Origin of the sequence: Henriciella marina DSM 19595, assembly GCF_000376805.1 — a bacterium.
Lineage (GTDB): Bacteria > Pseudomonadota > Alphaproteobacteria > Caulobacterales > Hyphomonadaceae > Henriciella > Henriciella marina.
The window spans coordinates 2,771,791-2,824,925 of record NZ_AQXT01000002.1 but is presented as its reverse complement, the minus strand read 5'-3'; the positions used below and the strand labels follow the sequence as shown (position 1 = coordinate 2,824,925).

Below are 53,135 nucleotides of genomic sequence, written 5' to 3'. Positions count from 1 at the left end.
AAATCGATAGGGCCGTCCGCTTCGTGCCAGGGCCTAAACAATCAGATCTCAGACCAATGAAGCTTTTGGGCCGGGACGAATATCTTTTCGATCCCAATACAGAAGACCTGTTCGTTCGTCTCATCGATATGAGGGATGAGGCCAAGCGACAGGGCGACCCGATCGAGAAGCAGCTTAAAATTCTCGCAAACTCGACTTGCTACGGCATCTTCGCAGAAATCCGGCACGATACGTCAAACGACAAGCTACCCCTGAACGTATTCGGGCTGGATGGAGAGCGGCATACAATCCAGTTAAAAGCCGTCGAATATCCGGGCTCCTATTTCAATCCCGTTTTGGCTGCGATGATCACCGGAGCGGCGCGGCTCATGCTCGCTTGCGCTGAAACCGTTGCGGCTGACAATGGGCTTGGCTGGGTGTTCTGCGATACCGACAGTATCGCGCTTGCGCGGTCTGATGGCGTTGATCGGGCAGACTTCCAGCAGTCGGCAAGGGCGGTTGTCGATTGGTTCGTTAATCTCAATCCGTACCAGAAGCCGGGCTCCATTCTTCAGATTGAAGATGTAAACTATGCGCCCGGTTCGAAAGACGAGATTGAACCGCTATTTGCCTGGGCCATTTCTGCCAAGCGGTATGCGCTGTTCAATATCGCGGACGGTGGGTCGCCCATTATCCGCAAGGCGTCTGCGCATGGGCTTGGCCAGTGGTTGCCGCCCTATGGTGAGGATAATCCGGCTCCAGGCGTTCCAGACCCGATCGAAAACTTGCGGGCGATGGGCATCCACCGCTGGCAGTATGATTTTTGGTTCTTCATTCTAAAGGCCGCGATCGACGGCACGCCGGACCAAGTGCCGCTGGACTATCACCCAGCGCTTACCAATCCGGCGTTGATGCGTTGGAATGCCAGCAGCCCGGAAATGCTGCGCTACATGAAGCACTTCAATGCGGGCAAGCCATACTCTGAGAAAGTGAAGCCGTTCGGGTTCATGGTCGCGCCAACGGCGCTTACGGAAGCCTGGCTCGATATGCCGATTGAAGAGGTTGATCCGTCAAAGCGCGGACGCCCTAAAAAGCGAGAATTGCCGAAGCCGATTGCTCCCTATGAGCGGGATGCCGACAAACTGGCTGAGCTTGTTTTTGATCGCGAGACGGGTGAGCCCGTTCCGATTGGTGCTTTGAAAACCTATGCCGATGCGCTCGCGCTTTATCACCTCAGTCCGGAAGACAAGTTCGACAATGGCGCTCCGCTGCATCAGGGGGTCACTTGTCGGCGTCACATCGCTATGACTGGCGTAAGGTTAATTGGCAAGGAAACCAAACAAGTAGATGCACCACCACGCGATGGACCAAGCCCTCTTTTGGTTAGTCAAATCAATGCAGCCCGAACGTATTGAGCGAACGTGCACTTAGGCTGCATGCAGGTAAGGACTTTTATAAACGGCAAGTTGCACATTTTATCACGCTTTTATATTTCAATAACTTAAGATAGCGTCGTGCTCGGCGTCGTTCTTTACGAGGCGTTCCGCGTGAAAAGGCTGACCATCAGGTTCGGACAATGAGTGAAGCAGAGCCCCCAAAACCAACAAACTCAGAAGGTGAGCCAAGCAAACCTGGGGACGCCGGAAGCGCATCGGAAAGTTCGGTAGATGCGCAGGCACTAGCGCAAGTACACTCAACGGTTGTTAGTATTTGGGACCGAGAAGCAGATCGGTATTGGGTTCGGAATAATCTGATGCTGATAGTAAATGGAGTGCTCGTCGGGGCAGCATTGTCTATAGAAATAAAGTTTGACATGAAACTGATTGCCTCAACACTAGGTGTGTATTTTTCTTGGATCTGGCTTATGATGAATAATAAGTCGGGATATTATCTCAGTAGGTGGCGACCCGTAATTGAGGACCTGGAAGCTCAGATGCTTTCAACAAAAACGTATACGGTATTACCACTGACCGAAGTGAAATCAGATTCCGTAGCGTTCGCGGGCATCAGAAACGGATTTGCGCGGCATCTGAAAGTTTTTTTGGCCTTAGAGCGCACTAGGTTGAGTGCAGGTAAGTTGATGCAGGCGCTTATCTGGGGGTTTGTTGCTACCTGGGTAGCGATATTTTCACTGAACATCGCACCAGCAGTCGGAAATTTCCTGTCAGGCGTGCCCCCTCAAGGTGAGGAAGACGAAATTACCCCTGGCAATGAGGCGACCAAGCTCGACAACATGTCGCCAGCGTCTCTCCACGTGATTGAGCCAGAGCAATCTGACAACAACATGGAAACCAAAATAGTATCTGAGCCGAAAGAGCCAAAGGGTACTGATGCACCATAATGTTCCGAACTTCATCAAGAAAAGCTTACCTGTGTCGTTCTCACTTTTCTCATCACCGATCTGGTGGAGATCGCAGCTATTGGCGCTCAAAGCCTTCAACGAATTGAAGACTTTCCGGACTGAAAGCCTATCCGGCAGGTCAGCATTCAATGAAATAGAAACGGCGACAAGATTGAAAGAGGCGCGAACGAGTGGGCTTTCTCTTGTCTCAAAATCCGCAGTCATACACCGCGGCGTTCATTTAATTGGCGACGTTGTCATCTTGGACGAATGCGAAATTGGTCCGAATTCAACAATTTTTGGCCCGACGGTGATTGGTCCTGGGTCCTATGTGGGACCGGGCGCAGAAATTCGAACAACCATAGCTGTATCTCGACTAAAAATGGCACATGCAAGCTATTTGGGACATTCGTTGGTTGGTGCTGATGTAACGTTGTCAGCGGGATTCATCACAGCCGTACGCAATTTGAAGCGCGAATTCGTGTATCTCAATGTAGATGGAAAACTGGTTTGCACAGGGCACAAGCTGTTCGGTGCAATTATTGCCGATGGGTTTAATTGTAGAATTAACTACGAGGCCATGCCGGGAAGGGTGCTACTTCCCTCGCCTCAGACATGAATATCTTGATAGTTTGCAAGAAGGCATTTGCGGATGTCCATGACCCCAATGATGACGTCATCTCAATGGCTGGCCACACGATATCGTTTGTCCGCCCACTCACAAGGATCCTCGGTAGCCTCGGACATACTTCGTACCTCCTTATGCCGAAGCATCTTGCGAGCGGCGAAGTTGCGGCGCAGGTTAATGCATCGACAAATCCAAGCCAGTTAAAGCTATTCTTTTATGGCCAATGTGCACTGTCTAAGTCGACTATTAGTTTGAACCATTTTGAACTTTCCGCGCGCATAAACGAGATTGTCCGGACTCAGCATATCGACTCAATTTTTTTCGTTTCCGCTTTTCCAGAACTTGCGGTTCTGGAACCGGAGATGGATGCTCTTCGCAGGCTTGGCGTAAAGTCAATCGTGTGCTTCTTGCGAGGCAAAGACGGATACTTTTGGCCATTTCGAGAGGCTGAGAAATCATACCCCTTTTCTTCTATTTTCGCCGCAAGATCGTTTCGTTCGATTTACCTCAAATCTTTGAGGAAGTGCGACGCTCTATATTGTGTATCCGAGTTTCAGCGCACAAAAATGGAAGCGGCTGGACTGCAGATTTCTGGAATTGTTCCGAGTTTTCCTGAATCGCATGGGGTAAACGATGTCGTGCGTGCAAAAGAAATACTTGCCGCGCTGTCCGAGCCCAGGTTTGGGACTCTGGACTCTGGAAAGCGTTGGGTCGGCGTAGTAGGGAGAATTCATAAGGATAAATCTCCGCTCAAAGCTCTTGATGCGTTTTGCCAAGCCAAGCTTCTAAATACACAACTATGCTTCTTCGGCGAAGGAGATATATTGCCTATTTCACGGGAGGTGGAAAGGCGACAAATTACCAGTAAAATAGCAATTGCAAATGTACCCATAGAACATCTGCCTGATATGTACTCTGCGATCGACGTTTGTTTACACACGGCCTGTGGCGAGAACGATTTTGAGGACCCCCGGCCTTCATCTGTACTTTCGGCGGCCTTTGCAGGAAAGCCGGTGGTTGCAATGGACATCGGAGGCGTTTCTGAGTGCGTGTCTACGCTAAATATTCAAAGACTTTTCGTTGACCGACACGAGAGCCTTGATCAATGCTCAACAGAGCTGGCCGATAAATTGGCAACCGCTTTCGAGCCCGATCTTCAAATTAAGGTAGGAAAAGCAAATCGTGAGTATATCAGATCGTTAGATTTAATCTCAGGCTTTGAAAAGGTGATTCAATATGTTCAATCTATTTAGGAGAAGTCCGAAAGCTACTGAACAAAAAAGAAAAATAGCGGCTATTGGGGACAGCATTGTTTATGGCCGCCACGACACGATTAATGGCGGATGGGTAGGATTACTAAGGCGAGAGCTTGAATCCCGGAACAAAATGTCAGCGGTATTCAATCTTGGTATTGGCGGCGACAATACAGAGAATTTGAAAAGCCGTCTTGTCGCGGAAGTTAGCGCCAGAAAAGTTCCAACATTAATAATCGGCGTTGGAACTAACGATAGTCGTCTGAAAGTCGCGGATGACCCAAGATCATCCGAATTAGCTCTTCTGGATTTCCAGTCTAACCTAAACAGGATATTAGGTGACGCTCAGGATATGTGCCAAGACGTTTATTTGTTAGGCATTCCTCCAGTCGATGAATCTCGCACCAACCCTCTCGGACCCTACTACTACTTAAACGACAATATTCAAAGGTTCCGATCGGCAGCCAGAGAAGTTTTAGCTTCGCATCATTGCGTTGAAATAGACGCTTGGGATATGCTCTATGGAAAGGCGGTTTATTCCGATGGAGTGCATCTCAATGAAGAAGGTCATCGCATTCTCTTTGAAACCGTACTAAAGCATTTGGATATAGCTTAACGGAATCTTCGATTGTCCAATATTTCCCAAGTTCCCTGTCCACGAATTCTGGAATAATAGTGTTGATGCCCGCAGACGGATATACGGTAAGCTCATTCAGAAAGAACTTTTTTTGCAAAGCTAAGAAGTCCACGCGCAAAAAGTCAAAGCCGTCGGATATTTTTGCAGCGGCGACCGCCAACATTCGAATATCAAAAGAGTAACGCTTTTGCAGCGTTGGCGAGTATGGGTCGAGAAACCAAATTCTGTTGGCTCCCTGCCAACGGTCGGAAGTGACGCAAACAGCTCTAACCAATCCTCGAAAACAAAAGAGCGACACATCATCTGGAATTCGACCGTGCTGGAAAATGAGGGGCTCAATGAAAATGCGTCGAGCTGCTCCAGAATAGGCCCACTCAAATTTTCTAACTGAGTAATCAGAGGCCAGCCAATTGCGTGTTAAATTGTACAGCAATTTCGGGGCGTAGCTATTCCTATTGGAAACAACATAATTCCAACCGCTACCATGATTAGCCTTCACAATGGTTGGTCGTAGCGAGCCATCAAAATGGTCTGGTGTGATTGGAACTCGATGTACGCTCAACGCTGGCAGGCACGGTATCCGAAATTTTTTGGCAAGGCGTTTTGTCTGCAACTTATCAGATGCTTCTGCAAGTATTGGACGCCTGTCAAAAAGCATTCTAACCCAAATTTTTTCGCAGAATGTATGCGGGTTTTCCACATCCGGAAAAATACCATTCAGGTGAAGGTATCGGCGTAAATTATATCTAAGGGAATTCCTAGGACGAAATCTTCTATTTCTATTGTCGTCCAACCCCGTTGGTAATTTCGGTGCCAAAGCCATGTAACATGTAAACCCAACACTCAATATGGACCGTAGCTGTCCTACAAGCCGTGATAAATTACATTACTGTTGAAGCGCTAAATTCCAAGCGTTTTCAATTGGAGATCGATGTCTCGCTCAACCGGCACCAAACCGCTCTCGGAGTCCCGCTCACCCAACATTCGATCGAGGGACTGGTTATGGGTCACGAATAATTTATTTTGAACATCACTATACCCCCTCCCGGATTCGGGAGAGGGGCGGGGGTGAGGGCAGCAACAGCTCAGGCCAGATCAGACGCAGCCTCAAGAACCCACCTCGCAACCTAGCGTCTCTGCCCCTGCCGGAGAAACAGCACATAGCCCATTTCTGATGCGGACTTCATCAACTCCAAATTTGCCCACGCTACCACATCGGCAAACGGCCGGTCTTTGAAGGGCCAGCGCGTTAGCGCCGGGCTTAACAGCTCGTCCTCACCTAGCGTCTTGATAGCTGCGCGCCAGCGCGCCTCAACCGCCTTTGCCTCGCTTCGCACGCCATCCGCCGTGCCCGGCCACGCGATATCGCTCCGTGTCAGTTGCCCCTCGCCAAAACTCTGGTCGAGCACCATGCGCCACCAGAATAGCATGTGCCATGTGATCCAGCCGAGGCTGGCCGGGCCGATCTCATAGGCCTCGCTTTGCGGCCAGTCGGCGCGCCAGGAACCGGACGACTCATCGCGCCAGACATGCAGGCCCATATCGCCGCCCGGCCGCCAGAGGCAGTCTTCCATCGTCAGTGCGTCGAGATGAAGTTCGGCGAAGCGCCAGGCCATATCATGCTGGCGAAGGAGTACGGATTTGATGTCGTGCTGCATGGCAGGCACTCTAGCGGGGCGCGACGAGATCGACAAAAACTGTAGAATTCCCGGAAACGCATATCAGCTTCAAAAAGCACCGCCCAGACACCGCCCGTGCACCGTGGCGACACCGTCGAATTACCCTCAGAGCCGCGAACTTTCCGACTGCAAATTCACAGATTGACCCGGCCCTCGATCCACGCGAATTTCCGCCCATGCATCCTTTCCATCTTGCCTTCCCCGTCCATGACCTTGCCGCCGCGCGGCGCTTCTACGGTGAGCTTCTGGGCTGCCCCGAAGGCCGGTCGAGCGCCGAGTGGATCGACTTTGACTTCTATGGGCATCAGATCGTCGCGCATCTCGCGCCCGATCTCTGCGGCGGGGGGCAGACCAACAAGGTTGATGGCAAGGGTGTACCTGTTCGCCATTTCGGGCTGGTTCTCGACATGGAGAGCTGGCAGGCGCTGTCGCAACGTCTTGAAGGCAACGTGGATTTCCTGATCGAGCCCTATATCCGTTTCAAGGGAGAGCCCGGTGAGCAGGCGACCATGTTCTTTACCGACCCCTCCGGCAACGCGATTGAGATCAAGGCCTTTGCCGACATGTCGCGCCTGTTCGCGAAATAGCTCACCTTAACCGAAGTTAAGGCGGCGGCGCGGAACTGCGCGCTCATCCTGTCCGTTTGAATGCCGTGCAGAACGCATCGAAAGGACATTGGAAGAATGAAAAACCTCATGCGAAACAGCGCCTTCGCGGCTATTGCAACCGCTTTCGCCGCCACAGCCGCCCCGGCTTTTGCCGACCCGCCACACTGCCCGCCAGGACACGCCAAGAAGGGCCTGTGTTCGCCTGCCGGTGACCGGGGTCATTACCGCGACCGCGACCGTGACCGCTGGGATGACCGCCGCGATGAGCAGCGTGCCTATAATGACGGCTATGAAGATGGCCAGCGCGACGCCATCCGGTACAATGGCCGGACCTATCGTGATTACCGCGTAATCCGCGACTATGACCGTTACGGCCTCAGCGCCCCGCGCGATGGCTATTATTATGCCGAAGTCGACGGCGATGTGGTGATGGTCCAGCTCGCCACGCAACTGGTGACGCAGCTACTGAATTAGATGCTCACGCCCGAAACACGAAAGCCCCGGCCCTTGAAAAGCCGGGGCTTTTTGCATTTTCGGGCGGTCTTTTAAGGCGCGCCTTCGGTCTGGACCTTATCTTCGAGCCCCTCACAGGGCGAAGGCTCGGGCATGATGTCCAGCCCGTCGGGCACGGCGCCTTTTTCGCTGAGATACCAGATGGCGCTGCTGCTCTGGCTGTCTCCATCGACCTCTGTTCGTGTGTCGAATGTCACCGCTGCGGTATCGTCCAGAGCGCCATTACTCAGCACGGTGGAGAAGGCCGCGTAATAGCCGGCAGCCTCCTGGTGAATGATGCCAAAATTGCTGCCGCTGACGGCCCCGTCATCCATCACGTTGACCTGCAGGCCCTCGGTGACGTTCTCATCGTCGCGGTAATAGCAATAGGTGCCGGGCATCAGCGGCGGGGCCTCTGCTAGCGGTGACACGATCTCCGGAAGCGGCTGCTGCTCGACCGGCATCTCTCCGCCTGCACCGACGCTATCGCCGCCTGAAGCGGGCATCTCAGGCGGGTCGCTGTCATTGCCGCCGCAGGCCGTTAGCGCAAGAAGACCGGCCACCAGAAGATATCTCATTCTCCACCTCACGAAATGCCTGACGGGTTCAAGCGGCAAGACTTCCACCGGCCGCGCTCAAAGACAAGTGATATCTCAATTCTTCCGGGGGCGGAATTTATGGCGCACAAAAACAAAGCCCCGCCGGGGTGGCAGGGCTTTGAACAGGATTGCTTTGATATCAGCGTTTTAGCTGTTCATTTCTGCGCGCAGCTTGGTCGCAAGCTCCTGATCCATTTGCGCCAGTTGCGCAATCTGGGTGAAGCGCTGAGGCGTCAGGCCTTCATCATTGATCGCGGCGATCATGCTTTCCTGGGCCTCAGCCTGCAGGGCCTGGGCCGCTTCCTGATCGGTTGCTGCTTCGAGCTGAGGCGTAACCTCTGCTGCGATCTCGCCTACCGCGTCATTGGCAGCAACGAATTGTGAGATTTCAGCGTCGGTCACCGGCTCGATCTGCGGCTGTGCCTGGCGGGGCTGAGCCTCTTGCGGGACGCTTTGCTGGGCCACAGCGGCGGTGCCGCCAAACATCATGGCTGCGGCGAGCGCTGCGCCAACGGTCGTGCGAAGTGTCGTGTGAGACATGGGGTGTCTCCTTTCATTGCGGTTCGACGACCAGCCAAACAGATAGAGGCGCCCCCTTCAACCCACAGCGCCGTTAGATGTGCGCATTGTAATATAATCGTTTTTCATGAAATCCGTGTCATGCGGCCGGCTTATCGCTGCACAGCCACGCGCCGCTGCATCTCCCCTGTTCAAAAGGGGGGCGGCGCATTATCTGATAGGGTAGCACAAGGGCTGCGGCGTTCGAGGAAGCCAGCTGTCCGCCGACCTTAAGTTTCGTCAAGGGAGCTGGCGCTGGGACTGGCCGTGGCCTATCCTATCTGGCACCCACCTAGTTAATAGGTCGACGGGACACAAGCGCCGAGACGGCGCCAGCGGTCCTTGTGCGCTTCTTTCCCGCCGCCGCCCAAGCTTGACAAACACGCCGCTCCAGACCGACAGGGCAGGCGATGCCCGCTACTGCCTTTCCCCTTCTTCTCTGCCTGCTTTCGGCTGTGACCGTGGCGCTCGCCAATTTCGCGGTCAAACGCGGCGGCGATGTGCTCAGCGCGCGCATGGTTCTTTCGGTTACATCGGCGCTCTGCGTCCTGCCTTTTGCCTTCTTCGTTCCGTTCCCGGAAGCCGCGCTCTGGCCCGCCATCGCGATGGCGATCGGGGCCCACTGGATCTATCAGTTCTTCATGATCCGCGCGCTGCATCGCGGCGACCTTTCGCTGGTCTTCCCGGTCATGCGTGGCCTCGCTCCGCTCATGACCGCCATCATCGCGGTTTTTGCCCTGAGCGAGATGCCGACGCTTGTGGGCTGGGCGGGGCTAACGCTCGCGACGCTGGCCCTGATCGTCTTCGCGCTTCCTGCCGGCAAGTCGCTGGATCAGGCCTCTCTCGACCGGGTCGCCCTCTTCTGGGCAGGCCTTACCGCGCTTGGCATCGGTCTCTATTCGGTGACCGACGCCTATGGGGTCCGTCTTGCGGAGAACCGGTTCACCTTCATCGTCTGGCTTTTCATGCTGGACTGGATCGCCACGACCGCCGTGACGATGTGGACGCGCCGCGGCCAGCTTTTTCAGAGGCTGAGACCCCAGCTGGTCGGCGGCATGGTTGGCGGGGTGTCGTCCGTCATCTCCTATGGCGCGGCCCTGCTCGCCTTTTCGATGACCGATGCCGCAACGGTTACGGCCATGCGCGAAACCTCTGTCGTCTTCGGGGCGATCCTGGGCGCGGTGTTTCTCAAGGAGGGGTTCGGGCCTCGCCGCATCGTCGCGGCCTGCATCCTGGCGGCTGGGCTTCTCCTGCTTGAGACCGGCCTTTAATCCTCCCTTCGGATATCTCTGCTAGGGGCGGGGGCAATGAAACTTGCCCGTCACCTTGCAGGCTATCTGCCCGCCAATCTGGCAAGCGCCCTTGCCTCATTTGGCGCGGTCTACGTCTTCACGCGCCTCCTCGGGCCAGAAGAATATGGCCGCTATGCGCTGATGGTCTCGGTCATGGCGCTGATCCACACGCTGACGCTGGCACCCGGTGAGGCAGCCGCCTACCGCTATACCGCCAAGGCGCGGGCGGAGGGCCCCGAAGAACTGGCGGTTCACTTCGCCACGGTCCGCGCCCTTCTGCTTCGTTCTCTCCTCTTGGCGGCCATAGCAATGGTCGCGCTTGCAGCGGCGGTTGCGCACATGCCGCGTTACCTCGCCATCCTGCCATGGATCGCTCTCCTCATGCCGGTGGGTACGCTGGTGCAGGCAACGCTCGAAGCACACCGCGCCAGCCAGCAGGTCCAACGCTATGTCCTTGTCTATTCATTCAAACTTCTGGGCGGATTCGTAATCGGCGCACTGATCGCCTGGGCCACTGATGCAGGGGCCGCCGCGCCCTTTATGGGGCTCACCGTTTCCGGCCTCATCGTCGGCGTGCCGCAGCTCATCTGGCTTCAGAAAGCTGCGGGGCGCGCAAGGCCTGAGAAGGTCAAGATCCGCAGCTATTATGCCTATGGCTTGCCCATTGCGGCCGCGCTTTCGCTGGACCTGCTGCTCTCTGTCGCGGACCGGTTCCTTATCTCCGTCTTTCTTGGCGAGGCTGCCGTCGGCGCTTATGCCGCCGGCTATGGCGTCGCCGACAAGACGATCCTGCTTCTCTGCGCCTGGGCCGCCATGGCCGGGGCGCCGCTGGTCCTCGCAGCCTTTGAAGAACAGGGCCCCGATGCCGCAAAAGACGAAGCTAAAAACCTTGTCTCGACCATGCTTCTGATCGGGCTCCCCGCTGCGACCGGCCTCGCGCTGGTGGCAGTGCCGCTATCTCAAGCACTGATTGGCGAGGAACTTCGGGAACAGGCCGCGCTGATCATTCCGTGGATCGCTTTTGCCGGCCTGATGAATGGCCTCCTGATGCATTACTATGCGGAGGCGTTTCAGCTGGCACAGAAGACGGGGGAACAGGCGCTATTGATGCTAATCCCAGCTGGGGTGAACATCGCCGCCAACCTCATCCTGATCCCGCAATTTGGAATTATCGGCGCCGTTGGCGCGACCATTCTCAGCTATTCGATCGGCATTCTGGTCATCGCCGCACGCGGCAGACGCTATATCGCCTTCCCGTTCCCTCTTGTCTCCACGCTCAAAATCGCGGCCGCATCGCTCGCCATGTGGCCGGCCATCGCGCTGATACCGGACTTTGGCAGCTGGCCAGAGCTGATCGCGAAAGCCATTGCCGGTGGTATTGTCTATCTGGCAGCCGCTCTGGTCATTGATGCTGGAGGTGCACGGTCATTCGTGCAAGACAGGCTCCGCGCATCCACAGAGACCCCTGCTTCGTAATGGCTGTATGACCGATAAAAAAGACGACCTTGGCACCGCCGCCAATAAAGCCAACCAGATCTGGGGCGAATTGCTGCCCGTGATGGCCTTTGTGGCAATCTATAATCTGATCCGGCTGCTCGATATCGATATCGAAACGACGATTGGTGGCATGGGGGTCGCCATCAACAGCGATACCGCGCTCTACTGGGCGACAGGTGTGCTGATCATTCTGACGGTCGGTTTCATTGCCCGCCGCCTCCTGACAGGTGGCCGTGTGCCGCTCTTTACGCTGATGAGCGCAGGCATCGTCGGCTCTTTCGGCATCATTGGCATCGTGCTGCAGGACAAGGGCTTCATTTATGCCAAGCCAACCATCCAGCAGCTGATCCTAGCCGCCTTCATCTTTGGCTCGCTCGCCTCTGGCACGAATATCTGGAAAGTGATGTTCAAGACGGTCTTTGACCTGCCTGACCATGCATGGACACAGCTGGCCATTCGCTGGGGCGGCTATTTCGTTTTCATGGCAGCCGCGAATGAGTTCATCTGGCGCTATTTCGTGCCGCCGCTCGAACAGCCGCTCTACATTGCAGGTCTGCTCTGGGCACCCGCTGGCGAGTATGACTTTCTCGGCATCACGTTCGGGGCACGCAGTTTCGAGGATGCCTGGGCGACCTGGTGGAAGCTCGGCACCTGGGTCATCACGCTCGCCTTTGGTGCAGCCAATGTGCCTTATACGATGAAGCATCTTCGCAACAGCGATGACGACAAGCCAGAAGCCGAGCGCGAAGCTAGCGCGTAACCTTGTCGGTCCCGTCCGGGTTTCCGAACGCCACAAAATCAGAGCTGTGCCGGGTTTCGGCATAATGCGTCAGCGCCCAGACGACTGTCGGGAAGGCAAGCTCCGACCACGGGATATCCTTCCAGTCGAAGAGCTGCACTTCGAGGCTTTCAGGGCCGACCGCAAACTCTGACTCCAGCGTCGCCCGGAACATGATCTGCACCTGCCCGATGCGCGGAATGGAATAGGTCGCCAGCATACGGTCAATCTTTATATCGGCGCAGGCCTCCTCGCGTGCTTCGCGCTGGGCCGCTTCCTCAACCGTCTCGCCAAGCTCCATATAGCCCGCAGGCAAGGTCCAGAAGCCCTTTCGCGGCTCAATGGCGCGCTTGCAGAGAAGGATCTGGTCACCCTTCGTCACGACTGAACCTGCCACAATTCTTGGATTGCGATAGTCGACAAAGCCGCAGGTCAGGCATTGCCTGCGCTCACGGTCATCGCCGTCCGGCACGCGAAGTTCGAATTTCTCGTCGATCGTCTGTGTCATTAACCTGTCAACGTGGTGCTTTATTGGAAAACTGCATTGATCCGCACACGGTTTGTTTCCAGATACTGGTTATAGAGCGGGTGCAGCGAAGACTAGCAAGGATAGTTCAAGATGGCCGACGAACAAGACAAGCAGGGCTTCGATCTGTCCACATCGCCCAGTCATCTGCTGCATCGCGCCCAGCAGGCGGCGGTGAACCTCTCGGCTGAAACGCTTTCCCGGCAAGGATTGACCCTTCGCCAGTTTGCTGTCCTCGCCGCCCTCGCCGCGCAGGGGGGACAGAGCCAGTCCAGCCTCGTTGACCGCACCGGGATCGACCGCTCCACCCTGGCTGAAATGGTCCGCCGGATGGAAGCGGCAGGCTATATCGAACGTGTGACCTCGCCAGAGGACGCGCGCGCCAAGGCGGTGTCGCTGCTGCCGAAAGGGCGCGAAGTCTATGACGCGGCCCTGCCCGGCGTCGAAGCCGCTGACAGGGACCTCCTCTCGCTGGTGAGATCCAACCGCCGGGCCGGTTTCATCGTCTCGCTGAGCGCGATTGGCGCCCCGAATGATGAAGCCGAGATCGACGAGACAGTCGCCGAGAGCGCGGTGGATGGCGATAGCAAGGACAAGAAAGACAAGCCTAAAAAGGGCAAGAAGGACAAGGCCGACAAACCGTCCAAGCCCAAGTCCGACAAGAAGAAGAAAAAGAAGAAGAAAAAGTAGGCGTCTAGCCTCCGAGCGCTTCGGCGACCTCTCGGCTGCGCTCCGGGTCCAGCGGACCGCGCACATGCAGGATGATCTGGCCCTCAGGGCTGATCACGAATGTTTCCGGCACGCCTGTCAGCCCGAAATCGAGACCGCCCTGGCCTGACCGGTCGACCCCGATCTCTTCGAATGGATTGCCAAGCTCGGCCAGAAAGCCGCGCGTTGCCTCCGGCGCGTCCTTGTAGGCAAGGCCATAGACCTGGCCTGGAAACTGCCGCGCGAGCTCTGTGATATCGCCATGCTCTGCCCGGCAGGGCGCGCACCAGCTGGCAAAAAGGTTGACCATGACCGGCATGTCACCGGGCGGCGGCGCAAAGCCGATCTCGCTGTCTGGCGCATCGAGTAGCGGAAATGTGCGCGCAGGCGCCTGCCGGTTGGCCTTGGCAACAAAGCTCTCATCGTCTGGCTGCAGCAGCTGATAGGCGCCGAGCACGCCCAGCCCGCCGAGCAGCGCCAACGGTAGAAGGGCCTGCCAGAGCTTCATGATGCCTGCTCCCGTTCAGCCTGCAACCGGTCCAAGCGGCGTTTGGCGATCCGCGCCCGCATCAGCGCAAAGACAGTCAGGCCCACCGGCACGATAAAGCCTATGACATAGATCGCCCAGATATAGGCCGCGTTCTGTTCGAAAACCGGAAGCATGATCTCAGGCCCCCGCCAGCTTGCGCGCGATCAGCACGTCGCCGCGCCGACGCCAGACCTCAGACCGCATCAACATCATGGTCAGGCCAGCGAAGAAGATCATGTGTGCAAGTCCGCCAATCAGGAGCGGCGTCAGATAGACAGGCGGCATGGCCGGGCCATCAAGCCGCAGCACGCTCGCATCCTGATGGATGGACGACCAGATATCGACCGAGAATTTGATGAGCGGCACATTCACCGCCCCGACCATGGCGAGTATCGCGCCTGCCCGCGCCGCTTTCTGGCGCGTCTCCATCGCCGCCCGCAGCGCCATATAGCCAAGAAACAGGAAGAACATGACCAGCACCGACATCATCCGCGCATCATCCCAGAGCCACCAGGTGCCCCATGTCGGCTTGCCCCAGATGCTTCCCGTCGCGAGGCACAGCGCCGTGTAGGCTGCGCCCAGCGGTGCGATGGATTTGGCTGCCATATCAGCGAGCTCGTGTCGCCAGACGAACCAGATCAGGCTGGTCGCGGCGAGGCCCATATAGCTGCCCATGGCGAGCCAGGCGGATGGGACGTGGATGAACATGGCGCGCATGATGTCGCCGCCCTGATAGTCATCCTGCGGCACGATCCAGAGGCCTTGCCAGACGCTCCAGACCATAAGCAAGGCGCCAACAGCCAGACAGGCCGGCGCGAGCCAGCGCGACAGCGCCATGAAACGGTGCGGATTTGCGAACGCCCTGATCATCTCGTCCCCTGTTAAAGGTGTCTCAATCCACCGCCAAGCGCAGCGCCGCAGATGCGGCGAAAGGCGCAACCGCCAGCGCAAACATCGTCGCCGCCGCGAGGAAGAGAAGGCTCGGCCCGCCGGGCCCTTCAATCGTGGCGAGCGCCCCGAAAATCGCGGTCGGCACAAAAAGCGGCAGGGCCAGCAATGAAATCAGCAATCCGCCGCGTGCGACACTGGCCGCCAACGCCCCGGCCACCCCGCCCCATAGGAAGAAGGCCAAACCGCCAAGACCATAGGCCAGCATTGCGGGAATGAGCGCGCCGGGATCGACCTGAAGCGCAATACCAATCGGCGGGGTCAAAAGAACAAGTGGCAAGCCAGAGACAATCCAGTGCGCAAGCATCTTGGCCGCGGCGACCAGAAAGAGCGGCGTTTCCTCCTGCGCCCAGAGCTCCAGCGCGCCATCCTCAAGGTCTGCCTGAAAGACGCGCTCCATGGAAACCAGAGACGCCAGCGCCAGCGCGACCCAGAGAATGCCCGTCCCGATGGCCGAAAGCTGGCTCGCCTCGCTGCCAACAGTAAACGGCACAAGCATGGCCGCGCCTGCAAAGAAGCCGATGGGCAACAGCACGCCTGCCCCGCCCGCCCAGGCTTCGCTGAAGGCCTGGCGAAAGGCCGCGCGGAGCGGAGAGGGCGTCTTCACAGCACCACCTCGCGGCTCGCGTCGAAAGGTGCCTCGCCGTGCAGCGCAGCGATGACACCGCCGCCAGAGGCGCGGTGCTTGCCTATGAGGTCCGTCATCAACTCCCGGCCCTGCCCATCCAGCGCGGTGAAAGGTTCGTCCAATAGCCAGATGGGCCGATCGGCCAGCAAAAGCCGTCCAATTGCAGTGCGTCGCTTCTGTCCTGCCGAAAGCAGCTGGCCCGCCACATCGAAGGGGCGTTCCAGGCCCATCTTCTGCGCGACATCCAGCGCCGCCCTGTCGCTGCCCCAGACCCGCCCCCAATGAGATAGGTGCGCGCGCGGGGTTTCATGCGGCTTGATGCCATTGCGATGGCCGATCCAGTGATGCCGCGCCGCCCTCTCCACCGTGCCCGCATCCGGACGCGACAGTCCGCCCAGCATGCGCAAAAGCGTGGACTTTCCGGTTCCGTTTGCCCCACGCAGGACGATGGCCTCACCGGCTTTCAGCTCCAGCGAGAGGTCGGAAAAGAGGATGCGCTCCCCCCTGATGGCACCCAATCCTTTGGCGCTGACAAGCAACTTGCGAGGCGTGGCTGCGTTTTCTGTCAAGAAGTCTCATCCCCGCGCAATTGCGTCGCCTGCACATCGACTATAAGAGACAGGCAAACACGCGCAGCGCACCGGCGCGCGCCCCGCAGACACATCCAAGAAGAGGTCATTCCCACGATGCCATCCCTCGACAGTTTCAATTCACGCCGCACGCTCGACGTCGACGGCAAGTCATACGTCTATTACTCGATATCGGCCGCAGCCGAAAACGGTCTCGGCGATGTCTCACGCCTGCCCGCCTCGCTCAAGGTGCTGCTGGAGAACATGCTGCGCAATGAAGACGGCAAGACCGTCACCAAAGCAGACATCCTTGCGTTCAAGCAATGGCTCGAGACCAAGGGCGACATGAGCCACGAGATCGCCTATCGCCCGGCCCGCGTCCTGATGCAGGACTTCACCGGCGTGCCGGCCGTTGTCGATCTTGCCGCCATGCGCGATGCAGCTGAGAAGCTCGGCGCCGAAGCCGAGAGCATCAATCCACTGGTGCCTGTCGACCTCGTCATCGACCACTCGGTCATGGTCGACTTTTTCGGCGGCGCTGAGAGCTTCGAGAAGAACGTAAAAGTCGAATATGAGCGCAACCTCGAGCGCTATGAATTCCTGCGCTGGGGCGCAAAGGCCTTCCGCAACTTCCGCGTTGTCCCGCCCGGTACCGGCATCTGCCACCAGGTAAACCTCGAATATCTCGGCCAGACCGTCTGGACCAAGGAAGAAGATGGCGAAACCATCGCCTATTTCGACACCTGCGTCGGCACCGACTCCCACACCACGATGATCAACGGCCTTTCGGTTCTTGGCTGGGGCGTTGGCGGCATCGAGGCAGAGGCGGCCATGCTGGGCCAGCCGGTGTCCATGCTCATCCCGGAAGTCGTCGGCTTCAAGCTGACCGGCAAGCTTGCCGAAGGCGCAACCGCGACCGACCTCGTTCTGACCGTGACCCAGATGCTGCGCAAGCACGGCGTCGTCGGCAAGTTCGTCGAGTTCTACGGCGAAGGCCTTGCAAACCTCACCCTCGAGGACGAAGCCACTATCTCCAACATGGCGCCGGAATACGGCGCGACCTGTGGCTTCTTCCCGGTTGATGAAGAAACAGTCCAGTATCTCTCCGACACGGGCCGCGACCCGGACCGCGTGAAACTGGTCGAAGCCTATGCCAAGGCGCAGGGCTACTGGCGCCCTGACCAGAAAGACCCTGTCTACACCTCGTCGCTTGAGCTTGATCTTGGCAGCGTCGTCCCATCGCTTGCTGGCCCGAAACGCCCGCAGGACCGCGTCCTGCTCACCGAAGCAGACACCGCGTTTCGCGATGCCCTGAATGAGATCCGTGGCGGCGCGAAGGATCCGGATACGACACCGGATTCGCGCGGCGAATCACGCTTCCTCGATGAAGGCGCAACCAACGTCTACACAGAGCCGGAAGCCTATGGCGTCTCCATGCATTCGGTCGAAGGCACCGACTACCACATCCATGATGGCTCGGTCGTCATTGCGGCCATCACCTCCTGTACGAACACTTCCAACCCGTCCGTCATGCTGGCCGCCGGCCTTCTGGCGCGCAACGCGCTTGAAAAAGGCCTGATGCGCAAGCCATGGGTGAAAACCTCGCTCGCGCCGGGCTCAAAGGTCGTCACTGACTATCTGGCCCGCGCTGGCCTGCAGGACGATCTCGATGCGATGGGCTTCAACCTCGTCGGGTATGGTTGCACGACCTGTATCGGCAACTCCGGTCCGCTGCCGCCCGCAATCTCCAAGGCGATCCACGACAACGACCTGGTCGCCGCCTCCGTCCTGTCGGGTAACCGCAACTTTGAAGGCCGGATCAGCCAGGACATCCGCGCCAACTATCTGGCATCGCCGCCACTGGTCGTTGCCTATGCGATCGCAGGGTCGCTTCATGTGAACCTGACGACCGATCCGCTGGGCAAGGACAAGGACGGCAATGACGTCTTCCTGAAAGACATCTGGCCATCGTCGAAGGAAATCGCCGAAGTGATGCGCGCATCCGTGACGCCGGAAATGTTCACTGAGCGTTATGGCGACGTCTTCAAGGGCGACGAGCACTGGCAGAACATCGCTGTCTCTGGCGAAAAAACCTATTCCTGGCCGCCAAAGTCGACCTACGTTCAGAACCCGCCTTACTTCGCAGGCATGACGGTCGATCTCGACAAGGCCGAGGACGTCAAGGATGCCCGCATCCTCGGACTCTTCGCCGACTCGATCACGACCGACCACATCTCGCCAGCTGGCGCGATCAAGCCGTCCAGCCCGGCTGGCCGCTACCTGCAGGAACACGGCGTCGAGATCATGGACTTCAACTCCTACGGCTCGCGCCGCGGTAACCACGAAGTCATGATGCGCGGCACCTTCGCCAACATTCGCATCAAGAACCAGATGGTGCCGGGCGTCGAAGGCGGCGTGACCATCCATCACCCATCGGGCGACCAGATGCCGATCTACGATGCGGCGATGAAGTACAAGGAAGATGACGTCCAACTCGTCGTTTTCGCGGGCAAGGAATACGGCACGGGCTCCTCACGTGACTGGGCAGCCAAGGGCACAATCCTGCTTGGTGTCCAAGCCGTTGTCGCCGAGAGCTTTGAGCGTATTCACCGCTCCAACCTGATCGGCATGGGCGTCCTGCCACTTCAGTTCAAGGACGGCCAGTCCTGGCAGAGCCTTGGCCTTGATGGGTCCGAACAGGTTGCCATCAGCGGCATTGGCGCGATCAATCCGCGTCAGGATCTCGACGTCACGATCACGAAATCCGATGGCTCGACAGAGACGATCTCCACGCTTGTGCGGATCGATACCGAGAATGAACTCGACTATTACCGCAATGGCGGCATTCTCCACTATGTCCTGCGCAATCTCGCGCGCGAAGCTGCTTAACGGCTGGGCCGCGACACCCGCAAACCTTTCAGATGCCGCTCCTTTTGGGGCGGCATCTGTCATTTCACGCCTTAGTGAATTCCAATCTTCGCCGCTTGGCCTTAAGGGCGCACATTATGAAAACGATGTTCTCTCTCCTGCTCTGCGCGCTAGCCATCCTGCCTGCAGCAAAGGCCGATACGCCGGTGCTGATCGAGCTCTTCGCCTCGCAGAACTGCGAGGTCTGCCCGCAGGCCTATGACACGCTCCGGACTGTGAACAAGGAAAGACGGGACGACGTTTTCATCCTGACCTGGGCGGTCGATTACTGGGACTATCTCGGTGACCCTGACCCCTTCGCGACCCCGGCAGCGGTTGAGCGCCAGTCGGCCTATGCCGACCGGTTCGGCCTTCGCGGGCCCTATACGCCGCAATCGGTCTATGACGGCGACAAGGAATGCCCGGCAACCCGCGCGGCGACCGTCAATGCGAACATTCGCGACAGACAGGCCGCGCAGAATGTCTTCGACATTGAGATTACCGCACAGGGACCCGGATCTTTCTCGCTAAGCGGGCACGCGAACCGGCCCGCCAGCGTGCAACTCATCGAATACCTGCCGGAAACCGCCGGGTCGACCGGCATGGTCAACCCGGTCGTCGAGACCACATCGCTCGGCCTCTGGACCGGCGGTCAGGTGACCTATTCCTATCAGTGCGAGACAGCCTGCGCCGTCATCGTGCAGGAACAGGGCTTCGGCAAGGTGCTTGCCGCCTCACCGCTTGGCGTGGCTGCGGGCTAGAAATAACCGGTAGCGTTCGCGGCCCGGCCTGACCTGCTCAGGATTTCGTTGAGAGCGTATCGAGCTGCTGCTGCATGACCTGCATCTGTGCCTTCAGCGCAGCCATGGCCTCATCACGTGCATCATTGCCATTGCCTTCATCGCTGCTCGTCTGCGGCGCACGGCGCTGCTGGGCGGCGGCATCTGCAGCCCGCTGCTGGGTCGCAGCTGGCGCAGCGAACATTTTCATCGTCTGCTCGAACAGCTCCATATTGCGCCGTGTCTGGGTCTCGAAAAACGCCATGGGATGCGTGCCGCCAATGGCCTTTTTCCAGCGGTCCTGACTTTCAGCAAAGCTGTTCATGCTCATGTCCAGCCAGGCCGGAAGCATTTTCTGAGCGCCGCCGCCATAAAAGCCGATGAGCTGGCGAAGGAAGGAGAGCGGCAGCGCGCCATCGCCCTTGTTTTCCTTCTCGAAAATGATCTGCGTCAGGACGGTCCGTGTCAGGTCTTCGCCCGTCTTGGCATCGCGGACCTCGAAATCGACCTCGCGGCGCACAAGTTCGGCCAGATGGTCGAGCGTCACATAGGAAGATGTTGATGTGTCATAAAGCCGCCGGTTGGCGTACTTCTTGATGATGACTGTGTCGCCAGTCGCGTTTGCCTTGGTCATTTCATGCCCTCCAATACGCCCTCGAGAGCGATTCTTATTCGTGATTTGCGCCAACAATGGCATGAAATCGCGAGACTTTCAAAATCATCTGTCCCCCTTATACAGGGCGCAGCTTACAATACGTTGAGCAGACGCAACAAAATTTTTTGCTGCGCACAATGCCTGGAGGGAAGATATGGCAAAAGTCGCACTGGTAACAGGTGGCACGAGAGGAATTGGACGCGCGATCAGCGAGCGGCTGAAAGCCGACGGGTACGCCGTCGCAGCAAACTTTGCTGGCAATGAGGAAGCCGCACGCCAGTGCGAGGCCGACCTCGGCGTCAAATGCTACAAATTCGACGTCGCCAGCTATGAAGACACCGGCGAGGGCCTGAAAAAGATCGAAAGCGATCTCGGGCCTGTCGATGTCGTCGTGAACAATGCCGGCATCACGCGTGACGCCCCGTTTCACAAGATGACGGTCGACCAGTGGAAGGAAGTGATCGACACCGACCTCACCTCCGCGTTCAACGTCACCCGGCAGGTCTGGGACGGCATGCGTGAGCGCAGCTGGGGCCGGATCATCAATATCTCCTCGATCAACGGCCAGAAGGGCCAGTTCGGTCAGGCAAACTATTCGGCTGCCAAGGCAGGCCTAATCGGCTTTACCAAGGCGCTGGCACAGGAAGGTGCCAAGAAGGGCATCACCGTCAACGTCGTCGCCCCCGGCTATATCGACACTGACATGGTGCGCGCGGTGCCGGAAAAGGTGCTCGAAAGCATTATCGGCACCATCCCTGTCGGCCGCCTCGGCAAGGCCGAGGAGATCGCGTCGATGTGCGCCTATCTTTCATCGGAAGAAGCCGCCTTCATCACCGGCGCGACAATGACCGTGAACGGCGCGCAATATATCGCGGGCTAGCCGCCGTCTGGCAGCCGCACGAAATGAAGCGGGTGGACGAGCTCAAGCCGTCCACCCGACACCCAGCCACGAAGCTCTGCCTTCACCCCAGCTTCAGTGTCGCAAAGGATCTCGGCGCTCGTTTCGATATCTATGATGAGCGCCCCGCCTTGCGTCTGACGCGAACATGCAGGCGGGTCGCCATATGTCTCCTCGGGTTGAGACGCCGGTCCAGCCAACTCGGCGAATATGATTAGAAATCCCCGCGTTTCGGGCGTCACAGCGCTTGCACGCAGCGGCAGATACTCAGCCTCTTTCCATAGTCCAATACTTGCCTCGCGAGCCGCAAGCTCGGCTTCCAGTAACGCCTCGCTTCCAGCCGACGTATCCGGATAGACCCTCAGCCGTGCCCCGCCCCGGCGCAGCATTTCCATGTTCAGCCAATAGGCCGGGCCCTTGGCGTCTGCCGTTGCCACATGAGCCAGCGCCCGGTCATAGCGGTCACGCGTCAGGCCTGGATAATAGAGCCGTACCTCTCGCCCCATGACGAGATCTTCCAGCATCCGGGACGAGGCTTCGGCATGCGGCTCCGGGTCATCGTCCCGCCAGTTCATCGCAGGCGCTTCGACCCCGACAAGGCGCACACTCTGACCGGTGTCCAGCACCAACGCGTCACCATCGATAATCCGCACGACCCGTCCGCGCTCTCCAGGCTCCATGTCGCCGAACGGCCCAGACCCGCCGCAGCCGCTGAGCAGCAGACAGGCAATCGCCGCCAGACCCCATTCCTTCCGCATCGCCACCCCTTCTAACCCGGCCTGAAACACGCTATCGCCAATCCGGCGCGACCCCGTAGCTCAGCAGGATAGAGCAACAGATTCCTAATCTGTAGGTCACAGGTTCAAATCCTGTCGGGGTCGCCAGCCTCACAAGGCCTTTCGAACGCTTGAACCGTCCAGTTGCCGGGCTGTGGGAGCAATAGGAAAGCAAGCGGCGAGCAGACGAGAGGGGCCGCCTTACCTCCAGATCTTGTCCGTTACCGGAAACCACCCTGTATCACGAGCATGACTTCGCCATTGCCGGTCTGTCTGACGTCGGCGACCTGGCCATCGCCGACCTGGATCACGCCAAGCGCACTATAGGACCCGGTCTGGCTGGTGGTCGATTGATGGTCACGGCCGATCTGGGCCACGCCCGTCAGATTGTTGGATCCGGATTGATAGGCGTCAGCGGCGTTGTAAGCTCCCGCCTGCCCCAGAAAGGTGGAATTGCGCCAGCCATGCTGGGCGAGGATGGCCTGGTTGGCCCGGCCGTACTGACGAACCTTTGCAACACTGCGCGCGCCTTTCTGGAAGGCCTGGATATATTGACCATACCCATCCTGGCGAATGGAAAGCGTCGCCTGAAGGCCTGTCTGACGGCCAGAGATTTCATTGCTGCTGCCCGACTGCTCGATGCGGACATGACCACGGGTCTGCGCTTCGGCCGTTGAAGCGGCACCTGCCATGCAGGTGAGGCCTGCTGCGGCGGCGAGGAGTATATGGAGTTTCATTCTTGTTTCCTTTCCGGGCCGCGTGCCCGCGAATGCGGCGGCACGTGCCCTCTCGAAAATGGGGGGGGGGGGGTCAGGGGCAAGAAGGCGCCGGCAAGCGGTTGACGCTTACCGGCCACCTCATGGGCCTGTTCAGTGATCGCCCTGGATCACCAGCATAACATTGCCTGCGCCGGACTGCCTGACGCTGGCTGTCTGGCCTTCGCCGACCTGGATTACGCCGAGACCGTTGTGCGATCCGGTCTGATAGGTGCTCGCTCTGTGACCATTCCCGATCTGGGCGACGCCCGTCAGATTGTCGGAACCTGACTGATAGGTATCGGCAGAGTTGTAGGCGCCCGTCTGTCCCACGACCGTGGCATTGCGCCGGCCCTGCTGAGCAAGCGCCGCATCATTGTAGCGCCCGTACTGACCGACCGTGGCACCATTGCGCGCCCCGTTCTGAAAGGTGCTGATGAACTGGCCATAGCCATCCTGCCGGACGGAGAGCGATTGCCGGTAACCCGTTTGGCGGCCAGCAATCTCATTGGAATAACCGGACTGGTCGATACGAACCTGATTGCGGGACTGGGCCTCGGCTGTTGAAACGGTTGCCGCCATGGCGGTCAGGCTAAGTCCGGCTGCGAGGAGTATGCGAAGTTTCATGTTCTTTACCTTTCAGGGTCAAATGCGCGCGACTACCGTGCGCCGCAGACCGGTCTAGGAGAGGCAGACTTAACCGGGATGGATCGGCGTGTTCACGTTGCGCTCAGCCAGAGCATCCCCGAATTCGCCGGCGAACAGTCCCGAACCGCACGTCGAATATCGAAAGGGGCCCGGGGCTATTGGGGGCAGCGCGTCTGGCCGCAGACCCGGTGGGTGCGGCGGATGAGTTGCGAGTGTGACAAGGCGTGCCTGCAGCATGGTTCGACGTTGCTCACCATGTCGGCTTTGAGAGGGCTTGGTTGGTGTAGGGTTCAAGGTGGTTTGAGGTCTGGCTGGCCTTGGGCGGACGGACCGGATGGCGCTCTGGATCCACCGTTGGACGTGCGTCTGGTCAAAACCACCAACAGCACCAGACCGCAGCCATCTCCACTCAGCGTCTGGACCACGAGCGCTGGCGCGAACCTTTCCCATGGGGCGCGTGGGGCAAACAAAGTCCAGTCATCCTGGACGGGTTCATCCCCGAAGGCCTGGAGGGTGATATAGATACGGCCCTTGCGGCAGACACCGAGGCCGATGAGGCCGGAGCTGTGTTCGGCGCGCAGAGCGTCAAGATAGCGGCCGATCCAGTACAGCTCCCACAAAAAGACGGCCCAGTGGCGGACATCCAGCTTCGCAAGCGTCTCAAAGATCCAGTCGCGGGTGATCATGACGCAGATACTAGATGGGCGCGGCAAGGGGGCGGATATTTTTGGTGAAGTGGGGTGCCGAGAGAGTGTTCTGGCGGTGTCTGGGCGGTGTTTACGCCTTCACGTCACCGCGGCGCGTTCGCGGTATTCTTCCTTGTCCCAGCTCTGGGTTTCCAGGATGTCGGCGAGGGCGTCCATGGCGTCCCAGATGTCTGTGAAGCGCAGGAAGAGCGGCGAGAGGCCGAAGCGGATCGTGTCAGGTGCGCGGAAATCTGCGAGGATATTGCGCGCCCCGAGCGCGCGGACGATTTCGTGCGCGTTCGGGTGGCTGAAGCTGACATGGCCGCCGCGAAGGTCTGCCTGAAGCGGGGAGCAGACGGTGAGGCCGAGCTCCTGGGCGCGGTGCGTGGCAAGATCGCCCAAGGCACGTGCCTTGGCGGCGACGAGAGAGATATCCAGCGCCTCGAACGCTTCGAGGGCCCCTGACAGCGCGGCGAGCGACAGGATCGGCGGGGTGCCATTGGCAAACCGCGTGATGTCGTCTGCGGGCGTATATTCGGCATCGAAGGTGAAGGGGTGGGCGTGGCCCATCCAGCCCGGCATGGGGGTCTGAAGTTTCTTGATCAGATCCTTCTGGACATAGAGGAAGGACGGCGCGCCGGGCCCGCCATTCAGGTATTTATAGGTGCAGCCCGTCGCGAGCCTGGCGCCGGCCTTGTTGAGCGCTATCTCTATGACGCCGGTGGCGTGGCTGAGATCCCAGATGATGAGACCGCCGCTTTCCTTTGCGCGCTTTTCTTCCTGCGCCATGTCGCGGCGTTCGCCATTGCGGTAGCTGACAAGGCTGCGGACCAGGATGCCGCCTGTCTCGCTCAGCGTGGCAAGGCCTTCGCCAGCGGGGACGCGGCGAAAGTCTGCGCCCTGCAGGTTGGCGAGCGCCTCTGTGATGTACTGGTCGGTCGGAAACTCATCCTCTTCGATGATCAGCGTGCTGGAGGCGGGAAGGCCCGCCGAAAGCGCCGCAGAGGCGAGCTTGAAGAGGTTTGCCGAAACGCTGTCGGCGACCATGACTTCCTGGCGGCGGGCACCCGTAAGGCGGGCCAGCTGCGTGCCGGTCTTCCTGGCGAGCGTGAACCAGCCTGCCGTGTTCCAGGAGCGCACGAGGCCGCGGCGCCAATCATATCTGGCCGCCTGGTGCAGCGCATCGAGCGCATTATGGGTGGCAGGCCCAAGCGAGTGGCCGACCAGATAGACAAGACCGCCCTCTATATCGAACGCCTCGCGCGCATGGGCGAGGATGTCGTGCCTGTCGAAATTGACCGCTTCATCGCGGCTGGAGGGCAATTTGTAGAACATGCCAGTAAGAACCCCTGTGGGCGCATTAGGTTCTCTTGCCATCGCGCGCCTTGGCAGGCAGATCAATGCAGATTCAGCTGTGAGAGCAAGCCAATGCCAGCAAGACCATCGATTTGCGCAGCGCTGATAATGCTCGCCGGATGCATCTCTCTGGGTAAGGGACCGGACGAGACAGACGTAAGCGCCCGCGCCCATGGTGCAGCGGAAACTGCAGAAGCAGACGCGCCCGCCCCTACGCTGATGAGCTGGGGCGACCTCACGGGACGTCCTTTGCCAGAGCCGAGCACCAGCGTTCGGACGGGCGCGGGGGAAAGCGATATTGTGGATGTCTGGCTGCCGGAGGGCGCTGGCCCGCATCCGGTCGTGCTGATGGTGCATGGCGGGTGCTGGCAGAAGGAAATCGCCGACCGCACGCTGATGAATTACGCCGCAAAGGCGCTGCGCGATGAGGGCATGGCGGTCTGGAATATCGAGTATCGCGGCGTCGACGAGACGGGCGGCGGCTATCCCGGCACATTTGAGGATGTCGCGCGGGCGGTCGATGCGCTGAGGACGCAAGGACCGGGGCTTGGGCTGGATACCTCGAACATTGCGGCGATCGGGCATTCCGCCGGTGGGCATCTGGCACTCTGGGCGGCGGCGCGCCACAGGCTCGCGGAGACGAGCCCGCTTTATGATGAAGTCCCGTTTCCGATTGCGGGCGTGGTGAATACGGGCGGGCTTGCCGATCTTGAAGCCTCCGCGTCCGTGACGCAGGCGGGCTGTCTCGCCGACATCATGGACACGCTGACTGGCGCGCCGTCAGAGGGCCGTGCGAACGTGTTGTCTGATACATCGCCTGCCGAGCTGTTGCCGATCGGTGTGCGTCAGGTCAGCGTGAACGGCGGCAATGACCAGATTGCGCCGCCGGTCCTCGGGCAGGGATATACCGCACGTGCGGCGGCTGCGGGCGACGATGCGAGCTATGTCGAGGTGGCGGAAACCGGCCATGTCGAGCTTGTTGCGCCGGGGACGGCGGCGTTCGACCGGCAGGTTGCAATCCTTAAAGGTATGCTGGGGATTGCGGATTAGGGGCTGAACCGCACTGGGTCCCGGTCTTTCGCTGGCGCGAAAATCGGGATGACGCTTGGTGGTGTCGGGATTAAATGCACCGGGCTCCGCCCTCGTCCTTCGACTTCGCTCAGGATGAGGACGGAGTTTGGTTTCAGTTGAGCCTACTTCATCACGGCAGGCAGGTCGTCAGTATCGGCCGGTTCATGCTGGATGATGACCATGGCGCCAAGCTCATCTGCGCGCGCTTCGAATTCCTTGATCGAGGCACGGGTGGCTTCGACATCGAAGTTGAAGGATGGCACGCGGGCGCCTTCACGGCTTTCCTCGCGGTGATAGAGGTCACCTGTCAGGAGGACCGGGCCCGTTTCAGGCAAATTGACCAGTAGCGAGGAATGGCCGGGCGTGTGGCCGGGCGTCTCTATGATGGTGACAGAGCCGTCGCCGAAGACATCATGGTCCGGCCCGATGGTTTCGCGGGTCAGGCCTTCAAAGGCCGGGAACTGGCTTTCAGCTTCGACGCCGTCACCGCCGGATGCCGGGAACATCTCGCCGTATTCGGCCTCATTCACCAGCCATGTGGTCGACGGGTCGATATCGCCTGCCTGTCCGACATGGTCGAAATGGCTGTGCGAGATGGCGACCATCTCAATGTCGGACATGCCGAGGCCCATTTCGATGAGCTGGTCTGAAATCGTCTTTTCCAGCGAGACGGTGAAGACACTCTGGGTCTGCTCGCCTGCGTCGGCAAGCTCTCCCGGCAGGCCGAGATCCCAGAGAAGGTCGCCGTCTGGATGGCGCACCAGCCAGCACGTGTCGGTGAAGGTGTCGGTCTGGCCGGCATAGTCGCCTTCGACCGAGAAGATATCGAGGTCCGAGACATAGATCGTGCCGCAATCGAGCTTGATGAGCTGGAGCGCGTCGGCTGGTTCAGCCGCCATTGCGGATGTATCGGTCTCTGCCGTGCCATCAGCATCCATGCTGTCGTCGATCGGCGGCGGCGGCGGGGCCATTTCTTCTGGCGGCTCTTCGCCGGGTGAACAGGCCGCCATGGCCAGAGTGAGCGCGCCAAGCGAGGCGAGTGTGAATCTATTCATGTTGTGGACCCCATTAATCAGCCTGAGCGTCCGATCTTACGCCTGCTATGAAGTGAATGAAAGCGTGCCGTCGCCAGAGACCCGCCGGTAAAAGCAAGATTTCCGGTTCGTGTGACATGCAGGCCCGGTCTGTTGCACTTTCAGAAGGAGCGTGTCCTGATCGCAGTCGATGAGGATTTCGGCGACGGACTGCGTATTGCCGGAGGTTTCGCCCTTGCGCCAGAGTGCGCCGCGCGACCGGGAGAAATAGATCGCTTCGCCGGTTTCGATTGTCTGGCGAAGCGCGTCTTCATTCATCCAGGCCATCATCAGGATCTCGCCGGTGTCTGCGTCCTGCGCGATGGCAGGGAGGAGACCATCAGCGTTGAATTTGGGGCGGAGGTCTACGGCCTCATCCTGATCTTTGCCGGAGAGCGGGGGGTTGAGCGCTGTCATCAGATTATTCCTTGTTCGCGCAGACGCGACTGCTGGCTGGTCTCGATCCCGAGAGAGGAGAGGATGTCGGCGGTATCTGCGCCAAGCTCCGGGCCTGCATGATTGACCTTGCCTGGGGTGGCGGAGAGTTTCGGGAAGACGCCCTGCATGGGGACCTCGCCGAGCAGCGGATGCGCGACCCGGATGATCGCCTCACGCGCCTTTATGTGGGCGTCTTCCAGCATGTCGCGGGCCGTGTTGACCGGGCCGCAGGGGACACCATTGGTTTCGCACTGCTCCAGGACATCCGCTACGGTACGTTCCCCGGACCAGGCGGCGATCTTCTCATCGAGCTCAATCTGATTGTCGCCGCGCGCATCATGGGTCGCGTAGCGCGGATCATCGGCCCAGTCGGCACCGATCATTTCTGCCAGCCGCCGGAAAAGCGTGTCCTGATTGGCCCCGATGATGACCATACCGTCTGCGCATGGATAGACACCCGACGGGGCGACGCGCGGCAGGATAGGACCGGTGCGTTCTCTTGTATGGCCGGCGAGCGCATATTCGGGAATGATGCTTTCGATAAAGGCCATGACGCTTTCATAGATGGCGGCGTCGACGACCTGTCCCTTGCCGGTTTTCTCCCGCGAGAAGAGCGCCATCATCGTGCCGAGGGCGGCAAACGTGCCGGTCATCGTGTCGCCGAGCGAGACCCCGGCGCGTGCTGGCAGGCGGTCCGGTTCGCCGATCATGTAACGAAGCCCGCCTTTTGCCTCACCGACACTGGCATAACCAGCCTTGGCGCTTTCGGGGCCCGTCTGGCCATAGCCGGAGATGCGGGCGATCACGAGACGGGGATTGAGGGCGTGCAGGACGTCCGGGCCCAGGCCCCAGCGCTCCAGCGTGCCGGGGCGGAAGTTTTCCACCAGCACATCGGCTGTTTCGGCGAGCTGTTTGAGGATGGTCTGGCCTTCAGACGTGCGAAGGTTCAGCGTCAGCGACTTCTTGTTGCGGGCGATGATGGGCCAGAAAAGGCTCTGGCCATCTTTCTTCGCCGCGCCCCAGCCGCGCGCCGGATCAGGCGCATCCGGGGCTTCGACCTTGATGATTTCGGCGCCAAAGTCGCCAAGCAGCTGCGCGCAGAACGGGCCGGCGATGAGCTGGCCAAGCTCAATGACGCGCAGGCCAGCAAGCGGGGCGGGAACTGAAGTGTCAGGCATGCGCTCTGTTTGGATCAATGATGGGGAGGGCGCAAGCCATGATGGACTGGATTGCAACGAGCTGGTCGGCGGTGGGAATGGTGCTTCTGGGCGGCCTTGGCATGTACGCCACGGTCATCCTGCTGACGCGTATCTTCGGGCTGCGCAGCTTTTCGAAAATGAGCGGCTTCGACTTTGCGATCACGATTGCGACCGGGTCGATCCTGGCGGCGATCTTCATCGCCAAGGACCCGCCACTGCTACAGGGCATGGCGGCCATGATCATCCTTTTCGCCATGCAGGCCACGGTCGCTGAATTGCGCAAGCGGTTCAGCTTTGTCGAAGCGATTGTCGACAACCGTCCGCGCCTGATTATGTGGGGCGGGGAAATCGACGAGACGCAGATGCTGAAAGCGAAGATCACCCGCGCTGACCTGATGGCAAAACTGCGCGAAGCCAATGTGACGCGCTTTGAGCAGATCCACGCGGTTATCGCTGAGACGACCGGCGATGTTTCTGTCCTGCATGGGCCACCTGATGAGACGCTTGAGACGGGCCTGCTGGACGGGGTGATCGGGGCCGAACGTTTCAGGAAAGTGATGGGTGATTGACTTGAAGCCGCCTCTCTGCCCGGTATCACCTCAACAAGATGATAAGGGAGACAAGAGATGAGCGCGCATGAAGAGATCAAGACGACGACGGAAAACGGCGTTCTCACGATCAGGCTGAACCGGCCAGACAGGCTGAATGCCTGGACGCCGAAAATGGCGGCCGAGGTCGAGCAGGCGGTCCGCGCGGCGGGGGACGATGATGCGGTCCGCGTCATCGTGATCACCGGCGAAGGACGCGGCTTTTGCGCTGGCGCGGACATGCAGGGACTGCAAGGTATACAGTCCGGCGGCGGCGAAGCGCCGGAGGCCGACGCGCCCGCCCCCAAGGACGGCATCGAGCAGCTTTATCCGGGCCGGTTCGGCTATCTCTATGCCTGCCCGAAGCCAATTATCGCCGCGATCAACGGCCCTTGCGCGGGCATCGGCCTGATCTTCGCGCTCTATGCCGATCTTCGCTTTGCCAATGAAGACGCCAAATTCACGACCGCCTTTGCCCAGCGCGGGCTGATTGCAGAACATGGGATTGCCTGGCTGTTGCCGCGCCTCATCGGTGAGGCCAACGCGCTGGATCTGCTTCTCACGGCGCGCAAGTTCGATGGTCGGGAAGCCGCGCAGATGGGGCTCGTCAATGCGGCCCTGCCCGGCGGTGATCTCAAGGCGCATGTCGACGGCGTTGCGCAGCATCTTGCGACCCAGGTCTCGCCCCGCTCGGTCGCCATCATGAAACGCCAGATCCGCGAATCCTATTTTCAGGACTTCGCAGCCAGTCTTGAAATTGCCGACGAGGAGATGAAGAACAGCTTCTCGGCCTTTGACTTCAAGGAAGGCGTTGCCAGCTTTGTCGAGAAGCGTGCCCCTGCCTTTCAGGGGCGATAGAAACAGGACCCTTAATGAGCAGACGTATCGACATCGTGGAGGTCGGCCCCCGCGACGGGCTGCAGAACGATCCCGGCAATCTAACCACGCAGCAGAAGCTGGAATTCATCACACGGCTGGAAGAGGCAGGCGTGCGCCGGATGGAGTCTGGCAGTTTTGTCTCGCCAAAGGCCGTGCCCAAGATGGCGGACTCGACAGAGGTCTTCGCTGGCGTCGATCGATCAAAGCCAACCCGGCACATCGCGCTGGCCCTCAATGAGAAAGGCGTGCGCCGTGCCATCGACGCGAAAGCTGACGAGATCAATTTCGTCCTTGTGGCCGGCGAAGGCTTCGGGAAACGCAATCAGGGCATGAGCCCAAGCGAGAGCGCCGACATGCTGATGCAGTGTGCGCCGCTCATCCATGAGGTCGGCATTCCACTGTCGGCGACCATTTCTGTGGCCTTCGGTGACCCGTATGACGGCGAAGTCGATCCGCTTGTTGTCGGCAACCTCGCGGCCCGTGCGCAACGCGCTGGCGTCGGCGAACTTGCACTTGGCGACACGATAGGGGTCGCGACACCCTGGCAGGTGAGGTCGCTGATCGAGCGGGTCAGTATGGAAGCCCCGGACGTCTTCCTCCGCATGCACTTCCATGACACGCGCGGCGCAGCTCTCGCCAATGTCGCGGCCGCTGTCGATGCAGGGGTCGACGTTATCGATGCAAGCTGCGGCGGGATTGGCGGCTGTCCATTCGCGCCAGCGGCGACTGGAAATGTCGCGACCGAGGACGTCGTCTACATGCTCGAGCGCGCTGGTTTCGAGACGGGTCTCGACCTCGGCAAGCTGATCGAGACAGCGAAATGGCTGGAAACCGTGCTCGGTCACGACGTGAGCTCGAGTCTGTCGAAGGCCGGCGGATTTCCGGCCTAGCGTCGCAACCTTAAATTTTTGAACCATTGGGTCCCGACCCTGCACAGTACGGTGGGCTGGGGTTCCTCTCTTCTGGACCGTCAATTCAGGGTTGACGTTGGGGCAGGAGCTTGTCCCACCAAGGCCGTGCGAGCCACAGATTGAACGATCACAACTGTCCTTAGGGCATACTTGTTGGCTGCGCTGATTGCTGAAAACTGTCGCCTGAACGCTGCGAGGGAAAGGCGGCGGAATGAGGGAGAGTGAGATGGCGAACAGGTTCGATGGCAAGGTTGTCTGCATCACCGGCGCGGCAAAAGGGATCGGTCGTCAGGCAGCGCTGAGCTTCGCGGCAGAAGGCGCGATGATCATTGCGACTGACATAGAAACGGATGCCGGCAAGACGCTTCTGGCAGACATTGCCGGCAGGGGCGGCAAGGCGAGCTTTGCCGAGCACGACGTTACCTCAGAAGACGCATGGAAAGCGGTGATCGGCGACATCCGCACGCTGCACGGCAAGCTGGACGTTCTGATCAACAATGCCGGGATCGGGATGACGGGCCTTATCCATGAGATGGATTATGACCTCTGGCGCAAGATGATGGCGGTGAATGTCGACGGGGTCTTCCTCGGCACCAAGCACGCCCTGCCCCTCATGCGCCAGGCGGGTAGCGGCAATATCATCAATGTGTCGTCCGTGGCAGGCATTCGCTCCACCGCGAATTTTTCCTGCTATTGCGCGACCAAGGCGGCTGTGAAGAGCTTTACCAAGTCCACCGCCCTGGAATGCGCCGAAGCCAGGGATGGCATCAGGGTCAACTCGATCCATCCCGGCATTATCTCCACGGCGATCTGGGACACGCTGATCGGCACCGAAGAAAGCGCCTCCAGCAATATGCCGCGCGACGCCACGCTGGCGGGCATGACGGGCGACGCGGTGCCATTTGGCCGCACGGGCACGATACAGGAAATCGTCAACGGTATGCTGTTCCTCGCCTCGGACGAGGCGAGCTATATGACCGGCGCGGAACTGGTGCTGGATGGCGGGCTGACCGCCGGGTGAGGCTAAACCTCTGGGCGCCAGTTTTCCGGGGCCATTTCGAAGCCGGCAAAGTCGAAGCCGGGCGCGACGAAGCAGCTGACGAGGGTCCAGGCGCCAAGGCTTTCAGCGGTCTGCCAGTAATCCTTCGGGACGACGCATTGCGGGCGCTGGCGGGTGCGGATGTCCGGGCCGAGCATATGGGCCTTCGCGCCTTTGCCATCTGGTGGGGATATCGTCAGCGCGAGCGGCCCGCCCGCGTGCCAGGCCCACACCTCGTCAGCATCGACGCGGTGCCAGGCTGAGACTTCGTCTGCCTGCAGCAGATAGTAGATCGTCGTACAGGCCGCGCGGCCCTCACCTTCAGAGCGGTACATCTCCGCATAGTGGCCGCCCTCGGGATGAGGTTTCAGGCCGAGCAGCCGGATGATTTCATTAGTGCCCAGATCGCCGGAGATCGCAGGCATGCTCAGAAACTGTCCTTGCGGGCGCGGATTTCGGCAAAGGTCGCGACCGGGTCACCGGCGTGGCCCATCGCGGCCTGAAGCTCTTTATCATCGGCGCGCAGGAACGGGTTGGCTTCCAGTTCGCGCGAGAGGACGGTTGGCACAGTCCAGTCGCCGCGCTGGCGCTTCATCTCGACTTCCTGTGCATAGGAGGTCAGGGCCGGATTTTCCGGATCGACGCTGAGAGCAAAGCGGGCATTGGCCTGCGTATACTCATGTGCGCAGTAGATAACGGTGCTGGGCGGCAGCTCCTTCAGGCGAGAAAGGCTCGCCCACATCATCTTGGCGTCGCCTTCAAAGACGCGGCCGCAGCCAAGCGCGAACAGGGCATCGCCGACAAAAGCGGTCTTCGCTGCCGGGATATGGTAAGCGATGTGGCCGAGCGTGTGGCCGGGCACGTCGATGATTTCGACCAAAATGTCGCCGATGCGGATCTTGTCGCCGCCGGAAAGCTCTGCGTCGATGCCGGGGATCTTTTCGGACTCGCCTGCCGGGCCGAATATCCTGCAACCGGTCGCTTTCTTGATCAGCTCATTGCCGCCAGCATGGTCTGGATGCCAATGCGTGTTCCATATCTCATCAATGGTCCAGCCCAGGCTGTCGGCCTCTGCAAGATATTTCTCGCCATCGGGCGTATCGATCGCGACAGTGGTGCCGGATGTCTGGTCGTGCGCAAGAAAGCCGTAATTGTCTTTCAGGCAGGGAAACTGGTGAATTTCTATCATGACCCCATTTAAGACCAATCGGGTAGTGTGAAACAAGGCTTGCATGCGACTGACAGCCGGCGATCTCGAAAGCTTTTATGCCTCCCCCCTCGGGGAGACGGTCTGCTATCTGCTGCTCAAACGCCTGAACGACCTCTGGGGTGACTGTTCGGGTCAGTCGGTTCTGGGCATGGGATATGCCCACCCACTGCTCGCTGGCGTCTCTGCAACGGCGAAATCCTGCATGGCGGTGACGCCGCATCTGGGGCCTGCAAGCTACTGGGCGGGCACCGAGCGCGGCGTATCGGCCTGTCTGGCCGAGGAAGACAGGCTGCCCTTTGCGGATGGATCGTTCGACCGGGTCATCCTGCTGCATGCCGTTGAAGAGGCCGAAAGCCCGCGGGCTGTCATGCGCGAAGCCTGGCGGGTACTCGCGCCGGAAGGCCGGGCCCTGATCGTCGTGGCTAACCGCAAGGGGCTCTGGTCCCTGAGCGAGAGTACGCCTTTCGGTCATGGCCGCCCGTGGACACGCCGCCAGCTGATCCAGTGGCTGAACGATCATGTGTTCCAGGTCACCGCGAGCACGACCGCAGTCCACATTCCGCCGCTGAACTGGAAATTCCTGACCCATGCCGCGGACGGTTTCGAGAATGTCGGCGCGGTCGCGGCCCCCGGTCTTGGCGGCGCGGTCATGGTCGAAGCGGTAAAACATCTATATGCAAAACCGGGCGGCGGTGCCGTCGCACCTATCGCCAGCCGGGCAGGCAGGCGCAAAGGTGTGGCACAATTGCCTAGAAATGAGGCAGCACGTTGCAGTGGTCGGGAACGTCCAATTTCTCACATTGACCGTCCCGATGCAGCGCGCTTTCATCAACATCGTTGAACAATGGGAGGCTCTGGGGCCATGAAATTAATCACCGCTATCTTCAAACCGAGCAGGCTTGATGCTGTCATCGACGCGCTCAGCGAAGCCGGTGTTGCCGGTCTGACCGTCTCCGAAGTCCGTGGCTATGGACGCCAGCAGGGCAAGACAGAGGTCTATCGCGGCGCTGAGTATGAAGTGCGTCTGCTGCCGAAAGTGAAGGTAGAAGTCGCCTGCGCGACCGGCGATATCGACCGGCTGGCCGAAGCAATCATCAGCGCGGCAAATACCGGCACAATCGGCGACGGCAAGATCTTCGTCTCCGGCCTCGACAGCGTGACCCGTATCCGGACCGGCGAGAAGAACGAGCAGGCGCTCAGCGGCTGATCCTGCCGGATTGATCTGAATTTTGAGAAAACCGGTGGTCGCACCTTGCGTCTGCCGGTTTTTCTTTGCGCGGGCTGCAGCGTCAGGCGCGGCGCAGGTGAAGGATGACCTCGTCGGCGCCCCAGTTCAGGCGCTTGAGACCTGAATTCCGGAAGGCGCCAACGGTTTTCCCGTGCACAGGCGCCATGGCCACGGTCTTGAGGTTGAGGCCGCGCGCAAGCTCGATCATGTCGAGCGCCGTGGTCGGCTGCAGGATGTTGTCGGCATTGCTCCAGCCCGGCCCCGGCATCCGGCCTGTCCGCATCAATGAAAGACGCCGCGACCAGAGACCGTAATTCCTGAAAGAGACGATGACGTCCGGCGCAATACGCGCAAGCTCCCGCAGGACGTTTGCCGGGCGGCGCATCTGCTGGATGGCCTGCGAGAGGATGGCGAAATCGAAGCCATCATCCGGGAAGATTTCAAGGTCGCTGTCGGCGTCGCCCTGAATGACGGAGAGGCCGCGGGCTAGTGCGATGCCTGCCGTTTCGCTGGACAGCTCCAGCCCGCGGGCGCGGACCTGACGGTCGCGCTTGAGGAGCGCCAGCAGCGCGCCATCGCCGCAGCCGACATCAAGCACGCGGGCGCCCGGTTCGACACGCTCGGCGATTGCCTTGTGATCGGCGCGGACCTGACGCAGCTCTGCCATCTAGAGGCCCCTCAGTTCGGCGTTGGCGGACAGGAATCCAGCAAGCGCTTTCTCGTAGATCGGCTCTTCGAGCAGGAAGGCGTCGTGGCCCTTGTCGGACTCGATATCGAGATAGCTGACCTCGGCCCCGGCAGCCGCGAGCGCGCGCGTGATGTCGCGGTTGGCCTCTGGCGGATAGTGCCAGTCGGACGAAAAAGAGAAGAGGCAGAAGCGGACGGGCGTGTCGCGGAAAACGTCGGCAAGGCGGCCTTCACGGCGCGAGGAAAGGTCGAAATAGTCCATCGCGCGCGTGACATAGAGATATGAGTTCGCATCGAAGCGGTCGACGAAGGAGTTGCCCTGATAGCGAAGATAGGACTCGACCTGGAAGTCGGCGTCGAAGCTGAAACTGGTTCGCTCACGGTCCTGCAGGCCGCGATCGAATTTCCGCTTCAGGGCGCTTTCGGACACATAGGTGATGTGGGCGGCCATTCGGGCGATGGCGAGGCCGCGCGACGGGCGCTTGCCCTCAGCCAGATAATGACCCTCGCACCAGTCAGGGTCCGCCATGATGGCCTGTCGGCCGACTTCGTAGAAGGCGATATTCTGGGCTGAATGGCTGGCGGACGTGGCGATCGGCACCGAGGTGAAGACCTTTTCCGGCACCTGGCACGCCCATTCGAGCGCCTGCATGCCGCCCATCGAACCGCCGATTACCGAGAACAGGCTGTCGATGCCGAGTGCCTCGATAAAGGCGCGCTGGGCGCGGACCATGTCGCCGATCGTGATGACGGGAAAGCGCGTGCCCCATGGCTTGCCGTCTGGGCCTTTCGACGCTGGCCCCGTCGTGCCCATGCAGCCCCCAAGCACATTGGTCGCGATGACATAGAAGCGGTCGGTATCGACGGCGAGGCCGGGCCCGATGAGGCGCGGCCACCAGGCAGGCCGGCCTGTGACCGGGTTCGGCGAGCCGGCAAACTGGTCGCCGGTCAGCGCATGGCAGACAAGAACCACGTTCGACTTGTCGGCGTTGAGCGTGCCCCAACTTTCATAGGCAATCTCGACATGATCCAGCGTCTCGCCGCAGTCGAGTTTGAGCGGTGCTGGCAGGGCGAGCACGCGCAGGGCATCTGTCTGTGGGGCGGCATTATCCGGCATGGCGTTCAGGTGTCGGCAGGTTGGATGACTGTCAAGCTGGATCAGGCGAAACGGCGGCAATCTGCCGGAACGTGACTGCTTTCCGGACGTTGGCTGCACAGCAATTCACGATCAAGCAATGAGGAAAATATGCCTTATATTCAGGGTGCAAACAAGACCGATATCTATGTGAAGGATTGGGGCGAAGGCCCTCCCGTCATCCTCATACATGGTTGGCCGCTGAATGCCGACAGCTGGGAATATCAAGCCGTGAAGATCGCAGAAGCCGGCTACCGCGTCATCACTTATGACCGCCGCGGCTTTGGCCGGTCCGAGCAGCCATGGGCCGGGTATGACTATGACACCATGTCGGACGATCTGGCGGCCATCATCAAGGAGCTGGACCTGAAGGATGCAACGCTGGCCGGGTTTTCCATGGCTGGCGGCGAGGTCTGCCGCTACATGTCCCGCCATGATGGCAGGGGCATCAAGAAAGCCGCGCTCATCTCTTCCATTGCGCCCTACATGCTGCAGACCGACGACAATCCGGACGGCGCCCCCATCGATGTCTTTGAAGGGATCAAGGCAGAGCTGCGCCAGAACCGGCAGCAATTCCTGGCCAATTTCTTCAAGGATTTTTATGGCAACGGCACCGAAGCAGGCGGTGTTTCCGACGAGGTCCTGCACTGGTCCTGGCAGATGGCGATGCTCGCCTCTCCAAAGGCAACGCTCGATTGTGTCGATGCGTTCGGCAAGACAGACCTTCGCCCGGATTTTGACGCCATGGATGTCCCGCTTCTCGTCGTCCATGGCACAGGCGACCAGACGGTCCCGATCGACGCCACCGGCCGTCAGGCTGCCAAGCTCGCCAAGAATGCGGAGCTGAAAGAATATGACGGCGCGCCGCACGGCCTGACCGCCACGCATGCGGGTCAGCTGACGAGCGACCTTCTGGAGTTCCTGAAGGCCTGATCTCACTGTCAGACACCCGGTCATTCACAGGCTGCGACTTGATTTTCAGCTGATCCTTGGCCACGAGGATCAGCTGAAACAGGGAGCAGTCTGATGAGCGGACCAACGCCACTTTCGAACATTCTCGCGATCACCCCTTACAAGGGGGGCCAGAAGCTCGACCATGGCTGGAAATTGTCCTCAAACGAGAACCCGCTCGGCTGCAGCGACAAGGCGGTCGAGGCGCTGACGAATGCGGCTCGCCACCTTGAGCTTTATCCAGACGGGTCGGCCTTTGCCCTGCGTCAGGCGATCGGCGAGAAGTACGATATCGACCCGGACCGCATTGTCTGCGGCGCAGGCTCTGACGAAATCTTTCAGCTGCTTGGCCGCGCATACCTCCAGCCCGGCGACGAAGTGCTGCAGTCGGCGCACGGCTTCCTCGTCTACAGCCTTGTTGCCCAGCAGTCCGGCGCCAAACTTGTCAGCGCGCCTGAAAAGGACCTGCACACCGATGTCGATGCAATGCTGGAGCGCGTCACCGACAAGACGAAGATCGTCTTCCTCGCCAATCCGAATAATCCGACCGGCAGCTATATCCCCTATGACGAGGTCAAGCGCCTGCACGCTGGCCTGAAAGAGGATGTCCTCCTGGTGCTCGACGGGGCATATGCCGAATACGTCAAACAGGACGACTATAATGAAGGCATGGAGATGGCGCGCGAGTATCCCAACGTTCTGATGACGCGCACTTTCTCCAAGATCCACGGGCTTGCGGGGCTGCGTCTCGGCTGGGCCTATGGACCCGAAAGCGTGATCGACGCGGTGCACCGTGTGCGCGGGCCGTTCAACGTGACCTCGGTTGCGCAGGCCGCCTGCCTTGCCGCGCTCGGCGACGACGCCTTCGTGGCCAAATCGGTCGCGCACAATAATGGTGAGCTGGCCCGGATGAGACCCGCGCTGGAGACGATGGGCTTCGAGGTCGTTCCGAGTGTCGCGAACTTCCTGCTCATCGATTTCGGCAGCGAAAAGCGCGCCGAAGCGGCAGACGTATACCTGCGCTCACAAGGCATCGTGATCCGTGACATGAAAGCCTATGGCTTGCCGAACTTCATGCGCCTGTCGATTGGCACGACAGAGGCCAATGATGATGTCCTGAAAGCCTTCGACGCCTTCGCAGAGGCCAGCTAGGCGATGATCGGACCCGTCTTCGACCGGATTGCCATTATCGGGGCCGGGCTGATCGGGTCCTCGATCGCGCTGGCCGCGCGTGATACCGGCGCGGCTGGCAAGGTGGCGCTCTATGATGGCGACGAGGCCGTCCGTCACCGCGCGCGCCAGCTTGGCCTTGGCGAGGTTTGCGAGACACCTGAAGCCACCTGCAGAGACGCCGACTGTGTCATTCTCTGCGTGCCCGTCGGCGCGATTGCGTCGGCGACCGAAGCGCTTGCCCCATCGCTCAAACAGGGCGCCATTTTAAGCGACGTCGGCTCTGTGAAGGAAAAAGCGCTGGCCGACATGCAGGAACACTGCCCGGCAGGCGTGCACCTCATTCCCGGCCACCCGATTGCAGGTACCGAAAAGTCGGGGCCGGAGGCGGGTTTCGCGACGCTCTTCCGCGACGCCTGGTACATCCTTACGCCCCTGCCCCAGCAGGAAGAAGCCTACAACTCAGCGCTCGACCGTTTGGCTGCCTTCTGGGAAATGCTGGGGTCGAAAGTGGAGATCATGGAGGCAGGCCGTCATGACCGCGTGCTGGCCATCACCTCTCACCTGCCCCACCTTATCGCCTACAATATCGTCTCGACGGCCTATGACATGGAAAGTGTCGGCGAAGGCGAAGTGGTGAAATATTCAGCCGGCGGCTTTCGCGACTTCACGCGGATCGCCGCATCAGACCCAACCATGTGGCGGGACGTGTTTCTGAACAATCGCGAGGCCGTTCTGGAAACGCTGGGCCGGTTCAGTGAGGATCTTGCCGCGCTTCAACGAGCGATCCGCTGGGGCGATGGCGACACACTCATGAAGGAGTTTGAGCGCGCCCGCGGCATCCGCAAGGCGATCATTGATGCCGGACAGGATACGCCCGACACCAATTTCGGACGCAATACGTCTGGCAAAGCTGAAAAGTAAGGCAAGGCGGCCGGGCAGCGCATGGTCCCCTGCCATGACGCCGCCCGCCAAAGGCTTTCTGCCGTTCAGATCGCGTCCCGCTATCGCCGGAACTGCCCCAGGGGGACAGGTGCGGCGCGAACCCGCCTGACCGCGCTGCATCTTCCGGTCAGGGGCCGATGCCTCGCGTGACACCCGGCCTACATGATGGCACCTGAACCTCGCCGGAACTTTCCGGTTGCGGGGCGTTCATCTCTAAAGGGCTGCACATCGCGCGCGCCCTGACTGAAAGGCAGGACCAGAATGCACAAGACATATCTCGCGGCCGGACTGGCCGCCCTCGTTATCGGCGCTTGCACGACCGCGCAGCCCTACAGGGCCGCACCATCTGCCAATGCGCAAGGGTTTACCGTCCAACCGATTGAGTCCGACCGCTACCGTGTCGCCTATACGGCGCTGTCGCCAGAGAATGCGCGCCGCTATGCGCTCCGCCGCGCGGCCGAGGTGACATTGCAGAACAATGGCGACTGGTTTCGCGTCGTCGGCGGCTATGTCGACCGCGAGGGGGGCAGTAGCGGTCCGCGCTCATCCGTCTCCATCGGTGGGGGCAGCGCGTCCGGCCGCTACGGCTCCGCCAGCGGGGTCGGCGTTGGTCTCGGCGTCGGCATTCCGCTTGGCGGCTCGTCCGAGAAGACAACCGAAAGCATCGAGATCGTTACAGGCAGCGGACCGAAGCCCGATACGCCGGACGCCTATGATGCGCGGTCTGTGCTGCGCAATACGTCCGGCCCGGCTTAAGCCCGTGATCTAAGGCTCGATTTCCTTGCCGTCCCAGTCGAACACTTTGCCAGTGTTCGCAGGGGTGAGCGTTTCGATGACATCGAGAAGGTAGCCTGCCGATTGCGCCGCTGAAAAAAGCTGTTTGTCCAGCACATTGCCCTGAAAGGGCTGAGAGAGCGCGGTATCCACCGTGCCGGGGTGCAGACCGACGCAGATGCTTTCCTCGGACTTGCGCGTCCACTCAATCGCGAAGTTGCGGATCAGCATGTTGAGTGCGGCTTTTGACGCGCGATAGGCATGCCAGCCGCCAATGCCATTATCCCCGATAGACCCGACCCGCGCCGAGAGCGCCGCGAATACCGCCCGTTCCCCGCGCGGCATCAGTGGCAGGATGTGCTTGGCAATGAGGCCGGGGCCGAACGTGTTGAGCCGGAAAACCTGCTCATAGGCGGCCATGGACTGCTGGCGCCAGGATTTCTCAGGTTGGAGTTCGTCGCCGTCCGACAGGATGCCGGTCGCGACGATGCAGAGCTCTACCGGGTCAGCTTCCTTCAGGCGCGCGGCGGCGGCTTCGATGCTTGCTTCATCCAGAATGTCGATCTTGCCGGGGGCGACGCCCTCTGGCCAGTCACCGCCGCCAGAGCGGGAGAGAGCGTGGATGGTTTTGAAATGGCCGCGTTCGGCAAGGCCAAGGGTGAGTGCGCGGCCAATCCCGCCTGTGGCACCGATGATGACGGCTGACATTTGTGGCTCCCCTGAGTGCTTGATATGAGAGCTAGGGCAGAGCGGCGAGGCGGAAATGGGTGAATTGGTCGCTGGATAGCTAAGGGGGCCGTTGTCGACCGGGGCCTACCTCTCAGGCGTCACTCCCGATCGGCCTGCTCATCTGGGCGTCCAACGCCACCGTCTTCACCCTTGCAGAAGGCTTATAGGCCAGGAGATGGACACTCAGACCGCTTCGCGGTCGAGCGTGACGCGGATGGAGAGAGCGGATACAGCCCTGAGCGCGATCCATGTGACGCGCGGAGAGAGGATACGGAGTCAAATTTCAAAGCCCCTGACGGGGCATTCATTTCGTAAAAATCAGTCCACCGGACTGATTTTTGATCCAGAGGATCACTCGAAATGAATGGTGCCCCGGGCCGGACTTGAACCGGCACTCTGTTGCCAGAAACGGATTTTGAATCCGTCGCGTCTACCAATTCCACCACCGGGGCCAGTCCTGGAATTTTGTGTTTTCGCTCTGCCTCAAGGCAATAGCCCCGTCAATCATCTCGACCAGTGCACAAAAGCGATGTAGGGGAGCGCCATGACCACAGAACTGACGCCGCGGACCTTCCTGCAATCGATCGAATCCATGGCCGCCGAGGCGCCAGAGGAAGGGTTTTCGCTCCGCGCTATCTTCGACCGGCTGCACGAGCGCGCCTTTGGCGCTGCGCTGTTTATCCTGGCCCTGCCCTGCTGCATTCCGTTTCTCTGGGGCGTGCCGCAAGTGGTTGCCCTGCCGATGATGGTGCTGGCCGGCCAGATGGCGATGGGCCGGCGTGAGCCCTGGCTGCCGACCAAACTCGCCCAGCGCAAGATCGACAAGAAGGGCCTGACACAGACGGCCACAGGAGGGCGTAAATGGTTTGGCTGGCTGGAGATCATCGCGCGGCCACGCCTGACTTTCCTGATGGCGCCGATGGGCGAGCGGGTGATCGGCCTGCTGCTTGTTGTCTTCTGCGCGTCGATCCTGCTGCCTATTCCAGGGACCAATACCGTGCCGGGTATCGGCGTTGCCATAATCGCCTTCGGCCTCATGGCCCGCGACGGGATCCTTGTTTTGCTCGGCTCCATTGTCGGAACGGCCTGGATTGCGACCCTGATTGCCGTTATTGCCTTCGGCGTGAGCAGTATCACCGGGTAAGCTCCTGCAAACTGCGCCTGCGCGCGTTGTCGCATTGCGCCGACAGCCACCCGGCCTCATTGTTCCGCCAGCTCGAACCAATGCTGAGGAACGTGGCTGAATATGACGGCGGCAATGTCACCTCTACTCCGAACCTGGCGCTGGCCGCTTATCGCGCTTGGCATCTCGCTCACAATGCTCGGCACCGCGCATGCATTCGAACGGTTCGCCTATCTCCTCCCTTGTCCGCTTTGTCTGCGCCAGCGTGAGGTTTACTGGGCCGCCGTTGCAATGGCGGCGACCGGGCTGGTCCTCTGGAACATCCGCGACAACCGGCGCTTCATGGTCGCGTTTAACGTCATGCTGGGCCTGGTCTTCATGACGGGCGCTGTCGTGGCGGTCTATCATGCGGGTGTCGAATGGAGCTGGTGGCCGGCCCCCAGCGGCTGCACCGGCGAGACCGTGGATGTCATGTCGCTCAGCCTCGATGGCCTCAATGAGCGCAGCGCGACAGCGTCCTGCACGGATGCGGCCTGGCGGATGCTGGGCCTTTCCATGGCAGGCTGGAACGCGCTGGTCTCACTCGGTCTGGCGGCAATGAGTTTCGTGGCCGCCGGTTTTGCCTTCCCGCGCAGCTCCGCCGAGTTCGAGCCAGCCTAGACGCCGAAATACTGAATGGCCCAGGCGCCAATGAGGGCAGCGATGACCACAAGGCTGACCCAGAGGCGTACCGGCTTGAAGCCGGAAGGCATTTCGCGCGACCGCAGGTCCCAGACAAGCTGCACCGCAAAGAGCCCCGCATAGGCGAGAAACCAGTTCGGGCTCGGCACCAGGATGATGGCGGGCGGCAGGATCGCCCAGCCGGCAAGCGACGGGCAGACCGAAAGTGCGTAGGTGAAAGGTCTTGTGCCCGGCTGCGCGAGCGCCAGTCCCCAGCGTATCCCGCCCAGGAAAGACAGGATAATCGCGGCATAGGTCTGGAGCCAGAGCGCCGCGGTCGAATTGGTTGGCGGGTCCAAAACCGCAATGGCGATGGCAAGGCCCACAAAGGGAATGGCCCCTCCAGCTGTCAGGGCGATCGCGGCAATCCCCGGCGAAGATTTCTGGTCGGTCATGCCCGCCAATATGGCGCAGAAATGCGGGCTGGCGAGGGGCGATGCCCAATTCGTGAACAGAGGCTTTCGCAGCTGTCCTGAATTCGAACGTAACATTCATCCAGCATCAATCGCGGCCGGGTTAAGGCTGCTCCCATGTCACGCCGCCTTATCGCCTTTCTCATTGCCGTTGTTGCGATCTTTTTCGCCTTCGCCTCCCTGACGGCGATCCGGTGGCCGAGCATCATGATGTTCCTGACAATATTCTTCCATCCAGACCCGTCGCTCGGCCTCGATCTGGTCAACTGGCGAGAGCTCGGCTTTGCCTATGGCGCGCCCTATTTCCTCGCCTCGCTCTGTTTCTATGCCGCTGCGGCGACCGTGTCGCGCAAGGCGGGCGGTCTTCTCTGGTATGCGATGGGCTGCGCGGCGGCGTCGCCCAGCCTCTTCATGGTAAGCTTTCGCGATGGCTGGTGGACCGATCCGAGCGGGCCGCAGGGCATTCTTGCCGGCGGCGTGCTCATCCTCTTCCTGCTCGGCTATGCCGTTTTCTTGCTGAATGACATCCGCACGTCACTGGCCGCCTCCGATGAGACCGCGCCTGAAGGCGGTGTTCATCTGAGCCAGCAGCAATTCGAACAGCTGATGTCGCGGCGCGACGCCGAGCCGGAGCCGGTGAAACAAGCGCCCCGGCGCCGCGGCCCTGTCCCGGCTGCGATTGCCCGCCAGCGCGCCCAGTTCGCCGCAGATGGCCGGCGTATGCTGGCCCGCCAGGGACGCCTCTAGCTTTCCCGAGCAAAACATGCCCGCGCGCTTGGCGGGGCAGGCGACCTGCGTTAAGCAACCGCCGGAGCCAGTTATGGCGAGAGAGGTTGGACATGCTGATCAGGCGATTTGCAGGAGCTGTCGGCGCCGCACTGTCCGGCTGGATGCTCTGGGAGACGATAACCCCGATCATGCGCCAGATTTCCCTCGGCAGTGATCTTGCCACCGAACTTCTCAATCCGCCCGTCGCCCTTTTGCGGATTATCTCGACGGCGCTTCTGATAATTGGCGGACTTCTGGCGCTGGCGGCCATTCGCGGCGCGCTCTGGGTGTTTGCGGCTGGCGCGCTGGTCTTCGCGCTAATGACCGGTGCGATGGTCGGGCTGGGCGCCGACTATACGCTGTGGCGCGACGAAGCGATTATTGCGCCCTTCCTTCTGGTGATTTGCGGCGTTCTGGCTTTCTGTCCGCGCAAGTGAGACTTGCGCGGTCGGCGCATTGATTTCAGCCCATCAGTGCTTAGGTTCGCGAGCAAGCAAACCTTGTTCATCACCACAGGCAAAATTCCATGTCAGACACTTACGATGTAGTGATTATCGGCGGTGGCCCGGGCGGCTACAATTGCGCGATCCGTTGCGGCCAGCTCGGTCTGAAGACCGCCATTATCGACAAGCGCGGCGTGCTTGGCGGGACCTGCCTCAATGTCGGCTGCATTCCGTCCAAGGCGCTTCTGCACGGCTCCGAACTCTTCGCCGCTGCAAAGAATGACTTTGCCGGCCTTGGCATCAAGATGTCCGGCCTGGAGCTCGATCTTGACCAGATGATGAGCCAGAAGACCGACGCAGTGAACGGCCTGACCCAGGGCGTCGAATTCCTGATGAAAAAGAACAAGGTCGACTACGTCAAAGGTTTTGGCCGCATCAAGGAAAAGGGCATCGTCGAGGTCGACGGCGAAGATGACGAGCAGAAGACGCTGAACACGAAGAACATCGTGATCGCGACCGGCTCTGTGCCCTCCTCCCTGCCGAACATCGAGATCGATGAAGAACGCGTCGTGACCAATGAAGGCGCGATTGCGCTGAAAGAAGTGCCGGAAAAGCTGATCGTCATCGGCGCAGGCATCATCGGGCTGGAGCTCGGCTCTGTCTGGTCGCGCCTTGGCGCCAGCGTCACCGTCGTTGAATATCTCGACCGCATCATGCCGGGCGCCGACGACGAGATCGCAAAGGAAGCCCAGCGCGTCTTCAAGAAACAGGGCCTTGAGTTCCGCCTGGGCCAGAAGGTCACCGGCGTTGATCGCGTCGGCGATCAGGTGAAACTCCTCATGGAGCCGGCCGCGGGCGGCGAACAGGAAACCCTCGAAGCCAATGCGATTATCGTCGCTGTCGGTCGTCGTCCCTACACTGAAGGCCTCGGCCTCGAAGCTGTGGGCGGCAAGACCGACAAACGCGGCGTCATCGAAACGACCGACCACTTCAAGGTCTCTGACGGTGTCTGGGCGATTGGTGACTGCATCCATGGGCCGATGCTGGCCCACAAAGCCGAAGATGACGGCGCGGCCGTCGCGGAGCTCATCGCCGGCAAGGCAGGCCATGTCGATTACGATCTCGTCCCAAGCGTCGTCTATACCAATCCGGAGATCGCCTGGGTCGGCAAGACCGAAGCCCAGCTCAAGGAAGCAGGCATTGAGTACAAGAAGGGCAAATTCCCCTTCCAGGCCAATTCACGCGCCCGCACCAATCATGAAACGACCGGTTTCGTGAAAATCCTCGCCGATGCGAAAACTGACCGCATTCTCGGCGCGCACATGATGGGCGTTGGCGTTGGTGAGATGATCCACGAGATCTGCATCGCCATGGAGTTTGGCGCCGCGTCCGAGGACGTCGCCCGCACCTGCCACGCCCACCCGACCATGTCCGAAGCCGTCCGCCAGGCCGCCATGGGCGTCGAAGGCTGGACGATGCAGATGTAGGTCCCTTCAGGCGGGTGCGTGATTTGACGTATCCGCCTGACGCTTCATCCTTCGACGGGAGAGGCGAACAGGCGCCAACGTTCACGCCTCTACCGCCCCATCGCGTCCTGAATGAGGTCCATCTCTGCTTCGCGGAGGATGGCGTCGGTGACGCCGGCGGCGTCGACGCGTTCGCGGCCAACCTCCAGCATTACAGGCACCGCGAAGGGGCTGATCTTGGCGAGCGCCCGGTGATCGATCTTGCCGCGGATGCGGGCGAGCATGTCTGAGAGGCGGCGAATGTCGAGAAGGCCGGTGGCGGCGTCCTGACGGGCGGCCTGAAGCAGGATGTGGTCAGGTTCATGGCTGCGCAGCACGTCATAAATGAGGTCGGTGGAGAACGTGACCTGACGGCCTGTCTTTTCCTTGCCGGGAAGACGGCGCGCGATCATGCCGGAGACCTGCGCGCAATGGGCAAAGGTGCGCTTCATGAGCGGGCTTTCGTCCAGCCATTCTTCGAGATCATCGCCCAGCATATCGGGATGGAAGAGCGCGTCCATGTCGATGCCGCTCATATCATCCAGCGCCCAGATGGCCATGGCGTATTCGGACGCGACAAAGCCGAGCGGCCCGGCGCCTGCGCGCTCCAACCGCCTTGTCAACAGCATGCCGAGCGTCTGGTGGGCAAGGCGTCCCTCGAAGGGATAGGTCACCAGATAGTGGCGGCCTGCCCGGGGAAACGTCTCGACAAGAAGATGGTCTGGCGGCGGGATCTCTGATTTCTCGCGCTGTATTTCGAACCATTCGCGGACCTGATCTGGCAGGCCCGCCCATTGGTCCGGGTCATGAATCATGTGGCGCACACGGTCGGCGAGGAAGGTCGTCAGCGGGAACTTACCGCCATTATAGCTCGGGATGGCCGGTTTGTCGGCTTTCGCGCGTGTGACGAGAACGTCGAGCTCTGACACACCGAGGAAGCGAAGGATTTCGCCCGCGAAGAGAAACGTGTCGCCCGGGGTCAGCGTAGAGATGAAATATTCCTCGATCTCTCCGAGTTTACGGCCGGGGCGCATGGTGCGCCGGTCACCGCGCACCTTTGCTGTCGGCTCGCCGCCGGTTGCCTCTCCGACCTTGCCGACAAAGCTCGTCAGCCGGACATTAAGGAGCTGCGCTTCGACGATCGCGCCGACATTCATGCGATGCTGCTGGGCGTCGCGGGCGGTGCGCACCCGCCAGACCCCGTCCTGCATCCGCACGATCCGCTTGAACCGGTCATAGGTCTTCAGCGCGTAGCCGCCGGTCGCCACAAGATCGACGACCCGCTCATAGGTTTCCCAGTTGAGATCGGCGTAGGGCGCGGCGCGGCGGATCTCATCGAACAGCGGTTCCAGCCTGAAGCCGACGCCACAGGCCCGGCCCATGATGTGCTGGGCGAGGACGTCGAGCGCGCCAAGGCGCATCGGCTCGCCGTCGATCTCACCGGCTTCGACGGCCGCTTCAGCGGCGCGGCATTCGAGGATTTCGAAACGGTTGGTTGGCACCAGAAGCGCGCGGCTCGCCTCGTCCATGCGGTGATTGGCGCGGCCGATACGCTGGATCAGGCGAGCCGCGCCTTTCGGGGCGCCCATCTGGATCACCAGGTCCACGCCGCCCCAGTCGATGCCAAGGTCCAGCGTGGAGGTGCAGACGACGCCTTTGAGGACGCCGGCCGCCATGGCGGCTTCGACCTTGCGGCGTTGCTCACGAGCAAGCGAGCCGTGGTGGAGGGCGATGGGGAGCGCGTCTTCATTGACCCGCCAGAGCTCCTGAAACAGCATTTCAGCCTGGCTGCGCGTATTGACGAAGACGAGCGCCATCGCCGCTTCCTTGATGGCTTCGTAGACTTCGGGAACCGCGAAGCGGCCTGAGTGGCCTGACCAGGGTATGCGTTCGCGCGAGATGAGGATATCGATGCTGGCGCCAACGCCGCCTTCGGCCCGGATGAGCGAGACGCCGCGTTTTTCTGGCGCAACGCTTTTTCCTCCCCCGTTCACGGGGGAGGTGCCCGCAGGGCGGAGGGGGGAAGCGTCGAGCGCCGTCTTTTGCTGCTCCCCCCCCCCCCCCGCTTTGCGGCCCACCTCCCCCGCGGGCGGGGGAGGAGTTGGCTCAGGTCTTTTGCGCACGTCCAGCCAGTCGCCGAGGAGGCCCGGGTCGCGCACGGTGGCCGAGAGGCCAATGAAGCGGCAGGCGGGGGCCCATTCGGCGAGCGTCGCAAGGCCGAGCGAGAGGAGATCGCCGCGCTTGGACGCCGCGATGGCGTGGATTTCGTCGATGATCACGCATTTGAGGTCGGAAAAGAACTCATCGGCATGATCGGACGCGATGAAAAGCGCGAGCTGTTCCGGCGTGGTCAGCAGGATATCGGGCGGGTTGGACCGCTGGCGCTGGCGTTTCGATTGCGGGGTGTCGCCAGTGCGCGTCTCGATCCGGATGTCGAGGCCCATCTCGGCGACGGGTGTATTCAGATTGCGCTCTACATCGGTGGCCAGCGCTTTCAGCGGTGAAATGTAGAGGGTGTGGAGCGCGGGCCTGCCGGAATTTGATGGCGGGCGTTCTGAAAGCTCGATCAGGCTTGCCATGAAACCGGCCAGCGTCTTGCCGCCGCCGGTCGGGGCAATGAGAAGCGCGCTTTCGCCGGCAAGGGCGGTTTCGGTCAGATCGAGCTGGTGCCTGCGCGGGGTCCAGCCGCGTCCGCTGAACCAGTCGGCGAAACGGTCCGGGAGGCTGAAATATGGTCGCGCATTGTCCGGCATGGAATTGGACATAGCGCGAACAGGGCCATCCTGCGAACCTTTCGCTTCACTCAGTTCTCTTCGTAGCCAGCCTCAGCCGCTGTGGCCTCTGCCTGCGCGTCGAGGCGGTCGGTATGGGCAAGGTTTATGGCTTCCACCACATCGCGGGAGAAAGCGGCGATATCGAACCGCCCGCCATCGGCGGTGTCATAGCCGCGCCGCACGATGAGCATGTCGAGCGAGGGGATGATGACCAGATACTGCCCGCGATTGCCAAAACCGGCATAGGTGTCCTTTGGCAGGCCCTCAGAGCGGTCCATCAGCCAGAAGCTGCCGCCATATCCGAACGGGCTTTCATCGCGGTCCGGTTGAGCTGGTCCGGGCGTGGAGACGAAATCTGTCCAGCCTTCGGCGAGGATGCGCTCATCGCCCCACATGCCGTCCTGCAGATAGAGCTGGCCGAGGCGCGCCATGTCACGGGCCGTCATCCAGACCTGGCTGGAGGAGACAAAATCACCGCCCCAGTCTGTTTCCAGCAGTGTGTTCATCGCCCCGATCTTCCAGAGCAGGCCTTCATAGGGGAAGCCCCAATAGGCGTCGTCATTGTCGAAGGCTTCACGCAAGGCGCGCATCGCGGCCAGCGTGTCGTAATTGGCGTATTTGAAGCGGGTGCCGGGGGTGATTTCGAGCGGGTTCACAAAGGCGGTGTCGGTGACAAGCGCCCCGCCGAAATAGGTCCTGTCGGTCCGGCTGCCGGTAACGCCGGAATCGAGACCGCTGGACATCTGCAGGACATTGCGAAGCGTAATCTCCCGGCGCGGATCGCCGATGCGGGACCAGGCTTGCAGGAGGCGGGTCTGATCGAGATCGATAATGCGCTGCTCTACCGCTGCGCCAACCACTGAGGCTGTCAGCGATTTGGCGACCGACCAGGTGCGCTGGGGTGTCGTGGCATCCACGCCGCGGGCATAGCGCTCGGCCATGATCTGGCCGTCCATGACGACGAGGACGGCGCTGGTTCGCGTGTCGTCGCCATAGGTCTCGCCATCGAAGGCTGTGCTGACGGGGGCGTCCAGACGGCGCTCATATGGCGAGGCGTCGATCAGCTGGACCTGCTGGCCGATCGCGGTGGAGCGGTCGGCCTCACGTGCCGGGAACTCAGCTGAAAACCGGGGCAGGTCGTCGACCGTCTCTGGCGCAGCGCCGATCGGCAGGAGCGCGCAGCCGAAGCCTTCGCGCCAGGCGGCGATACGGGGCGGCTCACCACGGGCATAACGCACAGCGACGGTGCGCGAGCGGTCCGACACGTTTGCCTCAGACGTGGCCCGCATCGGCTTTCGGTAGTCGGTATAGATGCCGTCGAGCTCATTGAACTCGATCTCGGCGAGACCTTTGCCGGCAGTGAAGGTTGCCGAGCAAGTGAAGAGCGCCTTGTAGCCGGCTGCCAGCGCCTTTTGCATGATTTCGGTCTCTCCGCCTTCCTGCGCACCGGCGGGAGCGGCGGCCATGGCGGTTAAGAGCAAGGCTGACAAAAGTGTGCGGCGCATCGGGGGCCTCCAATTGCGGTTGCATCGGGTCGAAACCCGAGAGGTGTCACATGCGGAAAAGGCAGAAACATGGCGGGAAAGGCGGGCCACCCCGTCCTATATGAGAGGACAATGATACGGCCAGACCTTCTCCTGCACCCAACGCCCAAGGGGCTTTATTGCCCACCGGGGGATTTCTATATCGACCCGGTCCGTGGGTCGGTTGACCGGGCCGTGGTCACACATGGCCATGCCGACCATGCGCGCGCAGGTCACGGCGCCGTTCTGGCGACACCTGAAACGCTCGCCATCATGGACGCGCGCTATGGCGAGGAGTTTACAACCAGCCGCCAGCCAATCGAATATGGCGAGACGGTCGAGATCAATGGTGTCACGGTCTGGATGTCACCGGCCGGCCATGTGCTGGGGTCTGCCCAGGTCGTCGTCGACTGGAAGGGCCTCCGCATGGTCTGTACCGGAGACTATAAACGCCGACGCGATCCGACCTGCCGACAGTTTGAGCCTGTGCCCGATACGCATGTCTTTATCTCCGAGGCGACGTTCGGCCTGCCGGTCTTCAAGCATCCCGACACCGATGGCGAGATCCGCAAGCTGCTGGACAGCGTCGCCATGTTTCCTGAGCGCACGCACCTTGTGGGCGTCTATGCGCTCGGCAAGGCGCAGCGCGTGATCAAGCTCCTGCGCGAGGCAGGATATAACGAAACGCTCTACATTCACGGCGCGCTGGAGAAGCTCTGCAAGCTTTATGAGGATCATGGGATCGCGCTCGGGCCGCTGGAAACCGCGACGCTGGAGACCTCAGAGCGCGGCGCGCAGGAGCGGTTTCGTGGCAAGATCGTGCTCGGCCCGCCCTCATCCTTTCACGATAAATGGGGCCGGCGCTTTCCAGACCCCCTGCCCTGTTTTGCATCTGGCTGGATGAGCGTGCGCCAGCGCGCCAAACAATCAGGCGTCGAACTGCCGCTGATCATTTCCGACCATGCCGACTGGGATGAGCTGACTGACACTGTGCGCGAGGTCGACCCGGAAGAGCTCTGGATCACCCATGGACGCGAGGATGCGCTGGTGCGCTGGGCCGAGCTGGAAGGACGCAAGGCCAGGCCATTGCGGCTGGTCGGCTATGAGGATGAGAGCATCGACTAGGCTCTCAGACGTGCTAGCGCGCCTTCACGATCTTGAAGGTCGCGCTTGCCCTGGCAATCGGCGCACCATCGGCGAGCACAAGCGCCCCGGTAAAACAGAGCGAGCCACCGGTTTTCACAAAATGGGTGTCGACCTCGAGCCATTGCCCGATCTGACCGGACCCGATGAAGTCTGTGTTAAGGCTCACCGTCACGAGGCCCCCGACATCATCGCGCGCTTCGGCCTTGAGGACCTGACCTGCGCTTAGCCCCATCGCATTGTCGGCCAGGGCCGAGACCAGGCCGCCATGCGCAAAGCCGCGCGAGTTGCAATGGGCGTCGGCAATACGGACCCCCATCCAGACCCTGTCTGCCTCGACTTTCGAAAATAGCGGCTCCCACGGGTCAGTGAAGCCCGACGTCTTGAAATGCCGCGTATAGCCAGTCGGCACATCGCTATCTGTCATTGTCATTTCCGCCCCCTATCTAGTCATTCATGCAGGCCTTTTCCGACCTCCTTGAACGGCTGATCCTGACCCCGTCGCGCAACGCGAAGATCGCTCTTCTGGTAAATTATTTCACTAGTGAAGTAAATCCGGCGCGCGGCTGGACGCTGGCGGTGCTGACGGGCGAGCTGGATATTCCCGGTGTGAAAGGCGGATCGATCAGGCGGCTTGCCGAGGCGCGGGTCGATCCTGAACTTTTCCGCCTGTCCTATGACTATGTCGGGGACCTTGCTGAAACCGTCAGCCTGATCTGGCCGGGCGCGCGCGGGGCGAACCGTATTCCACCGATTGAAGACGTCATCGAAGCGCTGCTTGGGGCCACCCGGGCCGAGGGCGAGCGGCTGGTCGCAGGCTGGCTCGACATGCTGGAGCCTCCGCAACGCTGGGCGCTGATCAAGATGGTGACCGGCGGGCTGCGGATCGGTGTGTCGGCGCGCCTGACCAAGGTGGCGCTGGCGGAAATGGGCGGCGTCGAACCGGCTGAGATCGAGGAGATCTGGCACGGCCTTGCCCCGCCTTATG

60 protein-coding genes, 2 tRNA genes and 1 other RNA gene (2 of these 63 only partly in view) are annotated in these 53,135 nt (G+C 60.5%); 34 read left to right on the top strand and 29 right to left on the bottom strand.

Going from position 1 to position 53,135, the window contains the following annotated elements; translation table 11 throughout:
• The 5 genes from F550_RS0114150 to F550_RS19000 form a co-directional block, all read left to right on the top strand.
• Positions 1-1,394 carry the 3' portion of a hypothetical protein gene (locus F550_RS0114150; RefSeq protein ID WP_026180795.1) on the top strand. Its footprint begins 433 nt before the window's first position, so 1,394 of the gene's 1,827 nt are visible here — the last part of the coding sequence; its start codon lies off the left edge, out of view; it ends in the stop codon at positions 1,392-1,394.
• 161 nt (positions 1,395-1,555) lie between these two features.
• Complete coding sequence (locus tag F550_RS0114145; protein ID WP_156807946.1) at positions 1,556-2,320, top strand: RipA family octameric membrane protein; 765 nt, start codon at positions 1,556-1,558, stop codon at positions 2,318-2,320.
• 79 nt (positions 2,321-2,399) lie between these two features.
• Entirely contained in the window at positions 2,400-2,939 is a 540-nt protein-coding gene (locus F550_RS19005) for an LbetaH domain-containing protein (protein WP_169332275.1), read from the top strand.
• A 143-nt stretch (positions 2,940-3,082) separates the two neighbouring features.
• On the top strand, positions 3,083-4,201 hold the full coding sequence (locus F550_RS0114140) for a glycosyltransferase (RefSeq protein WP_169332274.1): 1,119 nt from the start codon (positions 3,083-3,085) through the stop codon (positions 4,199-4,201).
• A complete protein-coding gene (locus F550_RS19000; RefSeq protein WP_083911001.1) occupies positions 4,185-4,817 on the top strand; it encodes an SGNH/GDSL hydrolase family protein in 633 nt (210 codons plus the stop codon). The genes F550_RS0114140 and F550_RS19000 overlap by 17 nt, the downstream gene beginning before the upstream one ends.
• Here F550_RS19000 and F550_RS18995 read toward each other — a convergent pair.
• A complete protein-coding gene (locus F550_RS18995; RefSeq protein WP_083911000.1) occupies positions 4,756-5,661 on the bottom strand; it encodes an ATP-grasp fold amidoligase family protein in 906 nt (301 codons plus the stop codon). The two genes, F550_RS19000 and F550_RS18995, sit on opposite strands and share 62 nt — an antisense overlap.
• A gap of 304 nt (positions 5,662-5,965) precedes the next feature.
• The gene (locus F550_RS0114130) at positions 5,966-6,496 is read right to left on the bottom strand and encodes a DinB family protein (protein WP_040500555.1); all 531 of its coding nucleotides are present in this window, start codon (positions 6,494-6,496) and stop codon (positions 5,966-5,968) included.
• A 197-nt stretch (positions 6,497-6,693) separates the two neighbouring features.
• Here F550_RS0114130 and F550_RS0114125 point away from each other — a divergent pair, with 197 nt between their 5' ends.
• Together F550_RS0114125 and F550_RS17980 are read left to right on the top strand one after the other, a co-directional pair.
• Positions 6,694-7,104 (top strand): VOC family protein, encoded by a 411-nt coding sequence (locus F550_RS0114125; RefSeq protein ID WP_018149226.1) that lies wholly within the window; start codon positions 6,694-6,696, stop codon positions 7,102-7,104.
• Positions 7,105-7,200: 96 nt separating this feature from the next.
• The gene (locus tag F550_RS17980; RefSeq protein ID WP_018149225.1) at positions 7,201-7,599 is read left to right on the top strand and encodes an RcnB family protein; all 399 of its coding nucleotides are present in this window, start codon (positions 7,201-7,203) and stop codon (positions 7,597-7,599) included.
• A gap of 71 nt (positions 7,600-7,670) precedes the next feature.
• Here F550_RS17980 and F550_RS0114115 read toward each other — a convergent pair whose 3' ends face one another.
• Both F550_RS0114115 and F550_RS0114110 read right to left on the bottom strand, forming a co-directional pair.
• Complete coding sequence (locus F550_RS0114115; protein ID WP_018149224.1) at positions 7,671-8,195, bottom strand: hypothetical protein; 525 nt, start codon at positions 8,193-8,195, stop codon at positions 7,671-7,673.
• Positions 8,196-8,363: 168 nt separating this feature from the next.
• Complete coding sequence (locus tag F550_RS0114110; RefSeq protein WP_018149223.1) at positions 8,364-8,756, bottom strand: DUF4168 domain-containing protein; 393 nt, start codon at positions 8,754-8,756, stop codon at positions 8,364-8,366.
• Positions 8,757-8,963: 207 nt separating this feature from the next.
• On the opposite strand from F550_RS0114110, the gene ssrS reads away from it, so the two are divergent.
• The 4 genes from ssrS to F550_RS0114095 all read left to right on the top strand — a co-directional run bounded on the left by ssrS (position 8,964) and on the right by F550_RS0114095 (position 12,323).
• Positions 8,964-9,120, top strand: a non-coding RNA gene (gene ssrS / locus F550_RS18990) — 6S RNA.
• Positions 9,121-9,184: 64 nt separating this feature from the next.
• Positions 9,185-10,045: a DMT family transporter gene (locus F550_RS0114105; RefSeq protein WP_018149222.1), complete on the top strand. Its 861-nt coding sequence runs from the start codon at positions 9,185-9,187 to the stop codon at positions 10,043-10,045.
• 36 nt (positions 10,046-10,081) lie between these two features.
• Positions 10,082-11,542: a lipopolysaccharide biosynthesis protein gene (locus F550_RS0114100; protein WP_018149221.1), complete on the top strand. Its 1,461-nt coding sequence runs from the start codon at positions 10,082-10,084 to the stop codon at positions 11,540-11,542.
• 7 nt (positions 11,543-11,549) lie between these two features.
• Positions 11,550-12,323, top strand: a complete 774-nt coding sequence (locus tag F550_RS0114095) for an inner membrane-spanning protein YciB (RefSeq protein ID WP_018149220.1) — start codon at positions 11,550-11,552, stop codon at positions 12,321-12,323.
• On the opposite strand, the gene F550_RS0114090 is transcribed toward F550_RS0114095, so the two are convergent.
• A complete protein-coding gene (locus tag F550_RS0114090; RefSeq protein WP_018149219.1) occupies positions 12,313-12,849 on the bottom strand; it encodes an NUDIX hydrolase in 537 nt (178 codons plus the stop codon). The genes F550_RS0114095 and F550_RS0114090 overlap by 11 nt on opposite strands.
• A 111-nt stretch (positions 12,850-12,960) precedes the next feature.
• On the opposite strand from F550_RS0114090, the gene F550_RS0114085 reads away from it, so the two are divergent.
• Positions 12,961-13,557, top strand: coding sequence for a MarR family winged helix-turn-helix transcriptional regulator (locus F550_RS0114085; protein ID WP_018149218.1), 597 nt, complete (start codon positions 12,961-12,963; stop codon positions 13,555-13,557).
• Between the two features lie 4 nt (positions 13,558-13,561).
• On the opposite strand, the gene F550_RS0114080 is transcribed toward F550_RS0114085, so the two are convergent.
• From F550_RS0114080 to ccmA, 5 genes are read right to left on the bottom strand one after another with little or no spacing between them, the layout of a single operon-like run.
• Positions 13,562-14,083, bottom strand: coding sequence for a redoxin family protein (locus tag F550_RS0114080; RefSeq protein ID WP_018149217.1), 522 nt, complete (start codon positions 14,081-14,083; stop codon positions 13,562-13,564).
• Positions 14,080-14,238 (bottom strand): heme exporter protein CcmD, encoded by a 159-nt coding sequence (locus F550_RS19235; RefSeq protein ID WP_018149216.1) that lies wholly within the window; start codon positions 14,236-14,238, stop codon positions 14,080-14,082. Before F550_RS19235 ends, F550_RS0114080 begins: the two co-directional genes overlap by 4 nt.
• 4 nt (positions 14,239-14,242) lie before the next feature.
• A complete protein-coding gene (gene ccmC, locus F550_RS0114070) occupies positions 14,243-14,974 on the bottom strand; it encodes a heme ABC transporter permease CcmC (protein ID WP_018149215.1) in 732 nt (243 codons plus the stop codon).
• Positions 14,975-14,996: 22 nt separating this feature from the next.
• Positions 14,997-15,659, bottom strand: a complete 663-nt coding sequence (locus F550_RS0114065; protein ID WP_018149214.1) for a heme exporter protein CcmB — start codon at positions 15,657-15,659, stop codon at positions 14,997-14,999.
• The gene (gene ccmA, locus F550_RS0114060) at positions 15,656-16,249 is read right to left on the bottom strand and encodes a heme ABC exporter ATP-binding protein CcmA (protein WP_018149213.1); all 594 of its coding nucleotides are present in this window, start codon (positions 16,247-16,249) and stop codon (positions 15,656-15,658) included. Before ccmA ends, F550_RS0114065 begins: the two co-directional genes overlap by 4 nt.
• A gap of 117 nt (positions 16,250-16,366) precedes the next feature.
• Between ccmA and acnA the strand changes: the two genes are divergently transcribed.
• Positions 16,367-19,138, top strand: coding sequence for an aconitate hydratase AcnA (acnA, locus tag F550_RS0114055; protein WP_018149212.1), 2,772 nt, complete (start codon positions 16,367-16,369; stop codon positions 19,136-19,138).
• Between the two features lie 116 nt (positions 19,139-19,254).
• Positions 19,255-19,917, top strand: a complete 663-nt coding sequence (locus F550_RS18715; protein WP_169332273.1) for a DUF1223 domain-containing protein — start codon at positions 19,255-19,257, stop codon at positions 19,915-19,917.
• Between the two features lie 37 nt (positions 19,918-19,954).
• Here the strand turns inward: F550_RS18715 and phaR are convergent, their stop codons facing one another.
• Entirely contained in the window at positions 19,955-20,569 is a 615-nt protein-coding gene (gene phaR, locus F550_RS0114045) for a polyhydroxyalkanoate synthesis repressor PhaR (RefSeq protein WP_018149210.1), read from the bottom strand.
• Positions 20,570-20,744: 175 nt separating this feature from the next.
• Between phaR and phbB the strand changes: the two genes are divergently transcribed.
• Complete coding sequence (phbB, locus tag F550_RS0114040; protein WP_018149209.1) at positions 20,745-21,470, top strand: beta-ketoacyl-ACP reductase; 726 nt, start codon at positions 20,745-20,747, stop codon at positions 21,468-21,470.
• Here the strand turns inward: phbB and F550_RS18710 are convergent.
• Positions 21,467-22,246, bottom strand: a complete 780-nt coding sequence (locus F550_RS18710) for a thermonuclease family protein (protein ID WP_018149208.1) — start codon at positions 22,244-22,246, stop codon at positions 21,467-21,469. The two genes, phbB and F550_RS18710, sit on opposite strands and share 4 nt — an antisense overlap.
• Before the next feature lie 49 nt (positions 22,247-22,295).
• On the opposite strand from F550_RS18710, the gene F550_RS0114030 reads away from it, so the two are divergent.
• Positions 22,296-22,372, top strand: a tRNA-Arg gene (locus tag F550_RS0114030).
• A 113-nt stretch (positions 22,373-22,485) separates the two neighbouring features.
• Here the strand turns inward: F550_RS0114030 and F550_RS0114025 are convergent.
• From F550_RS0114025 to F550_RS0114010, 4 genes are all read right to left on the bottom strand, one after another.
• On the bottom strand, positions 22,486-23,001 hold the full coding sequence (locus tag F550_RS0114025) for a hypothetical protein (protein WP_018149207.1): 516 nt from the start codon (positions 22,999-23,001) through the stop codon (positions 22,486-22,488).
• Between the two features lie 132 nt (positions 23,002-23,133).
• Positions 23,134-23,646: a hypothetical protein gene (locus F550_RS0114020; protein ID WP_018149206.1), complete on the bottom strand. Its 513-nt coding sequence runs from the start codon at positions 23,644-23,646 to the stop codon at positions 23,134-23,136.
• 311 nt (positions 23,647-23,957) lie between these two features.
• Positions 23,958-24,380: a hypothetical protein gene (locus tag F550_RS0114015; RefSeq protein WP_233349036.1), complete on the bottom strand. Its 423-nt coding sequence runs from the start codon at positions 24,378-24,380 to the stop codon at positions 23,958-23,960.
• Between the two features lie 72 nt (positions 24,381-24,452).
• Positions 24,453-25,688 carry an aminotransferase class V-fold PLP-dependent enzyme gene (locus F550_RS0114010; RefSeq protein WP_018149204.1) on the bottom strand — a complete coding sequence of 412 codons (1,236 nt, stop codon included), beginning with the start codon at positions 25,686-25,688 and terminating at the stop codon, positions 24,453-24,455.
• Between the two features lie 93 nt (positions 25,689-25,781).
• Between F550_RS0114010 and F550_RS0114005 the strand changes: the two genes are divergently transcribed.
• On the top strand, positions 25,782-26,759 hold the full coding sequence (locus F550_RS0114005; RefSeq protein ID WP_233349035.1) for an alpha/beta hydrolase family protein: 978 nt from the start codon (positions 25,782-25,784) through the stop codon (positions 26,757-26,759).
• 143 nt (positions 26,760-26,902) lie between these two features.
• On the opposite strand, the gene F550_RS0114000 is transcribed toward F550_RS0114005, so the two are convergent.
• Genes F550_RS0114000 through F550_RS0113990 form a run of 3 tightly spaced genes read right to left on the bottom strand, consistent with a single transcriptional unit; the run spans position 26,903 to position 29,469 of the window.
• The gene (locus F550_RS0114000; protein WP_018149202.1) at positions 26,903-27,835 is read right to left on the bottom strand and encodes an N-acyl homoserine lactonase family protein; all 933 of its coding nucleotides are present in this window, start codon (positions 27,833-27,835) and stop codon (positions 26,903-26,905) included.
• A 45-nt stretch (positions 27,836-27,880) separates the two neighbouring features.
• On the bottom strand, positions 27,881-28,270 hold the full coding sequence (hisI, locus tag F550_RS0113995) for a phosphoribosyl-AMP cyclohydrolase (RefSeq protein WP_018149201.1): 390 nt from the start codon (positions 28,268-28,270) through the stop codon (positions 27,881-27,883).
• Entirely contained in the window at positions 28,270-29,469 is a 1,200-nt protein-coding gene (locus F550_RS0113990; RefSeq protein ID WP_018149200.1) for a CaiB/BaiF CoA transferase family protein, read from the bottom strand. The genes hisI and F550_RS0113990 overlap by 1 nt, the downstream gene beginning before the upstream one ends.
• Before the next feature lie 38 nt (positions 29,470-29,507).
• On the opposite strand from F550_RS0113990, the gene F550_RS0113985 reads away from it, so the two are divergent.
• The 4 genes from F550_RS0113985 (at position 29,508) to F550_RS0113970 (ending at position 32,888) form a co-directional block, all read left to right on the top strand.
• Positions 29,508-30,059, top strand: coding sequence for a DUF421 domain-containing protein (locus tag F550_RS0113985; protein WP_018149199.1), 552 nt, complete (start codon positions 29,508-29,510; stop codon positions 30,057-30,059).
• 57 nt (positions 30,060-30,116) lie between these two features.
• Complete coding sequence (locus F550_RS0113980; protein WP_018149198.1) at positions 30,117-30,935, top strand: enoyl-CoA hydratase; 819 nt, start codon at positions 30,117-30,119, stop codon at positions 30,933-30,935.
• A 14-nt stretch (positions 30,936-30,949) separates the two neighbouring features.
• Positions 30,950-31,846, top strand: coding sequence for a hydroxymethylglutaryl-CoA lyase (locus F550_RS0113975; RefSeq protein ID WP_018149197.1), 897 nt, complete (start codon positions 30,950-30,952; stop codon positions 31,844-31,846).
• 247 nt (positions 31,847-32,093) lie between these two features.
• Positions 32,094-32,888: an SDR family NAD(P)-dependent oxidoreductase gene (locus F550_RS0113970; protein ID WP_018149196.1), complete on the top strand. Its 795-nt coding sequence runs from the start codon at positions 32,094-32,096 to the stop codon at positions 32,886-32,888.
• Between the two features lie 2 nt (positions 32,889-32,890).
• Here the strand turns inward: F550_RS0113970 and F550_RS0113965 are convergent, their stop codons facing one another.
• On the bottom strand, positions 32,891-33,331 hold the full coding sequence (locus F550_RS0113965) for a cupin domain-containing protein (protein WP_018149195.1): 441 nt from the start codon (positions 33,329-33,331) through the stop codon (positions 32,891-32,893).
• 2 nt (positions 33,332-33,333) lie between these two features.
• A complete protein-coding gene (gene gloB / locus F550_RS0113960; RefSeq protein WP_018149194.1) occupies positions 33,334-34,095 on the bottom strand; it encodes a hydroxyacylglutathione hydrolase in 762 nt (253 codons plus the stop codon).
• 43 nt (positions 34,096-34,138) lie between these two features.
• On the opposite strand from gloB, the gene F550_RS17965 reads away from it, so the two are divergent.
• Positions 34,139-34,957 (top strand): class I SAM-dependent methyltransferase, encoded by an 819-nt coding sequence (locus tag F550_RS17965; RefSeq protein WP_018149193.1) that lies wholly within the window; start codon positions 34,139-34,141, stop codon positions 34,955-34,957.
• A 21-nt stretch (positions 34,958-34,978) separates the two neighbouring features.
• The gene (locus F550_RS0113950) at positions 34,979-35,323 is read left to right on the top strand and encodes a P-II family nitrogen regulator (RefSeq protein WP_018149192.1); all 345 of its coding nucleotides are present in this window, start codon (positions 34,979-34,981) and stop codon (positions 35,321-35,323) included.
• Positions 35,324-35,405: 82 nt separating this feature from the next.
• Here F550_RS0113950 and F550_RS0113945 read toward each other — a convergent pair whose 3' ends face one another.
• Together F550_RS0113945 and metX are read right to left on the bottom strand one after the other, a co-directional pair.
• Positions 35,406-36,011 (bottom strand): methionine biosynthesis protein MetW, encoded by a 606-nt coding sequence (locus tag F550_RS0113945; protein WP_018149191.1) that lies wholly within the window; start codon positions 36,009-36,011, stop codon positions 35,406-35,408.
• Positions 36,012-37,148, bottom strand: a complete 1,137-nt coding sequence (metX, locus tag F550_RS0113940; RefSeq protein ID WP_051076879.1) for a homoserine O-acetyltransferase MetX — start codon at positions 37,146-37,148, stop codon at positions 36,012-36,014. It abuts the gene before it with no gap.
• A 129-nt stretch (positions 37,149-37,277) separates the two neighbouring features.
• Between metX and F550_RS0113935 the strand changes: the two genes are divergently transcribed.
• The 4 genes from F550_RS0113935 (at position 37,278) to F550_RS0113920 (ending at position 40,988) form a co-directional block, all read left to right on the top strand.
• Entirely contained in the window at positions 37,278-38,099 is an 822-nt protein-coding gene (locus tag F550_RS0113935; protein WP_018149189.1) for an alpha/beta fold hydrolase, read from the top strand.
• 93 nt (positions 38,100-38,192) lie between these two features.
• Complete coding sequence (hisC, locus tag F550_RS0113930; RefSeq protein ID WP_018149188.1) at positions 38,193-39,269, top strand: histidinol-phosphate transaminase; 1,077 nt, start codon at positions 38,193-38,195, stop codon at positions 39,267-39,269.
• Positions 39,270-39,272: 3 nt separating this feature from the next.
• Positions 39,273-40,211: a prephenate/arogenate dehydrogenase family protein gene (locus F550_RS0113925; protein ID WP_018149187.1), complete on the top strand. Its 939-nt coding sequence runs from the start codon at positions 39,273-39,275 to the stop codon at positions 40,209-40,211.
• Positions 40,212-40,493: 282 nt separating this feature from the next.
• The gene (locus F550_RS0113920; protein WP_018149186.1) at positions 40,494-40,988 is read left to right on the top strand and encodes a CC0125/CC1285 family lipoprotein; all 495 of its coding nucleotides are present in this window, start codon (positions 40,494-40,496) and stop codon (positions 40,986-40,988) included.
• A gap of 9 nt (positions 40,989-40,997) precedes the next feature.
• Here F550_RS0113920 and F550_RS0113915 read toward each other — a convergent pair whose 3' ends face one another.
• Both F550_RS0113915 and F550_RS0113910 read right to left on the bottom strand, forming a co-directional pair.
• A complete protein-coding gene (locus F550_RS0113915) occupies positions 40,998-41,714 on the bottom strand; it encodes an SDR family NAD(P)-dependent oxidoreductase (RefSeq protein WP_018149185.1) in 717 nt (238 codons plus the stop codon).
• A 386-nt stretch (positions 41,715-42,100) separates the two neighbouring features.
• Positions 42,101-42,187 (bottom strand) — tRNA-Leu (locus F550_RS0113910).
• Positions 42,188-42,279: 92 nt separating this feature from the next.
• On the opposite strand from F550_RS0113910, the gene F550_RS0113905 reads away from it, so the two are divergent.
• Together F550_RS0113905 and F550_RS0113900 are read left to right on the top strand one after the other, a co-directional pair.
• The gene (locus F550_RS0113905; protein WP_018149184.1) at positions 42,280-42,879 is read left to right on the top strand and encodes an exopolysaccharide biosynthesis protein; all 600 of its coding nucleotides are present in this window, start codon (positions 42,280-42,282) and stop codon (positions 42,877-42,879) included.
• A 114-nt stretch (positions 42,880-42,993) separates the two neighbouring features.
• Entirely contained in the window at positions 42,994-43,518 is a 525-nt protein-coding gene (locus tag F550_RS0113900; protein ID WP_156807945.1) for a disulfide bond formation protein B, read from the top strand.
• Here F550_RS0113900 and F550_RS17960 read toward each other — a convergent pair.
• Positions 43,515-43,973 (bottom strand): DUF3429 domain-containing protein, encoded by a 459-nt coding sequence (locus F550_RS17960; protein ID WP_018149182.1) that lies wholly within the window; start codon positions 43,971-43,973, stop codon positions 43,515-43,517. The genes F550_RS0113900 and F550_RS17960 overlap by 4 nt on opposite strands.
• A gap of 135 nt (positions 43,974-44,108) precedes the next feature.
• Here F550_RS17960 and F550_RS0113890 point away from each other — a divergent pair, with 135 nt between their 5' ends.
• From F550_RS0113890 to lpdA, 3 genes are all read left to right on the top strand, one after another.
• Positions 44,109-44,738, top strand: coding sequence for a hypothetical protein (locus tag F550_RS0113890; RefSeq protein WP_018149181.1), 630 nt, complete (start codon positions 44,109-44,111; stop codon positions 44,736-44,738).
• 92 nt (positions 44,739-44,830) lie between these two features.
• Positions 44,831-45,196: a hypothetical protein gene (locus F550_RS0113885; RefSeq protein ID WP_018149180.1), complete on the top strand. Its 366-nt coding sequence runs from the start codon at positions 44,831-44,833 to the stop codon at positions 45,194-45,196.
• Positions 45,197-45,285: 89 nt separating this feature from the next.
• Positions 45,286-46,689 (top strand): dihydrolipoyl dehydrogenase, encoded by a 1,404-nt coding sequence (gene lpdA, locus F550_RS0113880; protein ID WP_018149179.1) that lies wholly within the window; start codon positions 45,286-45,288, stop codon positions 46,687-46,689.
• An 89-nt stretch (positions 46,690-46,778) separates the two neighbouring features.
• On the opposite strand, the gene F550_RS0113875 is transcribed toward lpdA, so the two are convergent.
• Positions 46,779-49,472: a ligase-associated DNA damage response DEXH box helicase gene (locus tag F550_RS0113875; protein ID WP_018149178.1), complete on the bottom strand. Its 2,694-nt coding sequence runs from the start codon at positions 49,470-49,472 to the stop codon at positions 46,779-46,781.
• Between the two features lie 38 nt (positions 49,473-49,510).
• The gene (locus F550_RS0113870) at positions 49,511-50,986 is read right to left on the bottom strand and encodes a serine hydrolase domain-containing protein (protein WP_018149177.1); all 1,476 of its coding nucleotides are present in this window, start codon (positions 50,984-50,986) and stop codon (positions 49,511-49,513) included.
• A 111-nt stretch (positions 50,987-51,097) separates the two neighbouring features.
• Between F550_RS0113870 and F550_RS0113865 the strand changes: the two genes are divergently transcribed.
• On the top strand, positions 51,098-52,129 hold the full coding sequence (locus F550_RS0113865) for a ligase-associated DNA damage response exonuclease (RefSeq protein ID WP_018149176.1): 1,032 nt from the start codon (positions 51,098-51,100) through the stop codon (positions 52,127-52,129).
• Positions 52,130-52,142: 13 nt separating this feature from the next.
• On the opposite strand, the gene F550_RS0113860 is transcribed toward F550_RS0113865, so the two are convergent.
• Positions 52,143-52,580 carry a PaaI family thioesterase gene (locus F550_RS0113860; protein ID WP_018149175.1) on the bottom strand — a complete coding sequence of 146 codons (438 nt, stop codon included), beginning with the start codon at positions 52,578-52,580 and terminating at the stop codon, positions 52,143-52,145.
• Positions 52,581-52,603: 23 nt separating this feature from the next.
• Between F550_RS0113860 and F550_RS0113855 the strand changes: the two genes are divergently transcribed.
• On the top strand, positions 52,604-53,135 hold the beginning of the coding sequence (locus F550_RS0113855; protein WP_018149174.1) for a cisplatin damage response ATP-dependent DNA ligase. It continues 1,112 nt past the right edge of the window; 532 of the gene's 1,644 nt are visible here — the first part of the coding sequence; the start codon lies at positions 52,604-52,606; its stop codon lies off the right edge, out of view.

What these genes read in the sequence shown, in the direction of transcription:
- F550_RS0114145 (WP_156807946.1), top strand. Translation starts at nt 1,556, where the DNA reads ATGAGTGAAGCAGAGCCCCCAAAACCAACAAACTCAGAAGGTGAGCCA.
- F550_RS0114140 (WP_169332274.1), top strand. Translation starts at nt 3,083, where the DNA reads ATGCCGAAGCATCTTGCGAGCGGCGAAGTTGCGGCGCAGGTTAATGCA.
- F550_RS19000 (WP_083911001.1), top strand. Translation starts at nt 4,185, where the DNA reads ATGTTCAATCTATTTAGGAGAAGTCCGAAAGCTACTGAACAAAAAAGA.
- F550_RS18995 (WP_083911000.1), bottom strand. Translation starts at nt 5,661, where the DNA reads ATGGCTTTGGCACCGAAATTACCAACGGGGTTGGACGACAATAGAAAT.
- F550_RS0114130 (WP_040500555.1), bottom strand. Translation starts at nt 6,496, where the DNA reads ATGCAGCACGACATCAAATCCGTACTCCTTCGCCAGCATGATATGGCC.
- F550_RS0114125 (WP_018149226.1), top strand. Translation starts at nt 6,694, where the DNA reads ATGCATCCTTTCCATCTTGCCTTCCCCGTCCATGACCTTGCCGCCGCG.
- F550_RS17980 (WP_018149225.1), top strand. Translation starts at nt 7,201, where the DNA reads ATGAAAAACCTCATGCGAAACAGCGCCTTCGCGGCTATTGCAACCGCT.
- F550_RS0114115 (WP_018149224.1), bottom strand. Translation starts at nt 8,195, where the DNA reads ATGAGATATCTTCTGGTGGCCGGTCTTCTTGCGCTAACGGCCTGCGGC.
- F550_RS0114110 (WP_018149223.1), bottom strand. Translation starts at nt 8,756, where the DNA reads ATGTCTCACACGACACTTCGCACGACCGTTGGCGCAGCGCTCGCCGCA.
- F550_RS0114105 (WP_018149222.1), top strand. Translation starts at nt 9,185, where the DNA reads ATGCCCGCTACTGCCTTTCCCCTTCTTCTCTGCCTGCTTTCGGCTGTG.
- F550_RS0114100 (WP_018149221.1), top strand. Translation starts at nt 10,082, where the DNA reads ATGAAACTTGCCCGTCACCTTGCAGGCTATCTGCCCGCCAATCTGGCA.
- F550_RS0114095 (WP_018149220.1), top strand. Translation starts at nt 11,550, where the DNA reads ATGACCGATAAAAAAGACGACCTTGGCACCGCCGCCAATAAAGCCAAC.
- F550_RS0114090 (WP_018149219.1), bottom strand. Translation starts at nt 12,849, where the DNA reads ATGACACAGACGATCGACGAGAAATTCGAACTTCGCGTGCCGGACGGC.
- F550_RS0114085 (WP_018149218.1), top strand. Translation starts at nt 12,961, where the DNA reads ATGGCCGACGAACAAGACAAGCAGGGCTTCGATCTGTCCACATCGCCC.
- F550_RS0114080 (WP_018149217.1), bottom strand. Translation starts at nt 14,083, where the DNA reads ATGAAGCTCTGGCAGGCCCTTCTACCGTTGGCGCTGCTCGGCGGGCTG.
- F550_RS19235 (WP_018149216.1), bottom strand. Translation starts at nt 14,238, where the DNA reads ATGCTTCCGGTTTTCGAACAGAACGCGGCCTATATCTGGGCGATCTAT.
- ccmC (WP_018149215.1), bottom strand. Translation starts at nt 14,974, where the DNA reads ATGATCAGGGCGTTCGCAAATCCGCACCGTTTCATGGCGCTGTCGCGC.
- acnA (WP_018149212.1), top strand. Translation starts at nt 16,367, where the DNA reads ATGCCATCCCTCGACAGTTTCAATTCACGCCGCACGCTCGACGTCGAC.
- F550_RS18715 (WP_169332273.1), top strand. Translation starts at nt 19,255, where the DNA reads ATGAAAACGATGTTCTCTCTCCTGCTCTGCGCGCTAGCCATCCTGCCT.
- phaR (WP_018149210.1), bottom strand. Translation starts at nt 20,569, where the DNA reads ATGACCAAGGCAAACGCGACTGGCGACACAGTCATCATCAAGAAGTAC.
- phbB (WP_018149209.1), top strand. Translation starts at nt 20,745, where the DNA reads ATGGCAAAAGTCGCACTGGTAACAGGTGGCACGAGAGGAATTGGACGC.
- F550_RS18710 (WP_018149208.1), bottom strand. Translation starts at nt 22,246, where the DNA reads ATGCGGAAGGAATGGGGTCTGGCGGCGATTGCCTGTCTGCTGCTCAGC.
- F550_RS0114025 (WP_018149207.1), bottom strand. Translation starts at nt 23,001, where the DNA reads ATGAAACTCCATATACTCCTCGCCGCCGCAGCAGGCCTCACCTGCATG.
- F550_RS0114020 (WP_018149206.1), bottom strand. Translation starts at nt 23,646, where the DNA reads ATGAAACTTCGCATACTCCTCGCAGCCGGACTTAGCCTGACCGCCATG.
- F550_RS0114010 (WP_018149204.1), bottom strand. Translation starts at nt 25,688, where the DNA reads ATGTTCTACAAATTGCCCTCCAGCCGCGATGAAGCGGTCAATTTCGAC.
- F550_RS0114005 (WP_233349035.1), top strand. Translation starts at nt 25,782, where the DNA reads ATGCCAGCAAGACCATCGATTTGCGCAGCGCTGATAATGCTCGCCGGA.
- F550_RS0114000 (WP_018149202.1), bottom strand. Translation starts at nt 27,835, where the DNA reads ATGAATAGATTCACACTCGCCTCGCTTGGCGCGCTCACTCTGGCCATG.
- hisI (WP_018149201.1), bottom strand. Translation starts at nt 28,270, where the DNA reads ATGACAGCGCTCAACCCCCCGCTCTCCGGCAAAGATCAGGATGAGGCC.
- F550_RS0113990 (WP_018149200.1), bottom strand. Translation starts at nt 29,469, where the DNA reads ATGCCTGACACTTCAGTTCCCGCCCCGCTTGCTGGCCTGCGCGTCATT.
- F550_RS0113985 (WP_018149199.1), top strand. Translation starts at nt 29,508, where the DNA reads ATGATGGACTGGATTGCAACGAGCTGGTCGGCGGTGGGAATGGTGCTT.
- F550_RS0113980 (WP_018149198.1), top strand. Translation starts at nt 30,117, where the DNA reads ATGAGCGCGCATGAAGAGATCAAGACGACGACGGAAAACGGCGTTCTC.
- F550_RS0113975 (WP_018149197.1), top strand. Translation starts at nt 30,950, where the DNA reads ATGAGCAGACGTATCGACATCGTGGAGGTCGGCCCCCGCGACGGGCTG.
- F550_RS0113970 (WP_018149196.1), top strand. Translation starts at nt 32,094, where the DNA reads ATGGCGAACAGGTTCGATGGCAAGGTTGTCTGCATCACCGGCGCGGCA.
- F550_RS0113965 (WP_018149195.1), bottom strand. Translation starts at nt 33,331, where the DNA reads ATGCCTGCGATCTCCGGCGATCTGGGCACTAATGAAATCATCCGGCTG.
- gloB (WP_018149194.1), bottom strand. Translation starts at nt 34,095, where the DNA reads ATGATAGAAATTCACCAGTTTCCCTGCCTGAAAGACAATTACGGCTTT.
- F550_RS17965 (WP_018149193.1), top strand. Translation starts at nt 34,139, where the DNA reads ATGCGACTGACAGCCGGCGATCTCGAAAGCTTTTATGCCTCCCCCCTC.
- F550_RS0113950 (WP_018149192.1), top strand. Translation starts at nt 34,979, where the DNA reads ATGAAATTAATCACCGCTATCTTCAAACCGAGCAGGCTTGATGCTGTC.
- F550_RS0113945 (WP_018149191.1), bottom strand. Translation starts at nt 36,011, where the DNA reads ATGGCAGAGCTGCGTCAGGTCCGCGCCGATCACAAGGCAATCGCCGAG.
- metX (WP_051076879.1), bottom strand. Translation starts at nt 37,148, where the DNA reads ATGCCGGATAATGCCGCCCCACAGACAGATGCCCTGCGCGTGCTCGCC.
- F550_RS0113935 (WP_018149189.1), top strand. Translation starts at nt 37,278, where the DNA reads ATGCCTTATATTCAGGGTGCAAACAAGACCGATATCTATGTGAAGGAT.
- hisC (WP_018149188.1), top strand. Translation starts at nt 38,193, where the DNA reads ATGAGCGGACCAACGCCACTTTCGAACATTCTCGCGATCACCCCTTAC.
- F550_RS0113925 (WP_018149187.1), top strand. Translation starts at nt 39,273, where the DNA reads ATGATCGGACCCGTCTTCGACCGGATTGCCATTATCGGGGCCGGGCTG.
- F550_RS0113920 (WP_018149186.1), top strand. Translation starts at nt 40,494, where the DNA reads ATGCACAAGACATATCTCGCGGCCGGACTGGCCGCCCTCGTTATCGGC.
- F550_RS0113915 (WP_018149185.1), bottom strand. Translation starts at nt 41,714, where the DNA reads ATGTCAGCCGTCATCATCGGTGCCACAGGCGGGATTGGCCGCGCACTC.
- F550_RS0113905 (WP_018149184.1), top strand. Translation starts at nt 42,280, where the DNA reads ATGACCACAGAACTGACGCCGCGGACCTTCCTGCAATCGATCGAATCC.
- F550_RS0113900 (WP_156807945.1), top strand. Translation starts at nt 42,994, where the DNA reads ATGTCACCTCTACTCCGAACCTGGCGCTGGCCGCTTATCGCGCTTGGC.
- F550_RS17960 (WP_018149182.1), bottom strand. Translation starts at nt 43,973, where the DNA reads ATGACCGACCAGAAATCTTCGCCGGGGATTGCCGCGATCGCCCTGACA.
- F550_RS0113890 (WP_018149181.1), top strand. Translation starts at nt 44,109, where the DNA reads ATGTCACGCCGCCTTATCGCCTTTCTCATTGCCGTTGTTGCGATCTTT.
- F550_RS0113885 (WP_018149180.1), top strand. Translation starts at nt 44,831, where the DNA reads ATGCTGATCAGGCGATTTGCAGGAGCTGTCGGCGCCGCACTGTCCGGC.
- lpdA (WP_018149179.1), top strand. Translation starts at nt 45,286, where the DNA reads ATGTCAGACACTTACGATGTAGTGATTATCGGCGGTGGCCCGGGCGGC.
- F550_RS0113875 (WP_018149178.1), bottom strand. Translation starts at nt 49,472, where the DNA reads ATGTCCAATTCCATGCCGGACAATGCGCGACCATATTTCAGCCTCCCG.
- F550_RS0113870 (WP_018149177.1), bottom strand. Translation starts at nt 50,986, where the DNA reads ATGCGCCGCACACTTTTGTCAGCCTTGCTCTTAACCGCCATGGCCGCC.
- F550_RS0113865 (WP_018149176.1), top strand. Translation starts at nt 51,098, where the DNA reads ATGATACGGCCAGACCTTCTCCTGCACCCAACGCCCAAGGGGCTTTAT.
- F550_RS0113860 (WP_018149175.1), bottom strand. Translation starts at nt 52,580, where the DNA reads ATGACAATGACAGATAGCGATGTGCCGACTGGCTATACGCGGCATTTC.